The organism is Armatimonadota bacterium, assembly GCA_016125185.1.
In the GTDB taxonomy this organism is placed as follows: domain Bacteria; phylum Armatimonadota; class Fimbriimonadia; order Fimbriimonadales; family Fimbriimonadaceae; genus Fimbriimonas.
Window position 1 is genome coordinate 288,357 of record WGMG01000004.1, and the last position, 57,671, is coordinate 346,027.

48 protein-coding genes and 1 tRNA gene (1 of these 49 only partly in view) are annotated in these 57,671 nt (G+C 58.3%); 34 read left to right on the top strand and 15 right to left on the bottom strand.

The annotated features are described in order from the left end of the window. From GC165_06805 to GC165_06880, 16 genes are all read left to right on the top strand, one after another. Positions 1-872, top strand: partial view of a DUF4255 domain-containing protein gene (locus GC165_06805; GenBank protein ID MBI1332573.1) — the 3' portion only. It extends 349 nt beyond the left edge of the window; 872 of the gene's 1,221 nt are visible here — the last part of the coding sequence; the start codon falls outside the window, past its left edge; its stop codon occupies positions 870-872. Beyond that, a complete protein-coding gene (locus tag GC165_06810; protein ID MBI1332574.1) occupies positions 869-2,776 on the top strand; it encodes an AAA family ATPase in 1,908 nt (635 codons plus the stop codon). Before GC165_06805 ends, GC165_06810 begins: the two co-directional genes overlap by 4 nt. Continuing rightward, positions 2,770-3,003, top strand: coding sequence for a hypothetical protein (locus GC165_06815; protein ID MBI1332575.1), 234 nt, complete (start codon positions 2,770-2,772; stop codon positions 3,001-3,003). The genes GC165_06810 and GC165_06815 overlap by 7 nt, the downstream gene beginning before the upstream one ends. Next, a complete protein-coding gene (locus GC165_06820) occupies positions 2,993-6,523 on the top strand; it encodes a DUF4157 domain-containing protein (protein ID MBI1332576.1) in 3,531 nt (1,176 codons plus the stop codon). The genes GC165_06815 and GC165_06820 overlap by 11 nt, the downstream gene beginning before the upstream one ends. Next, complete coding sequence (locus GC165_06825) at positions 6,520-7,173, top strand: hypothetical protein (GenBank protein ID MBI1332577.1); 654 nt, start codon at positions 6,520-6,522, stop codon at positions 7,171-7,173. Before GC165_06820 ends, GC165_06825 begins: the two co-directional genes overlap by 4 nt. A gap of 32 nt (positions 7,174-7,205) precedes the next feature. Then, positions 7,206-7,499 (top strand): LysM domain-containing protein, encoded by a 294-nt coding sequence (locus GC165_06830; GenBank protein MBI1332578.1) that lies wholly within the window; start codon positions 7,206-7,208, stop codon positions 7,497-7,499. After that, on the top strand, positions 7,492-8,619 hold the full coding sequence (locus GC165_06835; protein ID MBI1332579.1) for a hypothetical protein: 1,128 nt from the start codon (positions 7,492-7,494) through the stop codon (positions 8,617-8,619). Before GC165_06830 ends, GC165_06835 begins: the two co-directional genes overlap by 8 nt. Before the next feature lie 4 nt (positions 8,620-8,623). Further along, a complete protein-coding gene (locus GC165_06840; GenBank protein ID MBI1332580.1) occupies positions 8,624-9,127 on the top strand; it encodes a baseplate assembly protein in 504 nt (167 codons plus the stop codon). Continuing rightward, a complete protein-coding gene (locus tag GC165_06845) occupies positions 9,127-9,450 on the top strand; it encodes a hypothetical protein (GenBank protein MBI1332581.1) in 324 nt (107 codons plus the stop codon). The genes GC165_06840 and GC165_06845 overlap by 1 nt, the downstream gene beginning before the upstream one ends. After that, a complete protein-coding gene (locus tag GC165_06850) occupies positions 9,447-9,812 on the top strand; it encodes a hypothetical protein (GenBank protein ID MBI1332582.1) in 366 nt (121 codons plus the stop codon). The genes GC165_06845 and GC165_06850 overlap by 4 nt, the downstream gene beginning before the upstream one ends. A gap of 2 nt (positions 9,813-9,814) precedes the next feature. Next, entirely contained in the window at positions 9,815-12,184 is a 2,370-nt protein-coding gene (locus GC165_06855; GenBank protein ID MBI1332583.1) for a putative baseplate assembly protein, read from the top strand. After that, a complete protein-coding gene (locus GC165_06860; protein MBI1332584.1) occupies positions 12,184-14,778 on the top strand; it encodes a putative baseplate assembly protein in 2,595 nt (864 codons plus the stop codon). The genes GC165_06855 and GC165_06860 overlap by 1 nt, the downstream gene beginning before the upstream one ends. Further along, positions 14,768-16,879, top strand: a complete 2,112-nt coding sequence (locus tag GC165_06865) for a hypothetical protein (protein MBI1332585.1) — start codon at positions 14,768-14,770, stop codon at positions 16,877-16,879. The genes GC165_06860 and GC165_06865 overlap by 11 nt, the downstream gene beginning before the upstream one ends. A 15-nt stretch (positions 16,880-16,894) precedes the next feature. Next, positions 16,895-20,086 carry a hypothetical protein gene (locus tag GC165_06870; protein ID MBI1332586.1) on the top strand — a complete coding sequence of 1,064 codons (3,192 nt, stop codon included), beginning with the start codon at positions 16,895-16,897 and terminating at the stop codon, positions 20,084-20,086. A 222-nt stretch (positions 20,087-20,308) separates the two neighbouring features. Further along, positions 20,309-21,295, top strand: coding sequence for a hypothetical protein (locus tag GC165_06875; protein MBI1332587.1), 987 nt, complete (start codon positions 20,309-20,311; stop codon positions 21,293-21,295). An 11-nt stretch (positions 21,296-21,306) separates the two neighbouring features. Next, the gene (locus GC165_06880) at positions 21,307-22,152 is read left to right on the top strand and encodes a hypothetical protein (GenBank protein ID MBI1332588.1); all 846 of its coding nucleotides are present in this window, start codon (positions 21,307-21,309) and stop codon (positions 22,150-22,152) included. A 96-nt stretch (positions 22,153-22,248) separates the two neighbouring features. Here GC165_06880 and GC165_06885 read toward each other — a convergent pair whose 3' ends face one another. Beyond that, entirely contained in the window at positions 22,249-22,923 is a 675-nt protein-coding gene (locus GC165_06885) for a helix-turn-helix domain-containing protein (GenBank protein MBI1332589.1), read from the bottom strand. Positions 22,924-23,000: 77 nt separating this feature from the next. Between GC165_06885 and GC165_06890 the strand changes: the two genes are divergently transcribed. Next, positions 23,001-24,386, top strand: coding sequence for a serine hydrolase (locus GC165_06890; GenBank protein MBI1332590.1), 1,386 nt, complete (start codon positions 23,001-23,003; stop codon positions 24,384-24,386). 42 nt (positions 24,387-24,428) lie between these two features. Here GC165_06890 and GC165_06895 read toward each other — a convergent pair whose 3' ends face one another. From GC165_06895 to GC165_06910, 4 genes are all read right to left on the bottom strand, one after another. Continuing rightward, positions 24,429-25,133 carry a hypothetical protein gene (locus GC165_06895; GenBank protein MBI1332591.1) on the bottom strand — a complete coding sequence of 235 codons (705 nt, stop codon included), beginning with the start codon at positions 25,131-25,133 and terminating at the stop codon, positions 24,429-24,431. Between the two features lie 389 nt (positions 25,134-25,522). Next, on the bottom strand, positions 25,523-27,481 hold the full coding sequence (locus GC165_06900; protein MBI1332592.1) for a hypothetical protein: 1,959 nt from the start codon (positions 27,479-27,481) through the stop codon (positions 25,523-25,525). Positions 27,482-27,526: 45 nt separating this feature from the next. Then, positions 27,527-28,333 carry a helix-turn-helix domain-containing protein gene (locus GC165_06905; protein MBI1332593.1) on the bottom strand — a complete coding sequence of 269 codons (807 nt, stop codon included), beginning with the start codon at positions 28,331-28,333 and terminating at the stop codon, positions 27,527-27,529. 209 nt (positions 28,334-28,542) lie between these two features. Further along, a tRNA-Gln gene (locus GC165_06910) sits at positions 28,543-28,616 on the bottom strand. 28 nt (positions 28,617-28,644) lie between these two features. Here GC165_06910 and GC165_06915 point away from each other — a divergent pair. The 3 genes from GC165_06915 to GC165_06925 are packed head-to-tail and all read left to right on the top strand — an operon-like array spanning position 28,645 to position 32,833. After that, entirely contained in the window at positions 28,645-29,184 is a 540-nt protein-coding gene (locus GC165_06915; GenBank protein ID MBI1332594.1) for an AAA family ATPase, read from the top strand. A gap of 14 nt (positions 29,185-29,198) precedes the next feature. Next, positions 29,199-31,697 carry a prolyl oligopeptidase family serine peptidase gene (locus GC165_06920; GenBank protein ID MBI1332595.1) on the top strand — a complete coding sequence of 833 codons (2,499 nt, stop codon included), beginning with the start codon at positions 29,199-29,201 and terminating at the stop codon, positions 31,695-31,697. A gap of 53 nt (positions 31,698-31,750) precedes the next feature. Further along, the gene (locus GC165_06925) at positions 31,751-32,833 is read left to right on the top strand and encodes a M24 family metallopeptidase (GenBank protein MBI1332596.1); all 1,083 of its coding nucleotides are present in this window, start codon (positions 31,751-31,753) and stop codon (positions 32,831-32,833) included. A 57-nt stretch (positions 32,834-32,890) separates the two neighbouring features. Here the strand turns inward: GC165_06925 and GC165_06930 are convergent, their stop codons facing one another. From GC165_06930 to GC165_06940, 3 genes are all read right to left on the bottom strand, one after another. Then, entirely contained in the window at positions 32,891-33,610 is a 720-nt protein-coding gene (locus GC165_06930; GenBank protein ID MBI1332597.1) for a PEP-CTERM sorting domain-containing protein, read from the bottom strand. A gap of 124 nt (positions 33,611-33,734) precedes the next feature. Next, on the bottom strand, positions 33,735-34,409 hold the full coding sequence (gene rnc / locus GC165_06935) for a ribonuclease III (protein ID MBI1332598.1): 675 nt from the start codon (positions 34,407-34,409) through the stop codon (positions 33,735-33,737). Next, positions 34,406-35,680, bottom strand: coding sequence for an aminotransferase class I/II-fold pyridoxal phosphate-dependent enzyme (locus GC165_06940; protein MBI1332599.1), 1,275 nt, complete (start codon positions 35,678-35,680; stop codon positions 34,406-34,408). The genes rnc and GC165_06940 overlap by 4 nt, the downstream gene beginning before the upstream one ends. Between GC165_06940 and GC165_06945 the strand changes: the two genes are divergently transcribed. The 3 genes from GC165_06945 to GC165_06955 are packed head-to-tail and all read left to right on the top strand — an operon-like array spanning position 35,610 to position 37,870. Further along, positions 35,610-36,602 carry an iron chelate uptake ABC transporter family permease subunit gene (locus tag GC165_06945; protein MBI1332600.1) on the top strand — a complete coding sequence of 331 codons (993 nt, stop codon included), beginning with the start codon at positions 35,610-35,612 and terminating at the stop codon, positions 36,600-36,602. The two genes, GC165_06940 and GC165_06945, sit on opposite strands and share 71 nt — an antisense overlap. 18 nt (positions 36,603-36,620) lie before the next feature. Next, on the top strand, positions 36,621-37,088 hold the full coding sequence (locus GC165_06950; GenBank protein MBI1332601.1) for a 6,7-dimethyl-8-ribityllumazine synthase: 468 nt from the start codon (positions 36,621-36,623) through the stop codon (positions 37,086-37,088). After that, on the top strand, positions 37,088-37,870 hold the full coding sequence (locus GC165_06955; protein ID MBI1332602.1) for a TSUP family transporter: 783 nt from the start codon (positions 37,088-37,090) through the stop codon (positions 37,868-37,870). The genes GC165_06950 and GC165_06955 overlap by 1 nt, the downstream gene beginning before the upstream one ends. Positions 37,871-38,084: 214 nt before the next feature. Here GC165_06955 and GC165_06960 read toward each other — a convergent pair whose 3' ends face one another. After that, the gene (locus tag GC165_06960) at positions 38,085-39,065 is read right to left on the bottom strand and encodes a quinone-dependent dihydroorotate dehydrogenase (protein MBI1332603.1); all 981 of its coding nucleotides are present in this window, start codon (positions 39,063-39,065) and stop codon (positions 38,085-38,087) included. A 103-nt stretch (positions 39,066-39,168) separates the two neighbouring features. On the opposite strand from GC165_06960, the gene GC165_06965 reads away from it, so the two are divergent. Further along, positions 39,169-41,289, top strand: a complete 2,121-nt coding sequence (locus GC165_06965; protein MBI1332604.1) for a DNA topoisomerase IV subunit B — start codon at positions 39,169-39,171, stop codon at positions 41,287-41,289. On the opposite strand, the gene GC165_06970 is transcribed toward GC165_06965, so the two are convergent. From GC165_06970 to GC165_06980, 3 genes are read right to left on the bottom strand one after another with little or no spacing between them, the layout of a single operon-like run. Beyond that, positions 41,286-42,497 (bottom strand): 4Fe-4S dicluster domain-containing protein, encoded by a 1,212-nt coding sequence (locus GC165_06970; GenBank protein ID MBI1332605.1) that lies wholly within the window; start codon positions 42,495-42,497, stop codon positions 41,286-41,288. The genes GC165_06965 and GC165_06970 overlap by 4 nt on opposite strands. Beyond that, on the bottom strand, positions 42,497-43,435 hold the full coding sequence (locus GC165_06975) for an FAD-binding protein (protein ID MBI1332606.1): 939 nt from the start codon (positions 43,433-43,435) through the stop codon (positions 42,497-42,499). The genes GC165_06970 and GC165_06975 overlap by 1 nt, the downstream gene beginning before the upstream one ends. Further along, positions 43,414-44,832 (bottom strand): FAD-binding protein, encoded by a 1,419-nt coding sequence (locus GC165_06980; GenBank protein ID MBI1332607.1) that lies wholly within the window; start codon positions 44,830-44,832, stop codon positions 43,414-43,416. The genes GC165_06975 and GC165_06980 overlap by 22 nt, the downstream gene beginning before the upstream one ends. 81 nt (positions 44,833-44,913) lie before the next feature. On the opposite strand from GC165_06980, the gene GC165_06985 reads away from it, so the two are divergent. The 8 genes from GC165_06985 (at position 44,914) to GC165_07020 (ending at position 51,582) form a co-directional block, all read left to right on the top strand. Then, the gene (locus GC165_06985; GenBank protein MBI1332608.1) at positions 44,914-45,864 is read left to right on the top strand and encodes a ring-cleaving dioxygenase; all 951 of its coding nucleotides are present in this window, start codon (positions 44,914-44,916) and stop codon (positions 45,862-45,864) included. After that, positions 45,861-46,451 (top strand): alpha/beta hydrolase, encoded by a 591-nt coding sequence (locus tag GC165_06990; GenBank protein MBI1332609.1) that lies wholly within the window; start codon positions 45,861-45,863, stop codon positions 46,449-46,451. Before GC165_06985 ends, GC165_06990 begins: the two co-directional genes overlap by 4 nt. Positions 46,452-46,589: 138 nt before the next feature. After that, on the top strand, positions 46,590-47,072 hold the full coding sequence (locus GC165_06995) for a hypothetical protein (protein MBI1332610.1): 483 nt from the start codon (positions 46,590-46,592) through the stop codon (positions 47,070-47,072). 6 nt (positions 47,073-47,078) lie between these two features. After that, a complete protein-coding gene (locus tag GC165_07000; protein MBI1332611.1) occupies positions 47,079-47,822 on the top strand; it encodes a YebC/PmpR family DNA-binding transcriptional regulator in 744 nt (247 codons plus the stop codon). Further along, positions 47,819-48,904, top strand: a complete 1,086-nt coding sequence (locus tag GC165_07005) for a rhomboid family intramembrane serine protease (GenBank protein ID MBI1332612.1) — start codon at positions 47,819-47,821, stop codon at positions 48,902-48,904. The genes GC165_07000 and GC165_07005 overlap by 4 nt, the downstream gene beginning before the upstream one ends. After that, the gene (locus GC165_07010; GenBank protein MBI1332613.1) at positions 48,892-49,545 is read left to right on the top strand and encodes a DUF374 domain-containing protein; all 654 of its coding nucleotides are present in this window, start codon (positions 48,892-48,894) and stop codon (positions 49,543-49,545) included. The genes GC165_07005 and GC165_07010 overlap by 13 nt, the downstream gene beginning before the upstream one ends. Before the next feature lie 17 nt (positions 49,546-49,562). Next, positions 49,563-50,585 (top strand): hypothetical protein, encoded by a 1,023-nt coding sequence (locus tag GC165_07015; GenBank protein MBI1332614.1) that lies wholly within the window; start codon positions 49,563-49,565, stop codon positions 50,583-50,585. Positions 50,586-50,646: 61 nt separating this feature from the next. Next, on the top strand, positions 50,647-51,582 hold the full coding sequence (locus GC165_07020) for a hypothetical protein (protein ID MBI1332615.1): 936 nt from the start codon (positions 50,647-50,649) through the stop codon (positions 51,580-51,582). Here GC165_07020 and GC165_07025 read toward each other — a convergent pair. The 3 genes from GC165_07025 to GC165_07035 form a co-directional block, all read right to left on the bottom strand. Then, on the bottom strand, positions 51,579-52,784 hold the full coding sequence (locus tag GC165_07025; protein MBI1332616.1) for a M48 family metalloprotease: 1,206 nt from the start codon (positions 52,782-52,784) through the stop codon (positions 51,579-51,581). The two genes, GC165_07020 and GC165_07025, sit on opposite strands and share 4 nt — an antisense overlap. A gap of 113 nt (positions 52,785-52,897) precedes the next feature. Beyond that, the gene (locus GC165_07030; protein ID MBI1332617.1) at positions 52,898-53,851 is read right to left on the bottom strand and encodes an alcohol dehydrogenase catalytic domain-containing protein; all 954 of its coding nucleotides are present in this window, start codon (positions 53,849-53,851) and stop codon (positions 52,898-52,900) included. After that, positions 53,848-54,915: an alcohol dehydrogenase catalytic domain-containing protein gene (locus tag GC165_07035; GenBank protein ID MBI1332618.1), complete on the bottom strand. Its 1,068-nt coding sequence runs from the start codon at positions 54,913-54,915 to the stop codon at positions 53,848-53,850. Before GC165_07035 ends, GC165_07030 begins: the two co-directional genes overlap by 4 nt. 69 nt (positions 54,916-54,984) lie before the next feature. Here GC165_07035 and GC165_07040 point away from each other — a divergent pair, with 69 nt between their 5' ends. Then, entirely contained in the window at positions 54,985-55,428 is a 444-nt protein-coding gene (locus GC165_07040; protein MBI1332619.1) for an SRPBCC family protein, read from the top strand. Positions 55,429-55,494: 66 nt separating this feature from the next. Next, positions 55,495-57,165 (top strand): diguanylate cyclase, encoded by a 1,671-nt coding sequence (locus GC165_07045; protein MBI1332620.1) that lies wholly within the window; start codon positions 55,495-55,497, stop codon positions 57,163-57,165. Positions 57,166-57,671 lie beyond the last annotated feature (506 nt).

Sequence of the window (57,671 nt, forward strand, 5' to 3'; positions counted from 1 at the left end):
AGATTGGCAAGGACACGATTCGGTCGTTGATCTCGGCGTTGCCAGGCACCCACGCGCTCAAGAAGAGCGATTTGGCCGACCAATTTGAGAACGTGAAGCTGACGCCGGCGAAAATGACGCTGGACGATCTATCCAAGATTTGGTCGGTTTTCTTCCAAAAGCCGTACGCTCTGACCAGCATTTACTACGCGTCCGTAGTGCTGTTGGAATCGGATATTTCCACCGAGGCATCGCTCCCGATTCTGAAAGTGGTGGGCGATGTGACGGTGATGTCGGACGTACGGATCGACTCGATCGACCCGCCGATGGCTTCGGTTGCCGCAGGCACCAAGATCGTGCTGACCGGCATCAACCTACTTGGCGACAACTTTGTGTACCAGGTTGGCGGGGTCGATGCAACGGTGGATTTGGCGAACTCGACTTCGAGTTCGGTAACGGTATCCCTGGGGGGCGGATTGCTGTCGGGACCGGCGACGGTCGTGGTCCAAAAGCCGAGCCCGTTTGGCGCGGGGCACGTCGGCGCGAACTCCAATGTGGCGACGGTTCAGCTTTTCCCGGCCGTCAATACCATCTCGTTCACACCCGCGGCGGGCCCAACTCCCGCCCAATTTGACGTGACGTTGACGCCGAATGTCGAATTGGCGCAGACGGCGGCGCTGGTGCTCAACCGACTGACTCCGCCCTCGGCGGGCAAGCCGTGGTCGTACCTTCTGCCTGCTACTCCACGAAGCGCGGCTACCGGTTCTTTGAACTTTGTCTCGCTTGGCGTCGAGGCGGGCGACTACCTGTACCGGGTCCGAATCGACGGCGTCGACACGCCGCTTTCGTTCAATGGAACCTCCTACGATGGGCCCAAGGTGACGGTGACATGATCTCGAGCGCACAGTGGCAACAAGCGAACCAGGAGTTCATCGAAATCGCGCTGGAGCGCGTGCGGTTCCGGCTGGCCCTGATGGCGGGCACGGACGAGAATCTGCTGGCTGAAGACATCGCGGTTTTGGATCGTCGGCTGGTTGCGGCTACCGAGCGGATGCCTGCGCCAAGCGCCTTCCATCAATTGTGCGAGTCGTTCCGCTTGACCGATTTCGAGGCGGAACTTGTGCTTCTGTGCGCAGCGATGGAGACGTTGCCCCGCTTCGGCGACCTGTGTGCCGCGTGTCAGGGCGATCCATTGCTGACGTTCCCGACGTTCGGCCTGGCGATGGCAGCGTTACCCAATCCGTCGTGGGTGGCCGTCTCCCCGGCGGGCGTACTTCGAAAGCTCCGGCTGATCGAAGTTGAGGGTGGACTCTCGTTGGTGCGGAACCGAATCCGCATCTCGGAGCGGCTCTTGCACTTCCTGCTTGGGCTGGACATTTTGGAGCCGTCGCTTCCGTTCATCACTCGATGCGAGCCGGTCGATACGCCCGCCTCGGCGATGGCTTTGCGCCTGCGCGATGTGACGATGGCATGGGTTGGGCATCGGGCGCGAACCATGCAGATCGTGGGACAAAACGCGGAGCGATGCTTCGTCGAGGCGTGCCAGTGCATCGGTCTTCAACCCTTCCGCGTGGATGCCGTGAACCTGCCCGAGCCGATCGAAGAGTTTGCCGACGTTTGGGCCCGGGAAGCATTGCTGACGACCGGCGCGCTACTGGTCACCAACCCAGAAGCGAACCTGCCCGCCGTGACCAAACTGGCGGCGCGGGCCAATTTCCCGCTTTACCTGGCTACGTCGGAGCGGGTGGACTTGCCGGACACGGTCGATACCTATCTTGATCCCGCGCCGACTGCCGAAGTGACCGACCTCTGGGCGCGGGCTCTGGGCGATAAGGCTGGACCTCTGCTGGGTGAGTTGGAAATTCTTTCCGAGACGTTCCGGCTAAACCCTGATCAGATTCAGGGCATCGCTGACTTGGCGGGTGGGGCCCCGGATGTGAAGGCCGCCCTGTGGGATGGTTGCCGAGCCGCGACACGTCGCCGGTTGGATCAGATCGCCCACCGGATTCAGTCGCAGATGCGGTGGGCGGACCTCGTGGTCGCCGACGACACGAAGGCGGTTTTGACCGATATCGCCTCCCATGTGCGCAACCGAAGTCGGGTCTATGGCGAGTGGGGATTCGGTGAGCGAAACGTGCGCGGGCTTGGCATCAGCGCGCTGTTCGCAGGTCCCAGCGGCACGGGAAAGACCCTCGCGGCAGAGGTCATCGCGGGCGAGTTGAATCTGGACCTGTACGTCATCGACCTCAGCCAGTTGGTAAGCAAGTACATCGGCGAAACCGAGAAGAATCTGCGCCGGGTGTTCCAGGCCGCCGAGGGCGCGGGAGCCGTGCTGGTGTTCGACGAAGCGGACGCGGTGTTCGGTCAGCGAAGCGAGGTGCGGGACAGCCACGACCGGTACGCCAACATGGAGGTGAGCTACCTGCTTCAACTGACGGAGTCGTACCGAGGGCTGGTCATCCTCACCACCAATATGCGCCAGTCGCTGGATCAGGCCTTCATGCGCCGCATCCGGTTTGTGGCCCATTTCGCCTTTCCCGAGTACGCCCAGCGCCGGGCGATGTGGGAGCGCGCCTTCCCGGAGCGAGTGCCGATGACCGAGCTGGACTACGACGCACTGGCCAAGCTGAACCTGACCGGTGGCAACATCCGAAGCATCGCCATCAATGCCGCTTTTCGAGCCGCAGCCGAGGGAACGCCGGTGACGATGGGGCAAATCGCCATCGCCGCACGGGCCGAATTCGCCAAGCACGACCGACCAGTGCCGGAGCACGAGCTATCGGGGGACGGATGGTAAACCTGCACATCGACCGCATCGTGGTCCACGCCGACGGCAACGTATCGCCGCTGGAGCTTCGCCGACGAGTCGAAGAGGCACTCAAGAAGGAATTGGCCACCCGAGGACTGGATGGGCAAGACCAGCCCTCGCGAGCAGAGTCCTCTCGGGTGGTTTCCGTGGACCGGCGGCTGTCCTTGGCCGACGCCATTTCGGCGGCTTGTTTGGAGGTGGTCGATGGCCGATAAAGCTCCTGCAACCGCCACGGCGACCCCCGCTGCGAGCTTGACGAAGGTGCCACGACCGATGATTCAGCGCAAGTGCGCGTGCGGAGGGACGGTTGGCCCTTCTGGGATGTGCGCCGAGTGCGAAAAGAAGCAGAAAGAAAAGGGCAAGATTCAGCGCAAAGGGGCGGGCTCAGTGGCCTCGATCCCGTCGTCGGTCGGTTCGGTTTTGGGTGGCGTTGGTCAGCCTTTGGACGCGGGCACTCGGTCGTCGATGGAGTCGCGATTTGGCACCAGCCTGGGGGCGGTCCGGGTTCATACCGACTCGCGGGCGGCGGAGTCGGCTCGCTCGTTGAACGCCCAGGCGTACACGGTCGGGAACAACATTGTTTTTGATCACGGCCAGTACAGCCCGACCAGCGCGGGCGGCTCGCGGCTGTTGGCGCACGAGCTGGCCCACACGATCCAGCAGGGCGGATTGCAGACCAAGAGCTATAGTGACCTCTCGGTTTCTCCGTCCAACTCGCCGCTAGAGATCGAGGCGGATCGCGCCGCCGAAGCGGTGACGTCGGGCTTTGCCGCACCGGCGCTCTCGAAGGTGAACACGCCGGTCGTCTCGCGGGCAACGCCCAACACGACCTCGACGACGGTGACGCCAACCCCGACTCCGCCCGCAGTGGTGCCAACCACGCCGACGCCTAGCCCCACGCCTGCCACACCGACAGCGTCCACGTCTTCAGGTCCTTGCACCCTCACCAACGTGCCCGCCGGAGCCGACTGCGCAGCCCTCGTGGCGGCGGGAGTCAAGGCGATCATCGGAAACTCGGCTGCCAATCGAATCTTCGTATTGGATGACTTCCCGCTCAATCAAAACAAGGGCGAGGTGGCGGTGAAGCTATACGAGCAGTTGGCGCAGGCGGGGCAGTTGATCGCGGTGATGAACACGTCGGGCACGGGCGGAAGCACGGCGTTGAAGCAAGGCCGCGATGACTCGGACATGCTGCGCAAGGCATGGCTCCAGAAGTATTCGTGGACGTCGGTCACTGGGCCATCCAACTGGCAGAAGCTGAGTGGCGGCCCGCTCATCTCACCGTTTAAGCCGGTGCGGTTCGACAAAGTGACGTGCCACATGGACCATATCCAGGAGCTTCAGGTGGGCGGCGCGGGTAACCCATCGAACATTCAGGTTTTAGACCCCGATCCGAACATCGAAAGCGGTCGGGACATCAACTCGTTTTTGAAGCAGAAGGCCACGGATATCGTCAGCGCGCTTGGCTCGCCGACTCCGCCGACCATCTCGCTACAGTTCAAGTCGATCCAGAAGGTTGGCGCTGCGCCGCAGCTAACCCTGTCGACTGGTCAACTAAGCTGTCTGGGGGTCGAGATGGCTCTGCTGACGGGCAAGAATCCGACCGCAGGGACGGGCACAGCCGTTACGGCCAACCGAACTCAGGTGCTGCTGTACGCAGGCGTCCAGTCGGCGTCGGCATACCTCAACAAGGGTAATCCGGTTACAGACCTTACGAACACCACAGTGCTGGAGAATCGCGGCGTGATGTTGTTGGTGCCTGGCTTCATTCTCACCAAATACACGCGGGCGGCAACGAGCTCAGGCACCGACAAGATTAACGCTGAGATCGACCCGAACAAGCTGGGTAATCGCACCAGCCAAACCCGCATCCCGGTGACGATTTCGAGTCAGACGCCTTTCCAGTTTGATTCGGTGGCCGGTTCTCCCAGTCTTGCCGCACCAGTAACCGTCAGCGGCGCGACGCCACCTGCTCCCGCTTCGGGTCCTGCTCCGGCGGCTCCGACCGGAACCGTCACTCCCGGCCAAGCCGGAGTCGAGGCGGGCAGTGCCGCCGAGACGCGCATGATCAAGGCGAAGAAGTCGCCATCCAAGGTCGCGTTCCACTACCCGTACCTCAGCGAAGGCTCACTAAACGTCACCCCCGACGAAGAGGGTGTGCTTACCGGTACCGGAACACTCAAGCCGTCGATCCCGCTGTTGAAGGGCAAGACGCTAGACCTCACGCTCGCTCCAGACAAACTCTCGGCTGTCCTTAAGAGCGGTATGGTGGGCACAAAGCTGTTCGGGATCGGCACCATCACGGACGCCAGCCTGACCGCCGACCTTTTGCCGACTCTGGGTGCGAGCGGCAACCTTTCGATCGCCTTTGGTAGCACGGCCAAACCAATCGCCACGACCAGCCTGACCCTTTCTGCTGACCCAACGAACGGCTTCATGGCGACCGGAAAGCTGATCGTCAACATCCCTCAGATCGACCAAGCCGAAGGCGACGTCACCTACAAAAATGGCGCCTGGTTTGGCCAAATCACGATCTCCACTTCGCAGATTCGCATTCCGATGGTGAAGAGCAGCACGCTGGTGGTGAGCTTCAGCGAAAAAGGCGTGCAGGTTGCGGGCGGGGTCGTGATGGACGTCAAAGGCAACCCGGTCAACCTCAACGCGAATCTGGTCAATGGAACATGGGTTTTCACCGGCGGGGCGACGCTGACTTTCAGTCCGTTGCGTCCAGTGCATTTGTCGTTCCGCTACGCCAACGAAAAGCTGACCGCCGAAGGCGACACGACGTTCGGTTTTAAGGGTCTGGAGGGCAAGGTTCACGTCAAATACGACGATGGCGTGGTCACCGGCGACGGCACGCTGAACATGAACAAGGGGCGGATGACGGGCACGATCAACGCCCACTACACCCGCAACGGCAACATCACCGCCGACGGAAAGATTTCATACAAAATCACCGATAACCTCGTCGCCAGTGTGGGCATCGAGGTGGACGAAAAGCAGAACGTTCGGCTGACCGGCGAACTGACTTTCCCGAAGCCGATCCAACTTTTCTCCCGCATCGGAAACAACATCAATCTGTTCTCGATCCGCACCGATATTCCCATCGCTGGCATCAGTGTCGGTCCGGTGTCGATCGGCTTAGTGTTCCGAATCGAAGGTGGTCTCGGGTTCGACTATGGCGTGGGACCTGGGCAGATTCGCAACCTGCATCTTTCGGCGGCGTTCAACCCGTTCGATGACGACCCCAAGTTCGACCTTAAAGGCGGGGGGCAACTGTACATTCCTGCCGGAGCAGGCGTTTCGGCGAGCATTCGCGGAGCGCTTGCGGTTTCGGCAGGCATCGCTTCGGTGAGCGGTGGTATCACAGCGACGGCTCGGGCGGGGCTCGACGCGGCGCTGACGGCGGACCTGGATATCGAGTACAAGGAGGGGCGATTTACGCTCGATAGCACCGTCGCTCTGATCGGAAAGCCGGTCCTCGACTTCGGGCTGGAAGCCAACATTGAGGCAGAGGCAGGGGCTTTGGGTGTGTCGTACAAGTACCACAAGGGTTACCAACTCGCCAGCTTCACGCTTCCTTCAGACATGGAGATGGGGGCCAAGTTCCCGATCCATTACGCATCCAACGAAGCCTTCAAGTTCCCGTCGCTAAGCGACATCCAGGTGATCAAACCCAATATCGACGTGAAAGGACTGATGAATTCGATGCTAACCAAGGTAGGTGCCCTATGAGCTTCACCAATGCGCCTTCGCTGATTCGCGGCGGGATCGTCCTCGTCGATTCGACCACCGGAAAGCAGAAGCGAGTGATCGTGCTTCAGTACAACCCCGACTCGCTGACGCGCACACTGGTGCCGCAAGGCGTCGGGGCCGACTCGGGCGACCGGCTAGAAACGCTTCGCCTGAAGGGACCGGCCATCGAAACGATCAAGCTGGAAGCCGAACTCGACGCCGCCGACTACATGGAGAAGCCAGACGATAATCCGACCAAGATAGCCAATGGCCTTGCCGGGGACCTTGCGGCCCTGGAAATGATTGTGAACCCGACCACCGCGAGCATGGCCAATACGAACTCGATGGCGTCGGCAGGCACGCTGGAGATCTTTCCCGTCGAGTCCGACCTAGCGGTATTTGTGTGGAGCAAGAATCGCGTGGTGCCGGTTCGTATCACCGAATTTGCGATTACCGAAGAGGCGTTCGACCAGAATCTGAACCCGATTCGGGCGCGAGTTTCGCTCTCGCTTCGCATCCTCACCGTTAACGACGTGCCGTACGATTCGCTCGCGGCGTCGATCTTCCGCGCCTACCACCTGAACAAGGAGCAGATGGCCGCCACCGCCTCCGGTGAGCTGTCGAAGCTCGGAATAGGGAAAATCATATGAGCCAGTCCAAGTTCGCCTCCAATAGCCGCTATCTGAACACGCCGATCCTCACGACGACGTTGCCCGATGGTCGGCAGGTGAACTACGTGGACCGACGGTTCATTTCTGGGCCCGAAAAGTTCTCGGCCATCGGCTATTACGTCGTGGAACAGGGCGACCGGCCCGATCTGCTGGCCAACGACGTGTACGGCGATCCCGAATTGTTCTGGCAACTCGCCGATGCGAACACGGTCGTATTCCCAACCGAACTGACCGAAGTTGTGGGCTCACGCGTGCGCATCACCCTGCCCGAAGGGGTCGAAACGGCGGAGGACTCGGATGCTTAAGGGGCTGAATCTGTCTCTGCTGATCGGTCCGCTGGTGCCGTTACCGGTGCCAAAGAATGTGGTGGACGCCCTTGTGAGCGCGCAGGTGACGGTGAGCGCCACCGACCGGTCGGGATTCCAGCTTCAATTCCACTTTAGCAAGAAGTCGACGATTTCGAGTGCGATGATTCCGGCGGGCTACTTCGATCCTGGCAATCGGGTTATCCTCGTGGCGACCGTCAACGGTCTACCGACGGTGCTGTCGGACGGCATCATCACCCGGCAAGACGTGGTGCCGAGCAACGTTCCGGGGGGATCGACGGTCACGGTGACCGGCGAGGACATCAGCCTGCTCATGGCTTTGGTCGATTTGACCGGCTTGCTGGACTATCCGGCGATGCCTTCTACCGCCATCGCCGCCCTGGCTCTGGCCAAGTACGCGGCCATCGGTATCATTCCCGCTATCATCCCCGACCCGTTCGTGGATATCAAGCTTCCGACGACGGGCTACATCACGCACAAGGGTACCGACTTCGACTTCATCAAGAAGCTGGCGACGGATAGCGGCTACGTGTTCTACACCGAACCTGGGCCGGTGCCGGGGACCAACATCGCCTACTGGGGGCCGGAGGTTCGATTCGGACCGATTCAGAAGGCGCTGAACATCAACATGGATGCCGAGACGAACGTCGAATCCCTCAGCTTCAACTTCGACGGCCTGCTCGGCACCAATCAGATCGCGCTGATCCAAGAGCCGCACACCGGCATTCCGATTCCGGTCCCGATTCCTAGCCTATCGATCCTCGCGCCGCCTTTGGCCGCGCGTCCGGCCACCAAGCTCAAGGTCAGCTTTGTGCGAGACGTCGCCAATTTGTCGATCCAGGGCGCGATGAAAAAAGCGCTGAAGATCGACAAGGAAAGTTCGGACGCCGTGCAAGGTTCGGGCACCTTGGACGTTTTGCGCTACGGCTCGATCCTCAAGGCGCGAAGCCTTGTCGGGGTGCGTGGAGCGGGCACGGCTTACGACGGGCTGTATTACGTCAAGAGCGTCACTCACAACTTGAAGCCTGGGGAGTTCAAACAGCAGTTCTCTCTCGTGCGAAACGGACTCATTTCCATCACCCCGGCGGTACCGGCATAGAACTATGGCAGAAACATTCTTTGGCAAATATCGAGGACTCGTTCTCAACAATATCGACCCGGAAAACCGAGGGCGAATCCAAGTGCAGGTGCCGGATGTAAAGAGCCTCCTGCCTACGACCTTCGCGGAACCGTGCTTCCCGTTTACGGGCATCCAGAGCGGCATGTTCGTAGTACCAATGATCGGCGCGAGTGTGTGGGTCGAGTTCGAGCACGGCGATCCCGACTACCCGATTTGGACCGGCGGCTGGTTCCCGACCGCCGCCGATGTGCCTGCCTTGGCGCTGACGCCGCCAGGTGTGCAGGGATTCTGCATCAATACCGTGCTCCAAAACACGCTGCTTATCAGCGACGTGCCCGGAGCGGGCGGCATCATGCTCAAAACTACGACCGGGGCCATGATCAAAATGGACGACACCGGCATCATCATTCAGAACGGCAAGGGGGCAATCATTACCATGAACGGCCCCACCGTCACGGTCAATGCGGGCGCGCTGGTGGTGACCTAATGCCGGGAGGAATCGTCACCGTCGCGTCTACGATCATGTGCCCCCACGGCGGCACTGTCACGGACATTCCGACCTCCACGCGGGTGCTGGTGGCGGGTACGCCGCCGATCCTGCTGACCGACCAAGGGTTGGTCGCCGGATGTCCATTCAACACCGGCAGTCCGTCGCCCTGCATCAAGGTTCAGTGGATGGTTGGCGCAACGCGAGTGCTGATCGAAGGGCGTCCGCCGCTGGTTCAATCGTCAACCGGGCTTTGCATCGGCCCTGCGCCGCAAGGCCCTCCGGTAATCGTAGCGGTGCAGCCGCGGGTGATCGCACAATGACTTTCGAAAACGTCGCCTATCCATTCCAGCCTGGCTCGCAGGGGCGGTCCGAAACGGCCGAATACAATGACCACGTCAGCCAGATGATCGAACAGGTTTTGTTCACCGCTCCAGGCGAGCGATTGAACCGCCCGACGTTCGGATGCGGCATTCGGCAGGCGTTATTCGGGCCACTCGGCGATGTGCAGGCGGCGGCCACCCAAATGCTTATCCAGTCGTCGCTACAGCAGTGGCTGAGTCAGCAGATCGAAGTGCGGTCGGTTGAAGTTATTGCCGAGGATTCCACGCTGACGATCTCGATTTCCTACGTCGTTCGCCGTACCGGCGAACCTGACCAACGAACCTACAAGCTGGGAGATTAGCTATGAGTACGAGCGCGGTTTATTATTGTGGGAAGGATCGGAGAAGGGAAGCCGTCCGCGCTGCCGGAACGCTCAACGGCATCGATTTTCTCGAGGTCGATGCCAACCAGACGGTGCTCACCGTCAACTGCCTTCTGCCGATCCCTGCCTCCGTCACCAGCGCCAATTTCACCATTGCCGGTGGCGAGAAGGTCAAAGGCTTCACTCTGTCTCAGGTCAGCGTGAGCGGAAACCAGATCGTCTTGGGTGTCGATCGACCGGGCGACTTCTCCATCTACACGCTTCAGCTTCGTGACGGCTTGGGCTTCCCGGCCGGGTTCGATCCTCAATTGTGCGATCTGGAATTCAGCTTTAAGGTCAACTGCGTTTCGCCTTTCGACTGCTTGACGACCACGGAGTGCTCGCACGAGAGCGAGATCGAACCGACGATCGACTACCTGGCGAAAGACTTCCAGTCGTTCCGGCGCCTGCTCATCGAGCGGCTGACCCTGCTGATGCCGGGATGGAAACAGCATAGCTTGGCCGACCAGCAGACGGTGGTGCTGGAAATGCTCGCGGTGATCGGCGACTACCTCAGCTATGCGCAGGATTCCATTGCCACTGAGGCCTACCTTGACCGCGCGCGCAAGCGAACATCGGTGAAAAAGCACGCGCGCCTGCTGGATTACTTCATGCACGAGGGGTGCAATGCCCGCACGCCGGTCTGCATCGAAGTAATGGCGGGCTCGACCGCTGACGGTCAGCCATTGCCCGCCCACACCAAGGTTCTCACTGCCGCGAACGGCGTCGGGCCGCAACTGACGGCCATCGATTATGCTGGCATCGACAATCTGGAGACGGTGGTCTTCGAGACGATGCACGAGGTCAAACTCTCGTCGGCTAAGAACAAGATTAGCTTCCACACCTGGAGCGACTTTGATTGCTGTCTGCCCGTGGGCGCGACGAGCGCGACTTTGGTGAAGAGCGCGGGTTTGACACTCAGCGCGGGTGACCTGTTGATGTTGTACGAGCAGATCAACCCGTATTCCGACGACTGGCGCGATCAGCGAAAAGACCACCGGCACTTGGTTCGACTCACCAAGGTCACCGACAGCAAGGACCTGTTCGAGAACATCGACGTGCTGGAGATCGAGTGGAGCAAGGAAGACGCGTTGCCTTTTTCGCTGTGCCTCAGCATTACGGTGGATGAGAAGGCGATCTCCGACGTGTCGGTTGCATGCGGCAATGTCGCCTTGGCCGACCACGGTAAGACCGCACTCGTTCCCGAATCGCTGATTCCCGCGACGCCGGTCGTCGGCGAGGTGTATCGCCCCACGATCCTCTCGTCGGACATCACCTTCCTGACGGCTTTTGATCCAAGCGCCGCCCTCAAGCTTTCGGCGACCTCGGCGTTGACCCAAGACTCGGCTTCGGCGTCGCCGAGCATCGCGCTGACGTCGTCGGCGGGTGTTTGGGAACCCAAGAACGACCTGATCGCTTCGGGGGCGTTCGATCGCCAGTTTGTGCTGGAGGTGGAGGACGACCGAACAGTGACATTCCGATTCGGGGACGGGGTTTTTGGCAAGGAGCCCACCAGTAGCGATACCTTCACCGCGACGTTCCGAACCGGCTCGGGCGTGGATGGCAACGTCGGCGCGGACGTGTTGTGCCGCGTGGTGTTCGACCCCCTCGGTATCGTCAAGGTTTGGAATCCGCTCCCCGGCATGGGTGGCACCGCGCCTGAGGACACCCGTGACGTTAAGCGTTTTGCGCCGGATGCCTTCAAGGTGCAGATGCGGGCAGTCACCGAAACCGACTATGCCGACATCACTTTGCGGTATCCCGGTGTGCAGGGCGCGTCGGCCGATCTGCGCTGGACCGGCAGTTGGTACACCGCGTTCATCGCGGTGGATCGGGAGGGCGGGTTGCCCGTGCGGTCCGATGCCAAGTTCCTCAAGGACCTGCTGGCGTTCTTGGACGACTACCGAATGGCGGGCGTCGATCTGGAGATTCGCGATCCGATCCGCGTCGCGCTGTGGATCGAGATGAGCGTGTGCATCAAGGACGGCTACTTCCGCACGAATGTGGACAAGAGCCTGCGCCGAGCCTTCAGCAGTCAAGTGCTCAGCGACGGAAGCTTGGGCTACTTCCACCCCGACAATTTCACCTTCGGACAGGACGTTTTCTCGGGTCCGATCATCGCCAAGGCGATGTCGGTGGACGGCGTGGACCACGTACGGCTGACCAAGCTCCAGCGGTGGGGACAGGCCCCAGCCAACGAGATCGCTCAGGGTCGGCTCTCGATCGGCAAGAGCGAGATCGCGCAGCTCACCGGCGACGTGAATTTCCCGGAGCGGGGGCGCATCGACTTTATCTATGAGGGAGGCATCTGATGATTGAGAAACCATGCGACTGTTGCGCCGACGGATCGGGTACGACCTCGACGCTCTCGAACCTGCCTGGCCTTACCCAGATCACGTACCGCATCGGCACTCACAACTCCTTCAAGACCAACATGCTGTACGACATGTCGCGCCAGAGGCCACTGGATGGGCTGACCACGCGCGACGACACGGACTTTGCCGTAGCGATGGCCGATGCGTGGGCTTCGGTGCTCGATGTGCTGACCTTTTACCAAGAGCGGTACGCCAACGAGCACTACCTGCGCACGGCCACCCAAACCCTGTCGGTGTACGAACTGGGCAAAGAGGTTGGCTACAAGCTGGCCCCCGCCACTGCGGCCAAAACCTACTTGGCGTTCACGGTAGACAACGCCAATGGTGCCCCCACCACCGTATCGGTGGACGAAGGTGTGAAGGTGCAGAGCGTGCCAGGCCAGGATGAATTGCCGCAGATCTTCGAGACGCTGGAATCCGTGGAGGCGAATGTCGCCTGGAACGAGTTTCAGGTTCAACGATACGAGGCTCAGACGACGTTTAGCGGGCAGACATCGGCATGGTTCGATGGCGACTCGGTGACGTGCAAAGTCGGTGACAATCTGCTCTTCCAGTCCGGCTCGTCCGTGCAGATCGTCCGCATCCTTTCCCTGACCATTGACAGTACGCTCCGTCAAACCCAGATCACGTGGGACCAGGGACTAAGCGTTTTCAACAGTCCGCACATCGGCGTGTTGGGCCGGGTGTGCTCGTTGTTTGGCTACAACGCGGCGGATTGGAACACGCTGGGTACGGCGCTGCAAACGACTTACCCGCATTCTGGCTGGGCCGACCAGAACATCACCACGAATGTGGTGAACCTGGATGCGCAGTACACCGACGTCCTGCCGACCGCGCGCATCGTCTTCCGCAAGAGTTCGGGCGTTGTGGTGCGCACCATCAATTCGGTAAGTGAGGTCTCGCTATCCAAGTTCCTCATCAGCGGCAAGAGCACCCAGGTGACGCTGAGTTCGTCGCTGACGGCCAGCGATGCGGTGACGCCGATGTCGGTGTCGGTGCTGGTCGAAACAGCGACGCTGACCCTGGGCAAAACCGCCATCACCACGCCCCTGACCGGCGACCTCATCGAGGTCGAAGAGGAACAAGATCGACCTGAGGTCGGACGAACGGTCGTCATTGTGGGCAAGGCTTCGCGTATCGCGCCAGTGAATGCCGTGACTGTACCGGCCACTTCGCGCACGCTGGAGACCGTCATCGCAGCGGGAAACTCGCTCCGCGTCGATACCGTCGCCGATGGCGGCGGGGGCAAGCTGGCGTTTACGGTGTTCCAGGATGACGGCACGACCCTCACCCTGCCTGCGCTTTCGACCTCGCAGTTTGCCTATCAATCGCCGCTCGACACCGACCCGACAGTGGGCGAAGCGGTGACCATCGCCGCCGATCAAACGGCAGCTTCGACCTCGCCACTTCAGTTCTCCATTGATCAAACCTTGACGACGCCCTTTGATCGGGCCAGCACCAAGGTTTACGGAAACGCGGTTCTTGCCAGCCACGGCGAATCGAAGGTCGAGACGCTCGGCAGTGGCAATGGGGCCAAGACGTTCCAGTCGTTCACCCTTCGCGGCGGACCGGTGACGTACCTAGCCGCCGCCACCGAGAGTGGGTACGAAACCACGCTGAGCGTTCGGGTGGACGGCTTGCTTTGGTCGCAGGTGGACCAGTTCACGGACGCCGAGCCGACGGACCGCGTGTACGACGCCCGGCAGGATTCCAAGCAAGCCACGACCATCGATTTTGGCGACGGAAAGCATGGCTCGCGACTCCCAACTGGCATCGAAAACGTAGTGGCGTACTACCGCCAAGGCGCGGGGGTGGCGGGCAACGTCCGGGCTGGCCAGCTTTCGCTGATGCAGACACGGCCGCTAGGCATGAAGTCGGTGGTTAACCCGCTAGCAGCCAGCGGCGGATCGGACGCTGAAGACATCGCGGATGCCCAGCAGACCATCCCGTCCACCATCTTGACCTTGGGCCGGATCGTCTCGTTGCAGGACTTCCAAGACTTTGCGTTCCGCTTCCCAAGCGTGTACAAAGCGCTCGTTCAGGACGTGTGGCTTGGGCAGATACCGACGGTTTTCTTGTCTGTATTGGGAGCCGACGGGTCGTCGGTGGACCTGGATACGCTTCGGGGCAGTATCGACTCGGTGCGCGATATCCATACGCCGCTGACGATCATGAATGGCGAAGTCTACGCCTTCCGGGTAACGCTTCAGGTTTTGGCCAAAGAGGAGTACGACCAGGATACGGTTTTCGAGGCGGTGAAGACCCAACTCACGTCCGACTTTGGGTTCGACAAGATGCAGTTTGGACTGTCGGTAAGCGCCTCCGAGATATTGAAATCCGTGCAGAGCGTGGCGGGTGTAGAAGCCGCGGTCGTGACCCAACTGGCGCGGATCAGTGACCCGACCACCACGCCCATCGACCCGTTGCCCGCCGACTTTGCCAAGGTTGATAGCGGAGTATTACGACCGGCCTCGATGCTGGTGGTGGACGAAGACCAAATTACGATCGAGGAGTTAAGCCGTGAAATATGACGCCGAATCGCTGATGCGCCTTCTGCCGGAGGTCTACTACGAACGGGACGGCGTCGACGGTCCGCTGAAGGCCCTGCTGGGAGTCCTTGCCGGACCGGCTGAGGACCTGAACCAGAACATCCAGCAACTATACGACGACCTCTTCATCGAAACGTGCGAGGAGTGGGTGGTGCCTTACATCGGCGACCTGCTCGGGGTTCGCGGCCTGCATACCGTGACGTCATCGACCAGTTCCATGCGGGCGTGGGTGGCGAACACCCTCGGCTATCGACGTCGAAAAGGGACGCTCTCGGTCCTGCGCCGCCTTTCGCGCGACGTCACCGGCTACGGTGCGGCGGCGGTCGAGATGTTCGAACAGCTCGAATGGACTCAGCACCTCGACCATATCCGCGACCAGGCGCACTGGATCGACCTGCGCGACCCTGATCCGCTGGAGTTGCTGGATACCTCGCTGGGTCGCGCCTGCCACACCGTCGAGGTCCGCAATATCGAAGTCGAGCGCGGCAAATACAACGTGCCGAACATCGCCATCGGGCTGTGGCGGCTGAACTCATACCCGCTGACCCAGGTTCGGGCGGCGAACGGTCCGAACCCGGGCGAATACTTCATGGATCCGCTTGGACGAGACATTCCGATGTTTAACTTCCCCGAGCCGGACGAATCGAACGAGGGTCCTACCACCGAGATTTCGGTGCCGACCGCGCTTCGCCGCTATCCGGTGCACACCGACATCGAAAACCTACGCGCGGCGTTGGCGGCGGGTCAGGACTACACCTCGATCTACTTCGATTCGCAACCGGTGTTCGCCGTCGGCGAATTTCAACAGCCGACTGTCACCGCCGATCGAATTCTCATCTGCAACCTGGAGACCTGGCAGAGCATCCCGGCCAGTTACGACATTGGCGTCGATCCCAAGAACGGGCGCATCAAGTACCAAATATCGACTGGCCACCCCAAGCAGATCATGGTGGATTGGAGCTACGGCTTCTCATCCGACATCGGTGGCGGGCCGTACGACCGCGGGGCTGCGGTGGCCGACATGATGCCGGACACGCCAAGTTGGTACCGGGTGGTTTCCACCGACCCGAGCCTGATCGGTCAGCAGGGGCTCAGCACCACGCTGGACCAAGCGGTCGCGGATTGGAATGCCGATACGACTAAGCGCGACGGCCTCATCGTGGTGCTGGACAGCGACACTTACACGCTCACCTCGCCGCTGGCGATCAAGGCGCACGAGGGGACCCACCTACTGATCCTGGCTGCGAAGTGGCCTGCGCCAACGGTGTTGCCCAATGGTCCGCGCGACTACGCGCTGATCTCGGCGACAGACGTCCGGCCCGCGTTGGTCGGCGATATCGAGATCACCGGCACCGCCCCTGGAACCAGTTCGGAGCCGGGTCGAATCGGCATGAGCGGATTCTTGGTCAACGGGCGGGCGACGGTCAAGGGTGGCAACCTGGGCGGCCTCGACATCGAAGACTGCACCTTTGCCGCAGGCTCGATTTCTTTGGCGATCCAATCTGGCGGGGTCAAGAATCGCAATCTAGAACTAGAGGTTCAGCGGGTGGTGAGCAAAGGCATGACAATCACGCCGACCATCGCCGCCGCGACGATTTCCGATTCGATCATCGATGGCGCATTCGCCGCTAGCGATACACCGTGTTCCTTCACCGCCTGCACCTTCATTGGCAAAACCGATGTTCGCACTCTGCAAGCCAGCGACTGTATTTTCGATGGCATGCTGACCTGCGCCCGCACCCAGGAAGGCTGTGTGCGGTACTCCTATTTCCCCAAGGGAAGCACGACCCCGCGCGCCTTCCGGTGTCAACCGGGATACGCGATCGAGACGCATCTGGATATTCCCGAAGCCGACCTCCGCGGCCGCATCGCTCCGACGTACAACTCGGCGACGCTTGGGCATCCGGCCTATCGGCAACTGTCGCTCGGCTGTGCCGACGAGATCATGAGCGGAGGCTCGAACGGGTGCGAAATGGGGGCCTTTAATCGTCAAGTCCAGCAACTCAAGCTGGCCAACCTCGACAGCGCTCTGGCGGAGTACATGCGAGTGGGCATGCACTCGGGGGTGTTCTTTGAAAACTAATCTCACTGGTGGCAAATGAAAAGCGATATTACGCGATCGACATTCGATAAGTCCAAGCGGTACTCCAGCGTGCAGGTCCAGCAGGGCCGCATTACGCTGGACGCGGACTGGAACGAGCACGAGGACATTCGGAAGTACTTCGAGAGGACGGCGATTCAGGATATCGTCGGCCTCGCCGGTACGCCGATCACACCCGCCTTGCCTAACGGCGGCTTTGTGGTCACCGTCTCGGGCAAGAAAATCAGTATCGGCCCGGGCCACTACTACGTGGACGGCATTTTGTGCGAGAACGACGCCCAGGTCCAGTTCGCCAACCAGCCGTTTCTGCCTCTTCCCGGCGATCCGACCACTGGCAAAGCGCTGGTGTATCTGGATGTCTACGAGCAGTTCATCAGCTTTTGGGACGACGCCAACCTGAGCGATGCCGCCCTCGGCGGACGCGAGACCGCTGGTCGCCAACGTATCGTCTGGCGAGCCCGAACGCTGGCCGTTTCCGACCCCAATATCACTTGCGCCGACGCCTTCAAACAGGTCGCCGACCCCTCGACCGGCAAGCTCGCCGCGATCGCCAAAGCCACCACCAACACTGCGGTCTGCGTGCCCAAAGCCGATGCCCAATATCGCCGCCCCGAGAACCAACTCTATCGCGTGGAGGTTCACGTTTCGGGAACTGCGACCACTGCCACATTCAAGTGGTCGCGCGAGAACGGCTCCGTGGTCAGCAAGGCGTCGGTCACCGCCGCTCGCACCGTCACCGTCGTGCAGGTCGGTCGCGACCAGCGGCTGAGCTTTGCCGCTGGCGACTGGATCGAGCTGATCGACCTTCCTCGCGAGACGCGAGGTGAGGCGGGCGATCTGTTCAAGATCAATCAGATTTCCGGCAATGATCTGCAACTGGACCCTGCCGGTTCGGCGATTACCGCTACCTACGATGCGGCGACCTTGAAGGCGCGACGCTGGGAATCGGCCGGCGCGCAGACCATCGCGCAGTGGAAAGGCGCGAACACGGATCAGCCCGTGCCGAGCGGTTCGCCCGGCTTCGGCACGTACGTTCAGCTTGAGGATGGAGTTTGGATTCGCATCGCCGCCGGTCAATATGCGGTTGGCGACTATTGGCTGATCCCCGCCCGCTCCATTTTGGGCGACGTTCTCTGGCCCCTCAATGGCGTCAACGACCCGACGCTGCTGCCCAAATTTGGCACAACTCACCACTACGCGCCGCTGGCGATCGTGGACATCGACGCGAACGCGGTTCTGCGCGACTGCCGCAATCCGTACGCGCCGCTGAACGCAGATATTCAGTTGTTCTACGGCGGCGGTGACGGTCAAGAGGCTCCGCCGATCAAGGGTAATGCGACCGCGCTGACCCTGCCTGAGCCGCTCACCAGCGGCGTGTCGCGCGGGAAGATTCCTATCGCCGGTGCCATGGTGAAGTACTCGGTTGTGCAGGGTTCCGGCACGCTGACCGGCACGAATCCGGCCCCTACGAATTCGAACGGTTTGGCCAGCATTCAATGGACGCTAGACCCGACGACCTACTTCCAAAAAGTGCGGGCTGTATTGTTGGATGCCGATGGAAATGAAACCCATCTGCCCATCGAGTTCACGGCCACCCTCCGCACTGCAGACGAGGTTGCCTATAACCCGCCGGACCAATGCTCGATCCTGAGCGGAGTGACGACGGTCAAGGACGCGCTCGATCGCATGTGCGATATCCACAACGACACGAGTTGCTGTGTGAGCATTGGCAAGCGTGGCGAGTTTGCCACGATGGAGGAAGCGATCAAGGCCCTGCAAGGCAAGGTCAAGACCATTTGCTTCTGCCTGGATGGTGAAACGTACAAGCTGGGCAAGGAAGTCTACGACATGATGGTCGGCAAGGCCGGGTTCGTGGCGGTCGAGATCAGTGGCATTCGTGGCTTGACGACGCTCGTGGCTGAGAAGGTCTTGGGCATCCAAAAGCTGAAATGGCTGAAGGTCAGCGACCTACGGTTCCAGATGTTGGACCTCCCAATGGGCATGGCGATTGGAAGCGTCAATCGATGCGAATTCCTATGGGTCGACTTCGATTATAGTCCCGATAAGATCACGGCCGATTCGATGGCGGTGGTGGTGCAATCTGCAGGGAGGCTGCAGTTCAGCGATTGTCTGTTCTATGGCGCTTCGAGCTTGGGAACAAATCTTGGGGGCCTGTTCACCAAGGATGTGCGAACCGCCCTTGCGGCGGGTGATGCTCCAGCTTTGCAGAAGGCGCTGAAGGCGTCGCTGACGAATAATCCGAACCCTGGAATACTGCAAACAGACGCGGGTTCTGCGCTTCAGAATCTGAGCCTAGAGGACGATAACCTTAGCAAAGCTCTGACTTTGGCGACCACGCCGAACCCCACGGCTGCTCAACTCACCGACCTCAGCAATTCGCTGATTGCACTATCCAAATCGGGCAGTCAGTTCATCAGTTCGGCGATTAGTCAAGGAACGGCACTCGATACCATCGCTGCGCTACCGGTTACTCCGCCCGCAACGACGACGACCGCACCCCCTTCTACGACCATACCGCCGGTCACGAACATCGACCTATCTCGCCTGACGACGGCCGCGAATCTCGGAGCAGCAGCGGCAGCGGCTGGGACGAACCTCACCATCGCGCCGGTGTTCGATGCCAATGCCGAAGCTGCGGCCTCCAAAGCGGCGGCGGTCGTACCCGAGCCGGCTTCGCTAGTGCTGTTGAACAACATCATCGAGGCGCACATCGACAACTGTCAATTCTTCCATCCGGTCATCCTGTACGGATCGAACCCGGCTGGCTTCCCGACGTTCGATCTCGCCGATAAGGCGCGCGACATCCAATGGCAGAACGCGGGTCGGCTTTGGTGCCGAAATAACATCTTCGCCAAGATGTCCGTCTCGGCTACGCCGGGCAATGCCAAGACGCTTGTCGATTGGATTTCGAAGGCGCCGCAGGTGTACTCGGAGATCAAGATGACCGACAACACGTTTAGCGAGCCGGCCAGTTTTGTGGTCGCCCAGCGAGTGACTCTGACCGGCAATTCATTCGTGTTTGGCCGAGTGAACCTCCCCTCGATGTGGGTTTGGGGTGCAACCGCCAGCATCTATGGCTGTCATGCCGAAATCGTATCTGCGATCCGAGTGGCGGCGGGTGTCCGAGCGGGTACGACCAACGATAATCCAAATGTGAATATCTTATAGTCGAATCTAAGACTTAATGTCTGGATATTATCGGGTTACCAATGTGAAATTGAGATTCGCATTGGCATCTCTGTCTAAAACATTTTTGTCGAACGACTAAATGTGGAAAGATAAGCGATTGACTTTTCGTGAATCGTGCAATATGATGGGGCTAATTGAACTTTAGATAGTACTTTTGCCTATCCGATAGTTTGATTATTAATGCCCAAAGGGGCTGGGGAAATGTTTCAAACACCGATTCTTGACGTTGCGGCGGGGTTGCTCTTGTTCTTCCTCGTTCTTTCGCTCGTATGTACCTCGCTGAACGAGTCCATCTCGCGCATGCTTCAGCTTCGCGAAGAGCTTTTGTGGAAAGCGCTTACTAGCCTGTTTCAGAACTCAGAAGACGAGCAGTCGGCCACACTTGCGCGCAACATCTTAGATCATAACTTAGTCGACGCTTTGTCGCCCCCAGGCAAGGACACGAGCTTCATTCCATCCGGCGTATTTTCGATTGCCGTCCTCGACCTAATTGGTCTCAATGCAGCCGATAGTCAGACCGAGATATCGGATCGGTTGGACGCCGCCAAAACGGCGAAGAGTGGCGATCTCGGCGATACGGTATTCGAAACTCTAAAGCCTCTCGCGGTCGCGGCTGGCAAAAGCCTCGATGATTTTCGACAGGGCATTGAGCGCTGGTATGGTGCGACGATGGATCGTGCGACAGCTCTCTACAAGGGGCAAATGCAGGTCGTGACGTTCTGTGTGGCCTTTGCTCTGTGCCTGATGGTCAACGCCGACACCCTGATGCTCGCCAAGGCGCTTTGGACCAACCCCCAAGTGTCGGTCAAACTCGCCGCCGAGGCTCAGACGGTGGCGAAACTTCAGCCGCCGGTTAATGTTTCTGCTTCATCGTCGGCTGCCAACCAACCGTCGTCGGAACTGGTCACGCCTTTGCCGCCTGAGCTTCAGACCGCGAAGTCGAATGTCTTTGGTCTGATCGGGTGGTCCGGTACCTTCCCGTGGCAGACCGGATACGACCATGCGAACGAGCACCGATACCCGGCGACGTGGTGGGAATTTTTTCTGAAGTTGATCGGACTACTCATGACGACCTTTGCGGCTTGTCTTGGTGCGCCGTTCTGGTTCGACGCTCTCAGCAAAGTGATCTCGCTCAAGAACGGGGGAAGTCCTCAGGCCGCTCCTGCGGCGGGCAACCAAAAGGCGTAAGGGACTGACTCATGAAGAAAAACCCAACAACCCCGAAGCCACCCACGAAAACCAAGCGCCAGCATCCGGCGGGAGCCGGATCATGGTCTAAGACGGCCATCGCAGCGAAGACGGCGGTCGTCGTCGCGACCGGCGCGGTCGTCACCGGGCTCGGTGTGGTAGCGCCCGCTAACGGTCCGACTCCCGGCAGCCTCGACACCCTCGCCAACGGGTGTTCCATGACCGGGAACGCCACCCCGAAACAGTGGGAATTCAGTGCGAACATGCTCAAGAATCGATGGGAGATGCCGAGCGCCGACGATAACTTCAATGGCGATGCGACGATCGCCGTCCTCGCGAGCGCACCCAGCGACCCCAAACCGAGCAGCCCTAACTCCGCGCCAGATTCGAAGGTCGGCAAGAACGAACAAGGCAAGGCGGTTACGATCTCGGAAGACCAGACGGCCGAAATCGACGGCTACATCGCCTACGTGAAGCCGGGCGGCGTCGAGTCGTGCAACTGCAAGTCGCAAGACCCGCAGTACATGGACACGCACATCTATGTCTCGCCGAATCTGGAGCACGCGAATCAACACGACAAGCAGTTCTGCGTCATCGTAGAGGTCACGCCGAGGGTGAGGATCGAGCAGGTTCAGAGCGGGCACGATTGGTCGACTTCGACCCTCGTCTCCACGCTCAAGCCGGGCACTCATGTCCACATCTCGGGTTACCTGTTCGACGATCAGGAGCATCGGCCGAACTCGCTGATCGACAGTCCCAACGGGTCGAATATCTGGCGGGCCAGTTGCTGGGAAATCCATCCGGTGACGGATATCCAGATCGTTGGCCCGTCCGCTTCTTCCGGTGGTTCAAAATGATCCCAATAACGACCTTGATCGTTGAGAATGGAACCTATAGCCTAAGCAAGTTGCTTCACGAAAGAATTCGCACTCGCACCGAGGTAAATCGCGAATTTATCGCTGGCGCTTCAGATAGTGCTCCGGAACCGAGCCTTCGACACGAACAGAGAGAATAGCGGGTGGTTTCCGCCCTTCTTGAACGGTGTGCTTTGGTCTAGCCGTATGGCTCTCTTCCGCCCATAGGCAAACAGCATCCCCTGTATTCAGGTACACCTCATCCTTTCCGACGCTCAAAACGACGCTTCCCCTAAGGCAATAGATCAATTCCTGGCCACGAAAGCTTCGGAGGGTACACCGTCCGAACAGCTCGACGATGGACGAGACGATGGTGCCGCCAAACAGTTCGCAGGCGAGAAAGCCGTTGAATCCAAGGCATTTTCCAGACCACCCTAGCTGAAGACGCCGAGCTTCATCGTCTAAATCCGTTGGGCTATGCAAGCTCATTAGATCGGGATCTGTTTCCCACTTTCGCTCTGCCGCGATGGAGACGGCATAAGCATCCTGCGGCCCCGGGAGATCCAGCTTCTGTCGCCCAAGCGTTGTTCCGAGTGCTCTGCAGACCTTCTCCAAGGACTCTTGCCGGACGGGAAGTCCACGCTCAAGCCGTAAATAAGTGTTCTTATCGACCTGAGCAATGTCTGCCACCTTTCGGATCGAGAGCCCTTTCCGACTTCTCAGTAATCCGATACGTAAACCTAGCGATTTCCAGTCAATTTCCGTCAAGTTCATACATTATGTCTGATGTGTATGAAGTCAAGCCGAAGCCAAGCTCAGACCCTATTTCCAACTTGTATTCTCACTAAGTGATGCCGAATCGCGCCCTCGCATGCTCTACTGTCTCCGCAATGTTTCTCCTCAGTTCTGCTGTCCAAGCCGATGCGATCGACCGGTATTTGGCCAAGGAGATGACACGGAACCACATTCCGGGACTGCAGGTCGCGGTGGTCCGGCACGGAAGAATTATAAAGCTCAAAGCCTACGGTAAAGCGAACCTGGAGTGGCAGGTTCCGATGAGGACAGATACCGAGATGCAGATCGCGTCGACGACCAAGACATTTACAGGATCTGCCCTGATGCTTCTTGTCAAGACGGGCAAGCTTTCGCTACAAGATTCGGCAAGGAAGTTCCTGCCCAGTTTGCCAAAGGACTGGGACGCAGTTAAGATCTTCCATCTTGCTGGTCACTCCTCTGGAGTCCCGGAGGCCGAGGGATTGAATACCCAGAGCACGGTCGGAGATGCAGTTGCCAAACTATCCAGGCTTCAGTTGACTCAGGTGCCTGGGGAATCCTCGGGCTACGCTTCGTCCGACTATATCCTACTTGCGGCAATCATCGAGAAGCTGTCTGGAGAGTCTTACCCCCGCTATCTGTCGCGTCATATTTTCGAACCGCTTCGAATGGAAAGCACTCGATTTGACTTTGCAACCGAACTTGGGCCCATAAGAACATCTGAATTGCTTCCCAAGCGGTCGTCGATTTACCGCTGGAACGGCACGTCGCAAACTCCGTTCTCTTTCCTCTATCCGATTCATGCTTACGCGGCGGGCGGACTGTACTCCTCGGCCTCGGACCTGGCAAAGTGGGCGATCGCTCTCGACAAAAGGAAGCTCCTAGATGGTGAAGCCCAACGGACGATGTGGAGTCAGCAGAAGCTCAACAATGGGGACGAAACATCTTGGGGGATAGGGTGGGTGGTCCGCACCTACGAAGGCCGCCGGGTCGCAGGACACAGTGGTGGGCCGGCGCTTTCAGATTTCCTGCGATTTCTCGACGACGACCTTTCGATTGTGGTTCTCCAGAACCAGCAACGGATGTATCCCTACTTGGCCCAAGGCATTGCGGACCTTATTCTGCCCCCTCGACCCAAACGCGCCGACAAGACTCTATCCGAACCCAATCCCCAAATGGGAGCGAAGTACGAAAGGTTTATTAGGGGCCTTGGAGAAGGCAAATTGGACACCGAGTTGTTCGCGGCGAACACGCAGGAGCTCGTCGACGACTCGCGAAACCTCATCATCCCATTCGCGTCCTCACAAGGAAAGATGACTGCCTTGCGATTGGTGAAGAACGAGATCGATGATGGTGGAAGAACGGCGGTTTACGAAGGGACCTACGGTCGAAAAATCATTCTGTGGTTTGTTTCCATCGACAAGCAAGGACTCATTACGAGTATAAATATGTCGACCCCATAGAGCTCGATCGCCTGGGCCCGCTTCCCTTCGGAGGTCAAAGATTTACGGCAAGTTTACGGCCTGTGCAAGTTGCTTTACGTAAGAATTTGGACTTTCTCGAAGGGTCTTCAGTGCGTTGGAAATGTCCTTATCTTTGACCAACTGAGTGTGCCTCGTTGCATCAGCCTTTGTGAGGTCTTTGAAGTCGGAGAAGCGGTCTATGAAGTCGCCGGAAAGCCAAACCAATGCTTCGAGCCGCCGTACTTCGTTATTCCCTAATAGGGCTCGAAGCATTGAGGGTTTGGTTGTGCTCTGGATTTTTGGCCCAACGACATGGTACGAATCGAAGTAATCCATTTTTCGTACCGCTCCCTTGTCATCCTCAATCCTCACGACGGCCGGACGAAGTCCATCGAAGCCAATGTAGATTTTGCGTGGACCATGACCGTTCACGCCTGCGACCATCGTTTGGATCAGCACCGGCTTCGAAATCCAATCGACTTTCGAGTAGGTGGCCCCATTGGCATACATCCGCCACCCGGTATCAAAGTCCGCACGGCGAAGGATCGTTCCGTCTCCGTCAACGATAAAGAGCCAAGCGCGCTCGGCGCTCGGGACCATGCCGTTGTGGGGATTCAAGTAGATGAGGAAGGATTTTTTGGGGGTCGTGGAAAACTTCCAGACGAAGCCGTCTTGATCATTAAAGTCCAAATCCGTGATTCCAATAAAGCCGCCTTTGTCCCTTGCTCGCAGCAAGTGACCATTCACGAACTTCTGAAATTGACTTTTCGATTGACTAGGTAGCTGGCGAAAGCTCTTGCCTGCCCAGGAATCGAGCAATTCGCCGATCTTGGGAGAGCGAACGTGGGTCGGCAAGTTTAGGGCCAATAGATAAGCAACAAGCATAACGCACCTCGTGCAGAGTGAATCCTTGATGTGAATTCTATCACCTTGAGTGAAGGCCAAGGCGATTGACCGGCTTAGCCTGATTTTCCTTCGCTGGACTGTCGCTCGGCTCAAGACTCTCTCCCAAGGCTCGAAAGGAGCTGCCAAAACAGAATTGAGGTGAGATGTGATACATGCCACCTCATTTCGGTTGGTTGCCCATCACGGATGCTTTTCAAAACGCTTTTGACCGTAGCCAGAAGGATGTACGGCTACCAAATGCTTCCCTCTCTGGGAACCGACTGTCGCCCAAACGCACTTGCAAACTCAGGCAAGTAGGTCAAAGGAGCCAAGATTCTGAACCTTGCCGGTGCATGCACATCCGTCTTAAGCCAGCTCCTCGCCGCCTCCGGTCGAGCCACCATTCGCCAGCTTTGGGCATAAGCAATGAAGAACCGTTGGTCACGCGTAAATCCATCCACCGGACCAAGATCCTTTTGGCGCGATGCGATTCGCTTCCAAGTCACATAAGCCAGCTTCAGCCCTCCAATATCCGCGATATCTTCGCTCAGCGTCAGCTTGCCGTCGACGTGAAGACCGTCGAGAATGGTGAAGGCATTGTATTGGTTCACAATAAGCGAGGCTCGTCGATCGAACTCCGCCGCGTCCTTCCCTTTCCACCAAAAAAGATGCGTGAGCTCATGCCCGATGACGGAACCGATCTGGGCAAAATTGATTTCATCCGATGCCGAAGGATCGAAGAATGGAGGCTGCAGAATTCCCGCCGAAAACACAACCTCATTCGCGTCCGGATTGCAGTACGCGTTGATGGTTTGCGGAGAATTCTCCCAATCGATGGTCGAAACCACACGGCCCACCTTCTTCAGCTCGGACCCCTCGTTGAACCGCTTGGCCGCGAGCAGATTGAGCACAAATGATGTATCCGCAAACTTCAGACCCGAGTAGTCTCTCCACTTGTCGGGATAGCCAACCTTGGCCGTGGTCGAACTGAGCTTCTTCAGGGCGTCCCGTTTTGCCGCATCGCTCAGCCAATCACTGCTCCGGATTTGCGCTTTGAGGGTCGTCATGAGCTCCTTGATCATGCCCTTCACCTTCGATCGTGACGACTCTGGAAAATGCCTGACAACGTACTCTCGACCAAGATCCTCGCCAATCTCCGAATCCGCCCACACCACCACCCTTTTCCATCGCGGCATGATTTCATGCCGCCCTAAGAGGACCGATCCGTTGAATCGAAAGTCTTCGTCGGCAAATTCTTTCGATAGGGCCGGGGCGGCCGTTCGCAAGAGTTGCCACCGAAAGTAGCTTCGCCATTTTGCCGCCGGCAGAGTCTCTATCAGGTCGAGAACAGACCTGAGATGACCCAAGTCCTCGACTTGAATCGACGTTTTTCGCGAGATGTGGAGCCTTTCGAAAAGGGCATCCCAATGCCAACCTTTCGAGAGCTTGTTTAGCCCTTCTACGCCGATCGCTTGCGTCGGCTCAGAATCGCTCTTGCCACCGGCCGATATCGCTTTTTCAATCTCGAAGACGTCGTCAGACTCGCTAGTGGCCCGACTTTCAGAGTCGCCGGCGAGCATAAATGTTCGTTTCATATGAGATCGAAACTCATCGCGAATAGATTGAGACCGGTGATCGGCGTCCGAATAATATCCTCGCTCCGGAAGGCTTTGCTGCGAAACGCTAATGGCGAGATCAAGCAGCTTCGGGTTCTTCGAATCGACGGCGGTTTCAAGTTGGATTGGCGCAAAGACGGTTGTGAGCCGGTAGATGTCAGGTAGGCCCTGCCAAATGGACCCTTTATCCAAAGCTTCATCGATGTCCCTGAGCAGAGGCTGGATAGGTGCCACGCCTTCGCGATCAATTCTGGCCTCATCCATGGCCGATCGATAGAAGGTTCCGAGTCTTCCGGTTGTCGAATTGGGAACCGCGGACCTTGCTTGAGAGGCTTCCTCCAGGATCGCTTTCAGCTTGAGTTGGTTTTGCGACTTGACCATCTGGCCCACACTCCAAGCCGCCTGGTCGGCCGGAATCTCGGTCGTATCATTCCACATTCCATTGGCAAACCTATCGAGATCCTCAAACGGGTCGGCCGTTCGATCGAGCCCCTTTAGGTCGATATCGGTCCACAGCCCGGGCGCCGGAGCCTGGGAACGGATCGGCGAAAATGGACCGGTGAGGAGCGCAAAAGCCGTACAGCAAAGAATCATGGCTCATCCATTACGCCTGGGCGTGGGCGCCGGTGTATAGATCGATCAGAACTCACTGGAACGGAACGGACTCTTTCCGCGACGAATATCGCCGGGCGTGGCCCCCGTCAATCGCTTGACAACTCTCCCAAAATGACTTTGGTCGGCAAATCCGGCGCGGATGGCGATCTCCCCCAGCGTGAGGTTCGAATGCAGGAGGTCGTGGGTGGCTCTTTCGACTCGAAGTGCTCGAACATACTCGCCAATCGACTGACGATGCTTTCTCCGGAACCACCGCGCCATCACCACCGGATGTACTCCCAGTTCAAGGGATAAATCCGCGAGGCGGGTGCCCGCTTCTAGGTTCGATTGAAGCCGATCTTCTAGTTTCTTCATCCACGCCGGATAGGCATGCTCAGGTTGATTTGCCCGCAAAACCTCGCCCGTCATTTCCAAAATCAGCCCTTCCAAGATGAGCGGAGAGGCAAAGTCCCAATTCTTCCAAGCCGAATACAGTTTTGAGCCAAGGTGCAGAAGGGGGCCGCTGTTGATGTTTTGGGGCTCCCAAAACAGATTTCTCTGCTTGCAGTCCAGGCGATCGTCGATTTGATCGATAAAACTTGGGGCCAGATCGACTCGCAAATAATGCAATCCGCAGGCGGCAATGTGAGTCCGGTGCGGTTCATCTATTGGTTGGGTCGCGATGGACTGCCTGTGATGCTCGATCGACCGATTTTTCTCAAGCTCGCGGTACATTCCGTTGAGGACGACCTTGAAATACGGCCAGGAATGAGCATGGAGTTCACCCATGACCTCCGAAGGGTAGAGGGCTTCCGTCACAACCACGCTCGGCGTCTCAAAATAGCGCTTCACCGCCGGGTTTTTCGAATTTCGCGCACAAGAAGGTTTCACGGGCCTTACCGGCTCAATTGTATCTTGCTTTCCGAGTTTCCATCTGGTTTCTGAACTTGCTCATTTCCTCCAGGGGGTGTCAATCCCCTTTAGATTCTTACTCGCGGCTCGAAAGGGGTGGTCAAAAACAGAATCGAGGCGAGATGCGATGCATCCCACCTCAATTCCATTGGCTGCCCGACTAGGATTCGAACCTAGACATACTGCACCAAAAACAGTTGTCCTGCCATTAGACGATCGGGCAATGAGTCCTTAGTATACTTCGGCTGATCATGCCGACCGAAAGAGGGCCGATCTATTTCTTGGCTGGTGCGCCCGGCGTCGGCAAGTCCACCGCCGCTCGTCTGCTGGCAGAGCGATTCGACCGTGCCGTCCTCTTCGACATCGACACCTTTCGCAAGCTGGTGGTCAAGGGCCTTTCGGAGCCGAGCGAGAACTGGAACGAGGAGACGACGCTCCAGTTCCACCTCGCCCATGCCGCCGTCGGGAAATCGGCCAAGACCTACGCCGACGCAGGGTTCGCTGTCGTCGCCGAGCAGTGTTCTTCGCTGGAAGACGTCAAAACCTTCCTCGAACACGCCGGTCCGGCGCAGGTGATCTGCCTTCGGGCCGAAATGGAAACCAACCTCACCCGTAACCGAGAGAGGCAGAACAAGAGCTTTGATCCGCTCATGATCGAACACTTTGTGCGCTCACTCGGCGACTCCATGCCCGCCCAATTTCGAGAAGCTGGATACCCGGTCATCGACACCACCAACCTCGCCCCGGAGCAAGTCGTCGCCCAGATTCTGAGCCTTCGCGAAGCGTTTTAGGCTATGCTCCAAGCGTGAAATCGTTCAGCATCCCCTGCATGTTCCTGGCGGGCTTTGCGTTCGGCCAAACGACCAACCCGCTTGAAACCGAGGCCTACCTGACGCCCCCAAAGGAGATCGCGAGCTACTTCGACCTCCCCCGCTACAAGCAGTTCACGCTCTCGAACCTCAACAGTTCGCGAACGTGGTTCGCCCGGGTGAAGTCGCGCGGTCAGGTCCTGCTGAGCGATCTCGCCAACCCGTACGAGAACATGGCGGGATGGATGATCGACTGCCACGCCAACCGCGCGCGAACGATGTCGTACCGTACCGGCGAGTCCATCGTCCTCACCAACGCCGCCACCTTCGAGGAGCGGGAGATCAAGCCTCCGACCGGAGCGTGGGTGAGCAACCCGTCTTGGTCGCCCGACGGCCGCACGCTGATGTTCCTGGTCCACACGCCGGATGCCTCGACGATCTACCTCCACGATGTGGGGCGCGACAAGACGTGGCAGTTGACGTCGCATGCGCTCCTCGCCTCCCGAGTTTCGCCCGAGTGGGTCGGAAACTCCAAGAGCATCATCGGTATCTTCGTGCCGAGCAATCGCGGGCCAGAGCCGGTCGCGGGTCCGGTGGCGGCCCAGCCAAAGGTGCAGGTGACGAACAAAGACGCCAACCGCCTGCGCACCTACCGCTCGCTGTTGCAAAACGAGCTCGACAAGAAGCGGTTGGAGTACTTCATCACCGGGCAGTTGGAAGTCGTCGACATCGCCAAGGGCGGGGAAAAGAAGATCGGCTTGCCGTCGATGGTCAGTTCGATCGACTCTGCGCCTTCTGCCGATTTCTTCCGCGTGACAACGGTCGAGAAGCCGTTCTCCTACCTCGTTCCGGCGTCCGAATTCGGGACGACCGAGGGTATCTGGGATACATCTGGCAAGGTCCTGACCGTGCTCGACACCAACAAAATGCAGGAAGGAAATCCTGCGCCTCCACCCCCCGGAACGCCGACCACCCCGAGCGAGCAAGCACCGCGTCGACAGATGATGTGGGCGCCGGACGGCAACGGACTGATCTACGTTCGCACCGCTAACGCTGGCTCGAAGACAGATGATGTCTTCGGAAGCGAAGCCTCCCAGCGCCGCCGAGGTGGCCCCGGCGCGGCCGCCCAGCAGTCGACGAAAGAAGAGTTGGTCAGCTGGTCGCCGCCGTTCCGGCCCGAAGACGTGAAGGTGCTGTACACCAGCGAAAAGGGCTTCAGTAACCTCGATTTTTCGCCCGACGGCAAGAAGATTTACTTCACCGAATCGACGAACGGGACGACGACGGAAGTCGAAGTCGGCTTGGCCGACTCGGCCAAGCGGAACCTGTGGAACTGGAAAACCGGGAACCCGATGGAACTCGCGGGCAACCCAGTTCTGACCCCTAACCAGTTCGGCGTCAGGACCCTCGATCTATCGCCCGGATTCGTCCTCCTCCAAGGTACTCATACCGGTCGAAATGCCGAAAAAGAGCCGCCACGACCCTTTCTCGACTCGTTCGATGTGGCCAGCGGCAAGGTGAACCACGTGTGGGAGTCGGCCGAAAACGCCTATGAAGCCATCGACGGGATCGTCTCGCCCGACGGCTCAAAGCTGGTGATCGACCACCAGTCGCCCACCGAAATCTCGAACAACTTCCTGTTTGAAAACGGCAAGATGGGTCAGCAGATCACCCACAATGCGGACCTCGCTCCGGACCTGACGGGGGCGAAAAAGTATCGGCTCCAGGTAACGCGCGCAGACGGAATCAAGTTCTGGGTCAATGTTTCGATGCCGGATTGGTACGTCGAAGGGCAGAAATTGCCCGCATTCTTCTGGTTCTATCCCCGCGAGTATGACGATCAGGCGGCCTACGACCGAAGCGCGGTTGTGCGCAACAAGAACCTGTTCCCGAACCTGGGAGGCAGCCCGAAGCAACTGTTGCTTCGCCGCGGATGGGCGCTGGTCGAACCGGATTGCCCCATCATCGGTCCGCGCGAACGAGTCAACGACTTCTACGTCAACGACCTGCGCAACAACCTCTCGGCGACCATCGATTTGCTGGATGCCAAGGGGCTAATCGACCGGACCAAACTGGCGATTGGCGGACACAGCTATGGCGGCTTCAGCACCGCCAACGCTTTGGTGCACACACCGTTCTTCAAGGCGGGCATCGCGGGCGCCGGGAACTATAATCGCACCCTCACGCCGCTCGCGTTCCAAAGCGAACGCCGCACGCTGTTCGAGGCTCCGAACACGTACCTAGAGATGTCCTCGCTTCTACACGCCGAGAACATGAGCGGCGCGCTCCTGATGTACTGCGGAATGGAGGATCAGAACGTGGGCACCGACCCAATCAACTCGATCCGCATGTTCAACGTGCTGGAGAGCATCGGCAAACCGGCGGCTTTGTATATGTACCCGTACGAGGACCACGGACAGATCGCCCGCGAATCGCTGATGGATCAGTGGGCGCGTTGGATTCCGTGGCTGGACAAGTACGTCTTAGGGAAATAGATAGAGGCTATGCCGATGCCGCTGGGCCAAGACTTGGGGAATACTAGACGCATATGCCCCGAGTTCAAAAGCTGGCCCAGTACCTCAACGATTCCGGTTACGACGCGTTCCTCGCCCAGACTCCGGTTTCGATGGGATACCTTTCCGGCTTCTTCGAAGATGGCCACGAGCGGTTTCTCACGTTCGCCATCCACAAATCCGGTCAGTCGCGCCTCATCTGTCCGGCGCTGAGCCAGATCCAAGCGAAACGCATCGGCATCGAAGACATCCGCGCCTGGCGCGATGGCGAGGACCCCATCGAGCATTTTCTGGACATGGCCGAGGACTGGAATCTGCGATCTGGCGTCATCGCCGTCGACGACCACATGCCAGCCAAGATGCTCATCGAGATGCAGACGGCCTTGCCCGCCGCCCTCTTCAAGCCGGGCGGACTTGTCATTGCCGAGCTGATGGCCCGCAAGGACGACGCCGAACTCGCCTTGATGAAGCGAGCCGGGCAGATCGCCGACGAAACCTACGACCTGGTGAAGGGGAAGCTCCGTGAGGGCATCACCGAGCTCGAAGTTCGCGAGATGATCGAAGCGGAGATGAAAAACTGGGGCGGCGAGCCGCAGTTCTGTAGCGTCTGTTTCGGCCCCGGGTCGGCCGAGTCGCACCACATCAACAACAAAACGCGCCTTAAGCCCGACACCATCGTGCTCATCGACTTTGGCTGCACGTACGAGCACTACTGCTGCGACATCACGCGCACTTTCGTTTTCGGTAAGGCGACCGACGAGCAGAAGAACCTTTATCGCATCGTCTATGAGGCGCATGAGGCCGCTCGCAAACTCGGCCGGGTTGGCATCAAGCCGATGGACATGGATTCCGCCGCGCGAAAAGTGATCGAGAACGCCGGGTACGGCGAGTTCTTCACCCACCGAACCGGCCACGGCATCGGGATGCAGGTCCACGAAGAGCCGAACATCAACTCGACGAACGATAAGCCGTTGGAACACGGAAACTGCTTCAGCATTGAGCCCGGGATTTACTTGGAAGGGAATTGCGGCATCCGGCTGGAGAACCTTTACTACTCAACCGACGACGGCCTGGTCTCGTTCAACCAGCCCATCAGCCCCACGCTGTTAGAGGTCTAAACGCAAAAAAGCCCCACCTTCCTTAGGGGGGCTTTTCAAAGCGATAGCTCGGTCTCTTTACTTCTTGCGTCGTCGAAGCAGGGCGAGTGCTCCGATGCCGAGCACGGCGAACGAAGCGGGCTCTGGAACCGGGGTCGTGTGGCCTCGGTTGATGAAGCTGGCCACACCGCCAAGACCGATAATCGATCCGATGCTGCTGGCGGCAAACTGCTGCGGCGCGCTGTCGGTCGGGGTCGTCTTGATGGTGATCGGCGTCGCGATTTCCGGTACTGGCGGAGTCGGCGGCGTGAACGAAGCGATCATCGGACCTTCGGAAACCGAGGTTCCCGGAGCGGCGGCGATCATCGGCGTGGACACGGAATCGGTCACCGTAGCCGAAGAAAGGGCGTACGGTCGGATCGGTCCACGGACGAACGGATTGGCGCACTTGGCGCGGAGGATCGCATTGCCATCCTCGTCAACAAAGGCAGGCGTACCCTTCTTGAAGAAGGAGACGTGAGCCTTGATGATGCCGGTGTCCGGCGCGCTGTAAATGGTGTAGTAGCCCGACTCTTTCAGAGTTCCGAGGTGCAGAGAGCCAACAAACTCGAGAACCTCGTCTTTGGTCATCGAGAAATGGCGCATGAACCGATCAGCAACCTGCTTGTCCGACTTGATCTGTGCGATCAACTCGGGAACAGAGTTCGCCGGCTTATTGATGAATGCATTCAGCTCGGGGCGCGCCATGGCAGAGCCCGCGAGTCCGGTGATGAGCGCTCCTACAAAGATTCCCTTCATTTGTAATTACCTACTTTCAAGCTATCGCTAGATACGTTTGAAGACAATGAGCCAGCAATTTCGGTGCCCCTGGGACCATTTGCCCGTAAGTATGCCCGAGAACCCGTATTATTGCTAGTGCCCGCTACATGCGAACGTTACGCCGGATGACTTCAATGGCTTCGGCGGCCGCTGCCTGCTCGGCCTCCTTTTTAGATCGACCGGTGCCCTCACCGATGACCTCTTCATCAAATAGTACTTCAACTGTGAACTTTTTATCGTGAGCGGCGCCAAATTCATTCAAAACACGGTAATTCGGCGTCTTTCTCCAAATCGCCTGGGCGATTTCCTGCAGTTTCGACTTATGATCGTCGGGGTTCACGTCTCCGCTGCTGATGCGCAGAAGGTATGGGTTCAATTGTTCAAGAATGAACCAGCGAGCTACCTCAAGACCCGATTCCAAATAGATTGCGCCGAAGATCGCTTCGACCACATCGGCGAGGATGGAAGGGCGTTGACGTCCGCCAGTGGTCTCTTCGCTCGCGCTCAACTCCAAATGGGCCTCAAGTCCCAGCTTCTTGGCGATCTCGGCCAGTGGAGCCTCTTGGACAACGCTGCTCTTGGCTTTTGACATCATGCCCTGGTCCCAATTCGGATGATGTTCGAACAGATACTGCGCGACAACCAGTCCCAGCACCGAATCCCCAAAGAACTCGAGCCGCTCGTAGCTCCGGCAGATGTCGCTCGGCGACGCCGAGCGATGCCGCATCGCCAGCCGAAACATCTCTTCGCTCTTTAGGGGGATGCTCTTAGGGATCATTGGCGATGCGAAAGCGCGTCCTTGATTCGGCGGACGCCTTCTTCGATGTTTTTGCGGCTGGTCGCGTAGCTCAGCCGGATGTGTCCGGCGCCCTCGAACACCGTACCGGGAACCACCGCGACGTGAGCCTTCTCCAACAGATACTCGGCGAGTTGGATATCGGTTTCGCCAGGAAGTAGGCAAGCCGAAATATCCGGGAATGCGTAGAATGCACCCTTCGGCGGCTGAATCTTGACTCCTGGAATCTCGGAAAGGAGCCCGACGATCAGGTTGCGGCGAATTTCGAATTCGGCTCGCATCTCTTCCACGCTCTCGGCAGGAAGATTGAACGCCACCACTGCGCCGCGCTGGGCGAACGACGTGGGGTTGCTGGTGACCTGATCTTGGAAGTTGCTCATCGCCTTCGCGACCGGGAGCGGGCTCGCGGCAAAGCCGATTCGCCAGCCCGTCATCGCGTAGCTCTTACTGCATCCGCCGACCGTGATGGTGCGGTCCTGGGTGCCGTAAGTGCCGAACGACCGGAACGTCTCGCCGTAGATCAGTCGCTCGTAAATCTCGTCGGCGATGACCCAGAAATCGTGCTTTTGGGCCAGTTCGGCGATGCCGCGAAGAATATCGTCCGAGAGGAGGCCGCCGGTCGGGTTCGACGGGCTGTTCAGCAGGATCGCCTTGGTACGATCCGAGACCGCTTCCTTGATCTGATCGATGCTCGGCACGAATCCGCTCTCCGCCGAGGTGTACACGACCTTCGGCACGCCGCCCGCCAACTGAACCTGGTCGGCGTAGGTCATCCAGTACGGCGCGATGAGAATGACTTCGTCGCCCGGATCGACCAACACCTGCATAGCGTTGTAGATGCTGTGCTTTGCGCCACAGCTCACGATGATCTGCTCCGGCGCATAGTCCAGGCCGTTCTCGCGACTCAGTTTGCCGCAGATCGCCTCGCGAAGCTCCTTGATACCCGCCGACGGCGTGTATTTCGTAAAGCCGCTATCCAGCGCTTCTTTGGCCGCGTCACAGATCGGTTTGGGCGTGTTGAAGTCGGGTTCGCCCGCGCCAAACGAGATCACATCGACGCCCTCTGCTCGCAAAGCATTCGCTTTTGCAGTGATCGCAAGGGTCGGAGACGGCTTAAGAATATTTGTTCGCTGCGAAAGAGACAAGGTTTTCAACGCACTTTGAGTATAACCTTTAGGCGAAATGCAGAAGTCCTCACGAATCCTTTTGGTGGTGGCTTTCTGCGCCCTCGTCTTCGCCTTCCTGCTCCACATCGGGCTGGGTACGAACGGATTCACGACGCCGCTCGATGTCGCTCGCGAACTCCTGCGCGGCAACCGAGGCGATACGGCGGCAAACTCCATCGTGTGGACCTTCCGCCTAACTCGGGCGACCCAGGGTGTGCTCGTAGGAGCGATTCTGGGTGTTTCTGGTGCCGCGCTCCAAACCCTTTTCCGTAACCCGATCGCTGAGCCGTACATCATCGGAGCGTCTTCCGGGGCCGCCGTGGGAGCCGCCGTCGTCAACATGCTGGGGTTCGGGTTCGCCCTCTTCGGGCTCGCGATGCCAATCGCCGGGTTCGTGACTGGCCTGGCATCGCTGATGCTGGTAACGGCCTTGGCCCGCCGCCGGGGGGTGGTCGAGACGCCAACTCTCCTTCTTGCCGGTGTGGTCGTTTCGACGATGCTGTCGTCCGTGCTGTCGTTCATCATCCTCTTCGCCGGTCGGGACCAGGGCCAAGTATTGCGCTGGCTGATGGGAGGCATTGATGGCGCCTTCTGGCCCCCAACGATCCTGATGGCCGTGGTTTTCGCCATCAGTTTTGGCATCCTGTATCGCTCCTCGGCGAGGCTCAACGCCCTATCGTTGGGCGAGGAAGCCGCGCAATCGCTTGGCGTCAACCCGCATCGAATGCGCGCCCTCGTTTTGGTTTGCGTGACCGCGATGGTATCCGCGACCGTTGGACCGGTGGGCATCATCGGCTTCGTCGGACTGGTCGCGCCGCATATGGCGCGAAAGATCGTTGGCGTCGACCTCCGCGCGTCGTTGCCTTTGTCGGGCATGATGGGCGCGTTGCTCCTGCTCTTGGCCGACACCATCGCCCAGCGCGGCAACCAAGGCTCGGGCTACCCGGTGGGCGTCATCACATCCATTTTGGGCGCGCCGGTGCTCTTGCTCCTTCTGAAGCGGCGCTGAGAAGCCATACTTACTGATATGAAAGAGATCCGCGGCAAAATGGACGCCTCCAAGCGGCAGTTCGCCGTCGTCGTCAGCCGTTGGAACGAGCTCATCACCAAGGAATTGCTGGCGGGTGCCCTTGCCGAACTGGAGAGTCACGGCGCCAAGAACGTGATCGTGGTCCATGTGCCCGGCACGTGGGAGATTCCTGCCGTCGCCAAGGGGCTTTTCGAATCGAAGAAACGGGTGGACGCCATTGTCGCCCTCGGGTGCATCATGCAGGGCCAAACTCCGCACGCCAAGCTCCTTGGCGGCGATGTAGGTGGTGCGCTGATGAGCCTGCAGACCGAATACGGTCGACCCGTCACGTGGGGCATCCTGACGCCAGATACGCAGGATCAGGCCCTGGATCGAGCTGGATTGAAGATGGGCAATAAGGGGCGCGAGGCCGCTCTTGCCGCCATCGAACTGGCCGATGTGCTCGGTCAGATAGAATCCCTTTAATGTCGCTTTCTTCCATTTCGCCGCTCGATGGTGCGATTCTGTTCGTTGCCAGCGCGGTGGCCAGTGGAATCAATAGCGTCGCGGGCGGGGGATCGCTGGTCTCCTACCCGGTCATCACCATGTTGATGGGGCCGGGTTTCGAGAAGATTGCCAACGCCACCAACTCGGTCGGGCTCTTCCCCGGATCGTTTGCGGGCGGCATCGGCTTTGGAAAGGAAAACCTCGAGAAGACCGGCGTCTACTTTCGAAAGTTGCTGATCCCGACGACGCTCGGCTCCATCGCGGGAGCCCTCCTGCTTCTGAACACGTCCAACACGGCGTTCAAGATCATCATCCCCTTCCTCATCCTCTTCGCGTCCATCCTGCTGTGGTTTCAGCCGAAGGTCAAGCAACTCCTGGCGAGCAAAGAGCACGTCACTGTGAGCCCGGCATTCGGCATGATCCTGCAATTTATTGTGTCGGTCTATGGCGGCTACTTCGGTGCGGGAATGGGCATTATGATGCTCGCCAGCTTCGCCCTCTACATGGAGGGCACCACTCACGAGCTAAACGCCGTCAAAAGCTGGCTGGGGACGATCATCAACATCACCTGCTCGATCGTTTTTGTCATCAAGCGGCTGGTGCTGTTCAACGTCGCGATCGTGCTGGTTTGCGGCAGCATAGTGGGCGGCTTTGCCGCCGCGCGTATGTCGCTGAAGGTGAACCCAGACAAGCTCCGCTTCTACATCGCGATCTACGGCTTCATCATGACCGTCTACTTCTTCAGCAAGCTCTTCTTCTAGCTGTGTCTCTGAAGCTTAGGCAGGTTCGAAGGATGGACCAACGATATCAGTGGGAGGGACGAAGATTCGGGCGCTCCCTCAGTGCCGAGGCTTGGGCCTAAATTTTGAACCTGAAAGCAGAGGTTCTGAGGGTTTTAAGAGCCGAATCGCCCAACAGCGTCCCGCTTACACAAAAGAACTGAGCCAAGATTACGAATCTGTGCACGGCCAAAACCTAGCCCAAAAGCCTCGGAACCAGACCCGGCCCGCCGTAAATCCAACCTGTGTAGATCTGCACCAACTCCGCCCCAAGCTCGCGCTTCTTCAGATAGTCCGCCCGGTCGAAGACCCCGCCGACTCCGATCAGCGTCATCTCCGGCGGCGCAAGGCGCTTCAGTAGAGCCAGCACTTCGTTCGACCGCTCGTACACCGGCCGACCCGACAGCCCGCCCGCCTGCGCGACCAATGCTGCATCCTTCGTCTGCAAGCCTTCTCGCGAGATCGTCGTGTTCGTCGCGATGATGCCCGTCAGCCGCATCTCGACCGCAACCCCCAAAATCTCCTCGATTGCGCTCTCTGCCAGGTCCGGCGCGATCTTCACAAACAGCGGTTTCTCGGCGTTCACGTCCCGTAGCGCGCCAAAAATGCGCAGAAGCGGCTCCTTGTCCTGCAAGGATCGCAGACCTGGCGTATTGGGGCTTGAGACGTTCACCACGAAGTAATCTCCATGATCTTGCAGGACCGAAAAGCTCTGGCGATAGTCCTCGTGGGCTTCCTCCAGCTGAGTGATCTTCGATTTCCCTAGGTTCACACCCACCGGAATCTTTGGGTGGCCCTTCGCCAACCGATCCGCCACCACCTGCGCGCCATCGTTGTTGAATCCCATGCGGTTGATCAGTGCCTTATCGTCCGGCAGCCGAAACATTCGCGGCCGGTCGTTGCCCGGCTGGGCGTGCCACGTCACCGTGCCGATCTCCACATATCCGAACCCGAAGCGATGCCACTGGTCCACGGCCAACGCGTTCTTGTCGAAGCCCGCCGCGAGCCCGATCCGGTTGGGAAATCGCACACCGAACAGTTCGACCGGGTCCCGTTCAAGTGGCGTGGAAGGACCAGGAATCAGCCCGGCGGCGATGAGGTGCATGACCTTTTCATGCACGTTTTCGGGGTCGATTCGAAAGGCGAGCGGACGGAAGAGCGACTCGTAGAGACCCACCCCTTCATTCTACTTGGAACGCCTCCGCCCATCCCCTGCGCCTTCCCGGCAATTTGAACCGTCTGTAGGGTAGAATCTAGGTTCAACCGCTCCCCCTTTCCCCATGTCTGACCAAGATCTTTTCAACGACGATTTGCCCGAAAATCCGGCGGGCAAAGAAGACCAAGACGCCATCATCGATGAACTCGCCGGACGTGTGGACGGCGATTACGATGCGGCCCAGATTCAAGTCCTCGAAGGACTGGAAGCGGTTCGCAAGCGTCCCGGCATGTACGTTGGTGACAACGGAAAGCGCGGTCTGCACCAACTCTTCCGCGAAGTCATCGACAACTCGGTCGATGAAGTCCTCGCGGGCCACTGCGACCACATCATCGTCACCCTGTATGAAGATGGCTCGATCAGTTGCGAAGACAACGGACGAGGAATTCCGGTCGATACCCACGCCAAGATGGGCGTTTCCGCGCTCCAGGTCGTCATGACCGTGCTCCACGCGGGTGGTAAGTTCGGCGGCGAGGGTAGCGGCTATAAGACCTCAGGCGGTCTGCACGGCGTCGGCGTTTCGTGTACCAACGCGCTGTCGATTTGGATGGAATCCACCGTCAAGCGAAATGGCAAAGTCTATCGCCAGCGCTACGAGCGAGGAATTCCGCAGGGCGAAGTAAAGGAGATCGGCGTCGTCAGCGATGACTCGACCGGTACCTCCCAGCGATGGATGCCCGATCCCGAGGTTCTCTCCGAAACCAAATACGACGCGCACATCATCAAGACGCGAATGAAGGAGCTCGCCTACCTGAACCCGAAAACCAAGTTCGAGTTCATCAGCGAGATCACACCCGAGGATGGCGAGGTCTTCTTCTTCGAGCGAGGCATCACTCAGCTCGTCCAGGACCTCAACGACAGCCATGACACCCTGCACAACGTCATCCACTTCAAACGGGTCCGCGAGTCGAGCGAGATCGAAGTGGCCATGCAGTACCACGATGGCTACAACCTCACTATTCTTGCGTTCACCAACAATATCCACAACCCAGACGGCGGTACCCACGTTTCCGGTTACTCGACGGCTCTGACGCGAACGATCAACTCCTACGCCCGAAAGATGAACTTCTTGAAGGAGAAGGACAATAACCTGCAGAACGATGACGTGACCGACGGTCTGACCGTCGTCATTTCGCTCCGAATCGGCGATCCGTCGTACAACTCGCAGGATAAGGTCAAGCTGGTGACCCCAGAAGTTCAGGGTCTTACCAACTCGCTCGTAGGCGATGGCCTAATGACGTTCTTCGAGGAGAACCCGAACATTGCCCGCAAAATCGTCGAGAAGGGCATCATTGCCCAGCGCGCCCGCGAGGCCGCGCGAAAAGCGATGGAGAGCGTTCGCCGAAGCTCGTCGATGGACACCTTTGGCCTCCCCGGTAAGCTTGCCGACTGCCAATCAAAGGATCCGACGAAGTGCGAAATCTTCCTCGTCGAGGGTGACTCGGCAGGCGGTTCGGCCAAAAGCGCACGCGACCGAACCACTCAGGCGATTCTGCCCCTCCGTGGAAAGATTCTCAACGTCGAACGTGCCCGTATCGACAAGGCGCTCGACAACGAAGAAGTTAAATCGCTGATCGCCGCACTTGGCGTCGGCGTCGACCTTACCCTCGGCCGCAAGCAAGTCGAAGACGAGGACGATCAGGGCGAACTGGAGTTCAACGGAAACGGGAACGGTAAGAAGAAGAAGGACCCCAAGGAAAAAGAAGTCGAATTCGACATCAGCAAGCTCCGCTACCACAAGGTCGTCATCATGACCGATGCCGACGTGGATGGCGAGCACATCCGCACGCTCCTGCTGACGTTCTTCTACCGCTACATGAAGCCGCTGGTGACGGGTGGATACATCTACCTCGCCCAGCCGCCGCTCTTCGTTGTGAAGGTCGGTGCCAACGAGCGGCACTACGCGATGTCCGAAGAAGAGCGCGATGAGATCATCCGCGGCCTTAAGAAGAAGAATTTCTCGGTCACCCGCTTTAAGGGTCTGGGCGAAATGAACGCCGACGACCTGGAAGAGACCACGATGGCTCCCGATAAGCGCCGCCTGGTGCGCGTGAACTACGACATGGAATTCGATACCGAAATCGAGCACATGTTCTCACGGCTGATGGGCGACAAGGTCGAACCGCGACGTGAATTCATCGAGAAGCACGCCCGCGAAGCCGGCAACCTCGACTGGCACTACTAAACAAAATGCTCAAGGCCGATGAACGCGGCTTCGAGTAACTCTGCCGTGTGCAGAACCATTGCTGATTTCTGTTCGCGGCATCCTTGGGCGATCCACGCATGGCATCCCGGATTTCCGGTGGCCACGATGTCGGCTTCCGTTTCCTGAATATGGTCCACCTTGCGGTCGAGCAACTGTCGCGCCATTTTCGGCTGGAGGATGTTGTAGATTCCCGCGCTTCCGCAACACATCATCGACTCGGGTAGCTCGACAAACTCCATGTTGGGAATGGCGGAAATGAGTTGCCGCGGCGGAGCCGTGATCTTCTGTCCGTGCGACAGGTGACAGGCGTCGTGGTACGTGACACGCTTTCCATCGAGCCCGGGGGCATCTTTCAGAAGGTCGGCCAAGCCGCTCGTGAGCAGGAATTCGGAAATGTCGAATGTCCGCCTGGCGAAGCCCGCGCCCGCTTCGCCGATGAGGCTCCCATACTCCTTCATCGTGCTTCCGCATCCAGCCGAATCCACGATAACGGGCAAGTCACCGTCGAGCGATTCGACCAGCGCGCCCGCCATCTTGGCTGCACCCTCCAGATCGCCGTTATGGGCGTGCAAAGCGCCGCAGCATCCTTGCTCCACCTCGCGCACGGTGTACCCAACCCGGCGCAGAAGTCGTTTCGTACATTCGTGAACGCGGGGGTACAGGACCCGCATCGCGCATCCGGTCAGCATGTAGACTTCGCCTATGACCGGCGTGTCGACTTCCAGAGCAGGAAACTTCGGAGTCGCTTGTGCTGTCGGCATTTCGGCTTCCGGCTCCTGCTTGGAGAGCAACCGCGAGACGAATCCCGGCACCTTGCCGCCGCAGATCACCTTGCTCATCGCTAACTGAGCCTTGAGGATCCTTGGGTTCGTAGTGCTCGCTAATAACGCTTCTTTCGCTAGCGAGACCGCGGTTTGGTCGACCTTATCGCGGGCGATTTCCAGGATCGCTCCGTACTGAACTGCGCTGGGGCACGCCGTTTCGCATGCCCGGCACCCGAGGCATAGGTCGAGGTGCGGCTTCACATCCTCCTTCCAAGCGAGCTTGCCTTCGATCGCGCTCCGCACGAGGTAGATTCGCCCGCGCGGCGACTCCAATTCGTTACCGGTCTCTACAAACGTCGGGCAGTCTTCCAGGCAGAATCCGCACCTAATGCAGTGGGTGGTCAGTTCTTCGAGGTCGTGCATCAGATGAATCCAAACTCCCCTGGATTGAGCTTATTCGTGGGGTCAAAAATCTCTTTCGCGCGCTTCATGAGCTTTTGCTCGGTTTCGCTGAACTCGGCCAGCGCATATTCGCCAACATGGGATCGCCAGACAAAGCCGTGCTTTGCGACGTCGAAATACTCTTTGTCCTTATTGTGAAGCGACTCGGCCAGCAAGAGACAACCAGCTTCATCTACATAGTGCTCCATTTGGTATTCGCCTTCGGCTGGCTCAAGTTGATCTTTTAGGTGCGCTCGAACAAGTCGCAGTCCTTCTGGAGTTGTTTGAAATAACTCGCCGTGATTTAGCTGGATTGGTGGCCACTCTCGCGGTAGGGTTTTGGGGCGAATTCGTAGCGTCACCTCGGCAATAACTCCAAGTGTATGGCGTGCACCAATCACCAGTTTATGAACGTCGAACCCAGTCACATTCTTCACAACATCGGCCCCCGACACAACAACCTCTCCAGACGCCAGGACAATCTTCATTTTGACGATCCAGTCTCGCCAGGAGCCTGCCGCTCCCATGTTCCAGTGAGGCAGATTCATGGCGATAAGATCGCCAATGCACTCTGCCTGGTTCTCTTCACGCAAGCCGACTGGAATTTCAAATCCTGAATCGTGCAGAAGCTTGTTGAGGTCCGACAAATACATGCCCGATTGAACCGAAACAAGTTGATTTTCAGCACTCAGCCAAAGAAGTTGCTTTAAGTTGTCGAGAAGCAGAAGGGAATCAGACGGTTGGTCTTTTGGGGGGCGCATCCGGTATTCGTCATGCCCGCCGACCCGAAGGACCCCACTTTTGCCGACAAGGCTTGCTAGTTCTTCAACCGAAGATGGCATTTGCCATTTGCTCGTGTCGAGGTCCGGGAATCGTTCCTTCATTTCCAGTTCTAGACTCACGACGCCACACCTCGCCATCGCATCCGATGTTCTGCACACCCTCGCTGATTCGGCAACACCTTGCACGGGTTGCACAGCGTTCCGTCATTGAAAATCCGCTTCGCCATCGCCTGTGCCTCCAGGTCCGCCGGAGAGAACATCAGCGGCATCAAATCCATCTTCTCCACCCCGATTCCATGCTCGCCACTCACCGACCCACCCAGTTCGATGCACTTCTTAATAATGATCTCTCCCGCCTCAATCACCTTTTCGACTTGCACCGCGTCGCGGTCATCGAAATAGAAGCAGGGATGTAAGTTTCCGTCGCCGGCATGAAAGATGTTCGCGACGCCAATATTCTTAGCTTTCGCTACTTCGTAAACAAAGTCAAGCATCTCCGGCAATTTCGACCGCGGAATCACGCCATCATGGGTCACAATGGTCGGAGCCAAGCGTCCCATTGCCCCAACGCCTTTCTTGCGCGCCGTCCACAGCTTTGCCCGTTCTTTCTCGTCTTGAGCAAGGCTGATGGTCAAACTGCCATTCGCCTCACAAACGCTCTTTACTGAATTCATTTCGGCAGAAACACCTGCCTCATCATCCCCGTCGCACTCAATCAAGAGCAAGGCTTGCGCATCGTCGGGAAACGAGAGCCCAAATGCCAGCGAAACCGCGTTCATGATCCCTCGATCCATCATTTCCAGCGCGGCCGGAATCGTGCCTGTCGCGATAATTCCTGCCACTGTCTCGGTCGCGCTTCGAATAGTAGGGAAGGCTACTAATGCGGTCTGAACGACGGTTGGTAATGGCGTTAGCTTCACCCACGCTTCCGTCACAATGCCCAGTGTCCCTTCCGATCCGCAAATCAGTCCCAAAAAGTCGAAGCCTGGTCCACAACCCAGCTTCCCGCCGATCTCCAGTACTCCGCCGGTCGGATCGACCATCGTCACGCCAAGTATGTGCTGAACCGTCACGCCGTACTTCAGCGTGTGCGGCCCTCCGGCGTTCTCGCCAATATTCCCACCGAGCGTCGAAACCGACTGGGACGAGGGGTCGGGTGCAAAGTGTAGACCGTCAGCTCGAACCGCGTCGGTAATCCGCCGGTTAGCGATCCCGGTTTCGGCTCGCAGGCATCGATTCTCAACGTCCACCTCCAAAATCCGGTTCATTCGCTTCGTCGAGATCACGACCCCGCCCAGAGCGGGCATCGCCCCTCCGGAAAGTCCCGTTCCAGCGCCCCGGCAGGTGAAGGGAATGTTGGTTTCCACGCACATCCGAACCACCGCGGCGACCTCCGCCGTTGACTCGGGCAGAACGATCACGTGCGGCTTGCTCTTGTCGACCGTGTAGGCGTCGCAGTCGTAGCCGCGCACAGCCGCCGCGCCGGTCAAGATTTGGTCGCCTCGAAGGATGGTTCGTAGTCCGGAATCAGACATTCCTAATCAGTAGTTTGCCATTCTCGCCGCGTTGTATGCTTCCATACAGCAGGGGCAATCCGGGAAATCGTACAAAGAACCATGATATTAGGAATCCACCACGTGACGGCCATCGCCAGTCATCCTCAGCCAAACGTCGACTTTTACGTCGGCGTTCTGGGCTTGCGGCTGGTGAAGCAGACCGTCAATTTCGACGATCCCGGCGTGTACCACCTGTACTATGGCGACGGCGTCGGATCGCCCGGTACGTTGCTCACCTTCTTCCCGTACGGTGACATTCTGCCCGGAAAGCGTGGGCGCGGCGAAACCATCAGCATGATGTTCGAAGTGCCGCCGGGCTCGCTGGATTGGTGGTGCACGCACCTGTCGGTCCAGAACATCCCGAATGGAATCGAGACGATTTTTGGTCGCCAGGTTGTATGGGCGCTGGATCACGATGGCATGCGCGTCGAACTGGAAGAAGCCGACGGCCCGACTGAGGTCGTTGAATGGAAGGGTTCAATCGTGCCGACGGATAAGGCGATTCGCCGAATCAAGCGGCTCACGCTAGCGCCAAACGATTTCGCTGGCATTGGCGATTTTCGCACGACCGAAGACGCTCTCACTGGCATGTTCGAAGCCGAAAAGATTGGGCGAGAAGGCACCAGGACTCGTTATCGCCTCGGAGACTCGGAGGTCGATGTCTACCGCGAAGAAGGGATGCCTCGCGCGCAGAATTCGGCGGGAACGGTTCACCATGTCGCCTTCCGAAACGCCTCGCCGGAGATTCAGGAGCAGTGGCTGATGAAGCTGATGAAGGCTGGTTTCCACACCAGTCCGGTCACCGAGCGCGACTACTTCAAGTCGATTTACTTCCGCGAGCCGGGCGGCGTACTCTTCGAGTTCGCCACCGACGGACCGGGCTTCCAGATCGATGAAGACGAACCGACCCTGGGCACGCACCTGAAGTTACCGAGCCGCTACGAGCCGTTGCGCCCGCAGTTGCAGGTCGTCTTACCCAAGCTGAACCTTGAGTTCGGGCAGGTGGTATGAGCTTCCAGGTCTACCGCGAGCCCGCCACCGACCCGGCCGTTCCGTTCGCCCTCCTGCTCCTCCACGGAACGGGAGGGACCGAGCGTGATCTAGTAGAAATCGGCAAGGCGCTGGTCCCGGGGGCGGCGATCGTGAGTCCACGCGGCAAGGTCCAAGAGTCGATCTACACCCGCTGGTTTCGTCGATTCGAAGAAGGTGTCTTCGACGAGGACGACATCCGTCGGCAAGCCGATGACCTCGCCGAATTCGTGAAAGGAGAGAATCAGCGGTTTGTGGGCATCGGCTACAGCAATGGGGCGAATATGGGGTCCGCTCTGATGACTCTTTACCCCGAAGTCCTCGACGGCCTCGTGATGTGGCGGGGAATGCAACTGTTTCGTGAGCCCGTCCAAAGTGATCTAAGCGGAAAGAAAATCCTGATGACCAACGGAACCGTTGATCCGATGGGACCGCTGGAATCGGCCCGAAGGCAAGCTGAATTCTTTCGCTCGGGTGGTGCGGATGTGACCCTGCGCGAACTTGGAACCGGTCATGGGTTGACGCAATCGGACTTCGAAATCACGCGTGAGTGGCTGAGTAAGTTCTAACGAAGATATATCCAGCAATGGCCCTGGTAAAGACGTCTGCAAGGCTTAAGGCACAACGGGGTGGATTGTTTCCGAATTGCATCAGGGGTCATTCCTTACTTCACGCCGACTGGACGAACCGCTTATAATGAACCCACCATGCGACGAAGCATGCTCATCGTCGGAGCCGCGTTGCTCGCGTCCTGTCATTCGGGCGGAGGTGCTCCGACGACCGACCAAAAGCTTGTCGAAGGCGATTGGGTTCTGGTCTCCTTCAAGGGTGACCCCAATGCGTTCGGCAGTCTTCACCTCAAGCCAGACGGCACATTCGAAGGCGAAATGGGCGACAAGACGCCAAAAGAGAACAAGTCGAGCAAGATCGCCGGAACATACATTTTGGATCGTCAATTCGTCTCTGACCAGTCCGTTCTCTTTGTCGAATTTACGGTCGCCACTATGGACGACAAGAACGCGCCGGCGGAAACAGTATTCCGGTTGGGTTTTGCACCCAAGTCCGAAACGCTCAGCGATCTTTTGAGCCAGATTTACACTCGACCGGGCAACGAAGGCAAGGTTCGGCAGATGCTTGAACGTCAGCGCGCCGTCCGGCGTGATTCGAAGCTGTCGCCTGTGCCAAAATGAATCCATATGGCAGGTCATAGTAAATGGAAAAACATCCGAATCCGAAAAGGGAAGCAAGATGCGATTCGCGGCAACCTCTTTACCAAGCTTAGTCGCGAGTTAACCGTCGCGGCGAAGAGCGGCGGCGGGGACCCAACTATGAACCCCCGTCTGCGCGTGGCAGTGGACAAGGCCAAAGAAGCCTCGATGCCCAAGGATAATATCGACCGGGCCATCAAAAAGGGTACCGGCGAAATCGAGGGTGTCAACTACGAAGAGATCGTCTACGAAGGCACCGGCCCCGGCGGCATCGGCATCATTCTCCAGTGCTACTCCGAAAACCGAAACCGAACCGTCGGCGAAGTTCGAAACGCCTTCAACAAGAATGGCGGATCGATGGCCGACAACGGCGCGGTGAGCTGGCAGTTCAAGTACGTTGGCCAGATTCAATTTCCCAAGGACGGCACCGACGAGGACGAACTAACCCTCGCCGCCCTCGAAGCAGGCGCCGAGGATGTGCAAAGCGAGGAGGATGTCATCACGATCGTAACGGCCATGAGCGACCTGCACAAGGTTAACGAGGCTCTGCGCGCGGGAGGTTATGATTCCAACGAAGTCGGCCTGACGTATATGGCAACGAACAAGGCCGAGCCGAGCATGGACGACCTGCGAAAGCTGATCAAACTGCTGGACGCCCTTGAAGAGCTCGACGACGTGCAAGAGACCTTTGTCAACGTGGATATCCCCGAGGAGTTGTTTGAGGAGGCTTGAGCTTACGCCAACGCGCTCCGATAGTTACGCTTCTTCTGATCGCCGCGAACATCGTTGCGGCGTTCTTCTTTTTGGTTCGTCCCGACCTCGTCGACACGTACGGATTTAAGGCGAGCGACCCGTCGTTCGTCACCATCTTCACGTCGATGTTCGTTCACGCGAACGCCATTCACCTACTAGGAAACATGGTGTTTCTGGCCGCGGTGGGGGCGGCGGTGGAGATCGCCACCGGCTCGCTTCGCTTTCTGGTCGTGTATCTAGTGTCGGGTCTTTTTGGCGTGACGCTGTTCTGGCTTTCGGTTCGCCACAATGTCGATGTTCCCCCTCTGGTGGGCGCGAGCGGCTGTATCTCCGGCTGTGCCGTCTACTACAGTCTTCGCTACACCAAGCTTCGGGTTCCGCTCGCGCCAAAGGCATCGGCGACGGTCGCCATCGTGACGCTGGTTTGGCTGGCGCTGCAGGTGGTCGGTGCGCTGGTTCGGGTGGGTGACACGCTTCCCGCCACCGGTTTCTTTGCTCACCTTGGTGGAGCCGTCGGCGGCACCATCCTCGGATTCGTGTTTCGAGCTCCCGATCTTGGTTCCAGGAGGTTAGGACATCAAGTGTACGAGGCGCTTAACGACCAGGGTCCAGCGGCGCAAATAGCCCACTTGCAGGAGCACCTAAAGTCCCATCCGGGCGACTTGGAGATGCATTTGAAGCTCGCCGAGGAGTATCAAGCTTTGGGGGACAAGAAGGAAGAGGCGGAGACGCTCAATGGCGTACTCTTCCAACTAAGCGGCGAACAGGTGGAAAAGGCGACCCTGCGACTACTAGAAATGCGAAAGCTGGGCGAGATCCCGCCCGTGCGACGACGCCAGCTTGCCGATAGGGTGAGCGAATCGACGGCGGCGAAGGTTCTGTGGACGATCGTTGAGATGCCCAAGAGTGAGGCTCAGAGGCCAGAGGCCCTGCTCGATCTGATCGGTCGGCTCCGAGAAGGCGAGCCCAAAGAGGCGTCGTTGGCGACCGATCTGCTTCTCGCCGACTACCCAACTCACAGCGTCGTCGAAATCGCCAAACAGCGAGGCTGGCTCGCGTGAGCGATACGCTCAAGGTTCGGATTCGCAAACGGGTCGCAATCTTTCTCGGCTATACCGCCGTTCGGTTCATCGGCAAGTCGCTGCGACTGCAGGTCGATGGGTGGGAGAAGTTCGAAGGGAACGACCAAAAAGCCATCTTTTGTGGCTGGCATGGCAAGTCGCTGATCTTTGCCAACTACTTTCGAAAGCGCGGTTACTGGGTGATCATCAGCACCAGCAACGACGGTGACATCCAAAACGAAATCTTCCTCAAACTGGGTTACCAAACCATTCGCGGATCGACAGCTCGTGAGGGCGTCCGCGCCGCCCTGCAAGGGGTCAAGAAGATCAAGGAAGGTGGCACGATGGCGATCACACCCGACGGTCCGCGTGGGCCAAGCGGCGTGGTGCAAGGTGGGGTCATGCTGATGGCGCACAAAGCAGGAGCCCGGTTGGTTCCGGTGGGAATTTCCGCCAAATCGGCGTTTTACGCCAACAGTTGGGACCGTTATATGCTCCCCAAGCCCTTCTCGAAGGCACGCATGATCTTCGGCGATCCGCTTACGGTTCCCGAGAACGCGAGCGAGGAACAGGTCGAGGAAGTCCGCCTCCAGCTTGAAAATGAGATCAAGCGGCTCGAGGCGTTGGCGAGCGACTGGTAACGGACCTATAATGGGGCATGGAGCCCCGGACTTTTAGCTACCGAAAGTCGGCAATCTTCATCCTTCCCATCTTTCTTTTCATTTGGGGTTCAGGTTTCGGCATCATTCCGTGGTTTACAAGCCAATCGAATATGACCGTCAATAACGCGCCCGCCACCGCCGGTCAAGCCGAGATGATGAAATGGGTCTTTTCGCTGCTCGGCTTTACCGCGATCCTAGGGGGCATCTATGCGCTAATGAAAGGTCTCAACGAAAAGTTTGAGGTTACAGTCAATTCCTTGCGCTGGTATGACTGGCGAGGCCGATTGATCGCCAATATTACGCCATCGCAGATTCTAGGCGTCGAGAGCCGACCAAGATCATCCAAGTTTGTGATCCAGACCGAGAATCGGAAGATTTCTATATACAAGAACATGCAGAATTTCGGAATCCTACGCCTAATGGTCGAAGGGGCCAAGGCGGGAAGTTTTGATGTTTGGCGAACTCAGTTGATGCAAAGGCATCCCCCAACCTACACTCCCGAAAGCCGTGTCTTTACCTATCGGCTCTCGTACATGGCGTTTTTCGCGGTGTTATGGAACGGCTTCATCCTTGCGGCCTCCTGTTTTGTTCTGTCGTCGTCTATTTCGTCTGGTCAGTATGGCGGTATCTTAATGGTTCTTGCCATTCTCACCACCTTCGGGACGCCTGGCGTTTGGATGGCGATGACGGTCGTCAACGAGCGAGTCGAATTGACGGGTACTGAGATTATTTGGACCAACTGGCTTAAAACGAAGCTAGCAGTGCCCTATGGCGAAATTCTGGATACGGATGTCGAACTCGTGTCTGGCGATGGGAGCTCGGCCGAATACTTCCGAATTATTACTGTCCGAGGAATGATCACCGTGGCCCAATACCTTGGCGGCTACAAGACACTCAAAGAAGAAATTCAGCGAGTCATGGACTCACGAGATCCCGCAACGGACGGAAGCTCGTCGGAAAGTGTGGTCTCACCGTTCACCATGCCCGACATCAAACCTGGCTTCTTGTCGCCAGACTAATTAGCAGTACTTTTTTCTCGATACTTGCCATTTCTGCTAAGAAGTTGTACGGTAAAGGTGGGTGCAAAGAAGGGTATTCGACTATCGATCCGGCGGAAAATTTGTGGTGGCCGCATTCATTCTGATGTGGGCCATTGGCTTTGGCTACGGTGCCGTCGTCACCCCGTTGACGTCGTACACGATCAATAACCAACCGGCCACGATCGATCAAGCACGCACTTTGCAGGTCATCACCCTCGGAATCGCGATTACGGTTGGGGCTCTGGTTCTCTGGACGGTTTTGTGGGTTCTCAACACGAAGATCGTCATCGATGGCGAGGACATTCGCTACTACAACTGGCTGGGAAGAGTGACTCTGCATTCAACCTCGAATCGCATCATGCTGATTCCCGACGATAGCCGTCCGAGTGGGACCAAGTATATGACCGAGGCGGGCGAGATCAAGATTCGAACCCAAATCAATAATTACGGTGCGCTCCTGTCGATTCTTAACAACGCCCGCTACGGCTTCCAGCATTGGGATCAGCGGCAACGTAAGCATGCAACCTACCATCCGTCGCCGATGACGTTCACGTACCGGTGGACCTTCATGCACTTTTTTTCGTTCCTTTGGCTGGGCGTCTTGTTGTTCTTCGCCTCGTTGGAGGCTGGGGTTTGGGGACCGAGGCCTGGGGGAATGTCGCCAGCGGCGCTATATACCGTCCTGCTCGTCTTCTCGATTCCCGGAATTTGGTTGCAGATGACCGGCTGGGTGGAGCGGATTGTGATTGGGCCGGACGGCATCAAGTGGATCGACTGGACAGGTAAGACGAGGATGAGCTCGCCCTTCGACGACATTGAAGGGTCGGATACGTCATCAACGTACTCTGGAAATGGAGTGCGATCAGAGTCGCTTCAGGTGTATACCGACCATGGAACGATCCAGGCAAGCAGTTACCTGCAAAGCTATTCTCTGCTGAAGCACGAGATCGACCGAGTGGTGCAGTCGAGGGCTTAGTTGCGGCCTTCCCAGATGTGATACGCAAGGGTGAATATCGACGACCGAATGCCCTTGGCTACCGAGTTTTGAAGGTCGTCAACCGTCATATTGTTGGCTTTCGCATCGGCATCGGATACGACCAAGAGCTCGCGGTTTTTGGCGTAGATGACGCCGTCGTCGCCGGTGGTGACGTCCACCATGTCGGGAACGGTGTCGAAGAAGGCGTTCAGCTTCTTGGAAATCGCGGCAGCGCGATCGGCCCCGCCGTCGCCCAAGGTGTACAGCTTTCGCTTGCCGAAGAAAAGAGTGACCTGGCCATTGTCGCCAGTTTTGCTATTGACGCTGAAGTCGTAGGCGACGTGGCTTCGTCGGATCGGGAGGAGGTTCTTCTTCATGAACTCCTCGATCTTCTCGGCACGGACCTTGGAGGGCGGGTGGGTGCGGAAGATACCTAGGTCGACGGCTCCTTCAAACGCGCCTTCTCTGGCCTGGAGGCGTTCCATGAACGTCAGCATTCCGGTTGCGTCGTAACCGGCGGCAACCATCAACTGGGCACCGCCGTAGTCGGCCGAAGTTTCCGCCTTGACACTCCATCCATTAGTGACGGCTTGCATACCGACTTGAGCCAGGACTCCTGGCGCTACATCCTTGGTGAAGATGGTAGCCAAGATGAGCGGAATCTGGATGGGGGCGAGCTTTTCCTGCTCTTTGCGCATCCAAGCAACATGGCGCTGGTCGGCGTGGCTGATTTCGTGGGCGAGGACGCCCGCGAGTTCATCGTCGCTTTGGACGAAATCCACCAAGCCCTGATAGACATAGATGTATCCGCCGGGAAGCGAAAAGGCGTTGATATCCTTGCTTTCAACGACCTTGAATTTGTACTCAAACTCGGGGTGGCGTCGGTCGCCCCAGGTGAGATCGAAAGCATTCGCGTTGGCGATCAGGGCCAATTTAGCCCCGATCTCTTCGACTCGCTTCTGGGCTTCGATGTCCTTGGTCGGCTTTAGCTCGCGATCATAGTAGTCAGCTGCTTCTTTGCCGATCTTCTTGTCGTCGTCGACCTCTTTCTGAAATTCGATCTCGGCCTTGGTCTTGGGTGGGGAAGTGTCCTGCTGCTTCGTCTGTTGGGTGCTTTGGCCCTGACCTTGGCCTTGGTCAGGCGCAATCGGCCCGGAACTGAGCAGAGTGAGGTGGGCCAGCGCGATCAGGGACGAAAACATATCAGCACTTTTATTGACGTTCGGGGGTTGGTATTGTTTTGCCAACGCCTGGGCCGTGCCCGACTATACTCGCAAATTCATTCGATTTTCATCGAACGAGGTATCGAATAGTCTTAGAAAACGACCATAGGCTTTAAGATTTCGCCGCTCTTCATCAGGCGGTACATCGCCGGAAGCTCGTCGAGTTTGATGAAGTGAGATACGACTTGTTCGGCCTTGAGAATTCCCTTTCCGATGAGTTCCCATGCAGCCTTTGTGTCTTCGGGGCCGCAGGAATATGAGTTCAAAACCGCGATGTCGCGGAAGTAGAGCTCTTGCGGCATGGCCAGCGGCTTATCTGGCGCAAGGGGTGCGAACATGCAGATTCGACCGCCCGGTTGGACCATCTTGACAGCAGCATCGAAGGCCTCTTGGGTTCCGGGGCAGACGAAAACGACGTCGTGGGAACATTCTTCGCTTTCATCGTTGGCGCGGGCATCGAGGCCGGTCCTTTTGGCCCAGGCGACGCGGAGGGGATTGATGTCGTACCCAACGGCTTTTTCCCCAAGGGCGATCATGTGCATCAGGCCCATGACGCCAAGACCAATGACAGCTGGCTTTTCCGCGTGCCCCGCGGTTCGCAGGGACTTCATGACGCAGGCCATCGGCTCGATGAGAGCGGCGTCGATGGCGCGAAGCGGATTGACGAGAATCGTGTCGGTGAGGTTGCCGAGGGGAACGGCGAAGCGTTCGGCCATGCCGCCAGGGAGGAGTTTGGTTTCCTTCCACTGCTTGCAGTGTACACTTCGGCCGGTGGTGCAGTACTCGCACTTGCCGCAGGGCGCGTGGTGGTGGGGGAAGATGCGGCTTCCGACCGGGAATCTGGAATCTTTGGACTCGACGACCACGCCGGTCACTTCGTGACCGATGACATGGGGGACTTTGCGATCCATGTACCAGGACATGAGTTCGCCGGAGCAGAGGCCGCAAGCTTCGGTCTGAACCAGGAGGCCGCCCTCAGGGCATGTCGGTTCGGATTCCTCGACGATCTTTACTTCGCCGTCGCCAACGTAACGTGCAATCTTCATGGGTGAAACACATATTTGATGCCTTTCCCGGCATCCAGATCTTCGAAAACGGTTGCTCCTTCCTCTAGTCTACGCTCGCCCGAGATCAATAAGCTCAGATCGCTTTGCGAACTTAATATCCATTCTCGGGCTTGGCGGACTGCGCCTGTACCGAAGTGGAAGGGACTAAGGATAGAAATTTGGTCGTAATGGACTCGGCGGGTGTCGAACGAGACACGAGTGCCGGAGGCGCATCCGCCGAATAGCATGAGGGTTCCGCCGCGGCGAACGAAGTCGATGCTTCGCTCCCAGACTTCGACTTGGCCGGTGCATTCGATGACGATATCGAAGCCGATTCCGGTTGGTTGGAACTCGCGGATGTCGACGGTTTTGGCTCCGAACTCCGCGCCGACTTTGAGGCGGTCTTGGTTTCGGCCGCCGAGCGTGATGTTGGCGACGCCAGACTCCTTGAGGGCGGCGACGAAAAGGAGGCCGATCGCGCCGGGGCCGATGACGAGGACGGAGGCGTCGGGTCGCAGAACGTAGCGGAGTTCGTGGATGCCTTGGGCGACGCTAGCGTACGGTTCGAGAAGGCTGGCGACATCGAAAGAGATGTTTTCGGGCTTCTCGTACACGTTTTTCAAAACGATACGTTTTGGCACGACGAGGTACTCGGCGAAGCTTCCTAGAACTTTGGACGCCATGATGGATTCGCACAGGTTCTCTTTATCGAGCTTACACCAATCACACTCACCACAAGGGGCGGAGTGGACGCCCATGATGGCTTGTCCAGGCGAAAAATTGGCACGGGGACCAGCGTCGGCGACGATGCCGGAGTACTCGTGACCGAAGCCGCCCGGCATGGGAATTTGAGGATGTCCGCGCTTGTAGGCCTTCAGGTCGGTGCCGCAGGTGGTGGCGGAAATCACACGGACCAGCAGATCCCCTTCGCCCAGGGCAGGAATCGGGACTTCTTCGAAAGTCACGCGTCCGGGCTCTTGGAGGATGAGGGATTTCATGCGGGTTGGAACGTCCGATACCGAGCCGGGTGAGGCTTGCGAGCCGTCCAGAATGCTTGTGGTCACGGTAACGTCCTTCGGCGGCTACCAAAGGTAGACTGCCAATTCTAACATCTATAGTTTGACTCAAAAGCCATGCCCACCGTCGAAGTAACCACTTGGATCAACGCTCCGGTCGCGAAAGTCTATGCGATTGCGAAGGAATGTGAGCGATATCCCGAATATATGAAGGCTGTCGACAGCCTCACCATTTTGGAGCGAACGGACAACCGCGTCGTGGCCGACTGGGTCGGTTTGGTGACGCAGTTCAACCTCAAAGTTCGATGGACGCAAGAGGACACGTGGGACGACGAGAACACTCGCTCCCGGTTCCGCCAAGTGAAGGGCGACTACGACAAGATGGAAGGGACTTGGACCTTCAGCGAGGAGAACGGCGGCACGCGATTCGACCAATTTTTGGACTACGAATATAACATTCCGACGCTTGGCCCGCTCGTCAAAAAGTTGGTGCTCCATCTGTTTAAGACCCAGTTGGAAGCGGCAGGCGAAGCGATCAAAAAACGCGCAGAAGGCTCTTAAGCTGGAAAACCTGGTAATTCTCGCAACCTCGCAATTCCCCGGATATGGCACATCCTCGGTGGGAAGATGGAGGTTCAATTGCGCCAGCTCGATCAAGCGACAATCGAAGAAATCGACGCCTTGAATAATCAGGCGTACCTGGCCCGTGCTTCCGATCCCACCTTTGCTCGCGAACTCACCAATAAGGTTTTGCTGCGAGCCCGCAAGATTTCGTACCAGAAAGGCATCGGCCAAGCGATTCGCACGCTGGCGGCCATCGAAGCGAAGATCAACCCCGTTGAGGCCTATATGCTGGCCAACCGCGCCATCGCGATCCTGGAGCAGGAAGCCGATGAGAGTGGGATCGCCAGCGCTTTGATGACGGTGTTTTGCTACTACCACCATATTGGGTGGTACGAGGAGAGCCTGAAGGTCCTGAAGGACGCGTATGAGAAAGCGACGCGCTCCGGCAACCGCTATGTCGCGGTGATCGCCCTCTACAACATGGGCGTGAACTCCGAGGAGCGGGGCGACATCGACGCGGCCATCCATTACTACGAGATGGCGATCGAAGAGTCGAAAGACGGCATCAACGACAGTATCCACTGGATGTCGCGAACGGCTTATGCCAAGCTGAACTCGTTCCGCGACGCCGACCCGAAATGGGTAGCGGCCCTGCGAGAGTCGCAGGAAGCCCTCATGAAGCTGGAGAATATCTCGGCGGCGTGCGACAGCCATTGCAGTTTGGCTCTGTTGTTCTCTGAGCGAGGTCTGTATCCGGAAGCGATCGTGGAAATGCGCCGAGGGCGTGTTTTGGCGGCGAAGCATTCGCAGTCGCCGACGATCTCTTCGATGCTGTTGGACTTGGGTGAAATCTATCTTAAGTACGGCCGGTATCAGTCGGCCCTGCGAACGTTCCGCCGAAGCTATCACTTCGCCCAGACGACGGGTTATGCGATGTCTGAGTGCCGCTCGCTGGAGCGAATGGCGCTGGTGGAGCAGGAATTGGGTCTGTACAAAAAGGCCCTGACGCACCTGTATCAGCACATCAAGCTCAAGGAAAAGCTGATCAGCGAGCAGTCCGAAAATCGACTTAAAGACCTGCAAACTTTCCACAAATTGGAAATGGTGCAGGCGGAAGCCAGTCTTGCCCGACAGAAAAACGACGAACTGGCCAATATCAATAATGAGCTCCAAATCGCCTTGGAACAGCAGTCCCGACTTCAGAAAGAATTGATGCGCATGGCATCCACCGACGACCTTACGGGAGCGGTGAACCGACGACAACTCGTCAACGACGGCACCTTGGAGATGGAGCGATATCGACACGTCGGCGCCCCGTTCGTGGTGACCATCCTCGACGTCGACCACTTTAAGCGCATCAACGACTCGTTTGGCCATGCGGCGGGCGACGAGGTTTTACGACGCCTGACCAAGTGCTGCAAGGAGCATCTACGCCGATTCGACGTGTTTGGACGGCTGGGCGGCGAAGAGTTCTGCATCATCCATCACGACACCGATGTGAAGGGTGCGACAGCGGCGGTGAAGCGATTGATGGAGTCGATTTCGAGCATCGATACGGCGGATATCATCGGCGATACGCATCTGACCGTCAGCATGGGGCTGAGTGAAGTTCGAAGGGGCAACGACTCATTTTACGATGTGTTGCACGATGCGGATATGGCGTTGTACGAAGCGAAGAACGCGGGTCGGGCGACGTATCGAATTTGCAAGAGCCGACATTTGGAAGCGGCTTAGGGCTCTCCTTTTGGGGATTGCTTGGGTATGCCATGATGTTTTGTGGTGGAAACAATCCCTACCTCACCTGTTGCCAGGCTCCGTTGTCGCGGCAACGTCCTCTCCTGAGAGGAGAGGAAATGGGTCGCTTCGCTCCTCGGACTCTTGTTGTTTAGGCAGGTCTCCAGGGGTCTGCGCTGACGCTCCGACACCCTGGCTACCTGATGCGATCCTTCGGATCGTTCAACATCAGACTTCGGTGAGCGGTCCCGATTCGTTTCGCTTTCCGATTCGGCTAAGCCTCTCGGAATCTTCGACATTTCCCTCGCCATGCTCGGCGGGAACTACATGACGCTCACCGCTCCCAAAAGGTGGAAACACGCTAACTCCCAGCCCGCGCAGTCGTCGTTAAGCGTGCCACGAATAGATGTGAATGAGCTCTCATCCGTAGCCAGACAGCTCGGTCCTTTCACTAAGTGGGGAGTTTGATGGTCAGGTGGCGTGGTGGCAAACCTAGTAAGGCTGTC

Bases quoted from the DNA above. Each gene is read 5' to 3' on its own strand.
- GC165_06860 (MBI1332584.1), top strand. From the start codon at position 12,184: ATGATTGAGAAACCATGCGACTGTTGCGCCGACGGATCGGGTACGACC.
- GC165_07015 (MBI1332614.1), top strand. From the start codon at position 49,563: ATGGAGCCCCGGACTTTTAGCTACCGAAAGTCGGCAATCTTCATCCTT.
- GC165_06950 (MBI1332601.1), top strand. From the start codon at position 36,621: ATGAAAGAGATCCGCGGCAAAATGGACGCCTCCAAGCGGCAGTTCGCC.
- GC165_06885 (MBI1332589.1), bottom strand. From the start codon at position 22,923: ATGAACTTGACGGAAATTGACTGGAAATCGCTAGGTTTACGTATCGGA.
- GC165_06970 (MBI1332605.1), bottom strand. From the start codon at position 42,497: ATGCACGACCTCGAAGAACTGACCACCCACTGCATTAGGTGCGGATTC.
- GC165_06925 (MBI1332596.1), top strand. From the start codon at position 31,751: ATGCCCCGAGTTCAAAAGCTGGCCCAGTACCTCAACGATTCCGGTTAC.
- GC165_06990 (MBI1332609.1), top strand. From the start codon at position 45,861: ATGAGCTTCCAGGTCTACCGCGAGCCCGCCACCGACCCGGCCGTTCCG.
- GC165_06875 (MBI1332587.1), top strand. From the start codon at position 20,309: ATGTTTCAAACACCGATTCTTGACGTTGCGGCGGGGTTGCTCTTGTTC.
- GC165_07025 (MBI1332616.1), bottom strand. From the start codon at position 52,784: ATGTTTTCGTCCCTGATCGCGCTGGCCCACCTCACTCTGCTCAGTTCC.
- GC165_06955 (MBI1332602.1), top strand. From the start codon at position 37,088: ATGTCGCTTTCTTCCATTTCGCCGCTCGATGGTGCGATTCTGTTCGTT.
- rnc (MBI1332598.1), bottom strand. From the start codon at position 34,409: ATGATCCCTAAGAGCATCCCCCTAAAGAGCGAAGAGATGTTTCGGCTG.
- GC165_06870 (MBI1332586.1), top strand. From the start codon at position 16,895: ATGAAAAGCGATATTACGCGATCGACATTCGATAAGTCCAAGCGGTAC.
- GC165_06845 (MBI1332581.1), top strand. From the start codon at position 9,127: ATGCCGGGAGGAATCGTCACCGTCGCGTCTACGATCATGTGCCCCCAC.
- GC165_06855 (MBI1332583.1), top strand. From the start codon at position 9,815: ATGAGTACGAGCGCGGTTTATTATTGTGGGAAGGATCGGAGAAGGGAA.
- GC165_06820 (MBI1332576.1), top strand. From the start codon at position 2,993: ATGGCCGATAAAGCTCCTGCAACCGCCACGGCGACCCCCGCTGCGAGC.
- GC165_06890 (MBI1332590.1), top strand. From the start codon at position 23,001: ATGCCGAATCGCGCCCTCGCATGCTCTACTGTCTCCGCAATGTTTCTC.
- GC165_06900 (MBI1332592.1), bottom strand. From the start codon at position 27,481: ATGATTCTTTGCTGTACGGCTTTTGCGCTCCTCACCGGTCCATTTTCG.
- GC165_07045 (MBI1332620.1), top strand. From the start codon at position 55,495: ATGGAGGTTCAATTGCGCCAGCTCGATCAAGCGACAATCGAAGAAATC.
- GC165_06850 (MBI1332582.1), top strand. From the start codon at position 9,447: ATGACTTTCGAAAACGTCGCCTATCCATTCCAGCCTGGCTCGCAGGGG.
- GC165_06965 (MBI1332604.1), top strand. From the start codon at position 39,169: ATGTCTGACCAAGATCTTTTCAACGACGATTTGCCCGAAAATCCGGCG.
- GC165_07040 (MBI1332619.1), top strand. From the start codon at position 54,985: ATGCCCACCGTCGAAGTAACCACTTGGATCAACGCTCCGGTCGCGAAA.
- GC165_06815 (MBI1332575.1), top strand. From the start codon at position 2,770: ATGGTAAACCTGCACATCGACCGCATCGTGGTCCACGCCGACGGCAAC.
- GC165_06940 (MBI1332599.1), bottom strand. From the start codon at position 35,680: ATGTGGAGCAGGAAGGCGAAGACGAGGGCGCAGAAAGCCACCACCAAA.
- GC165_06835 (MBI1332579.1), top strand. From the start codon at position 7,492: ATGCTTAAGGGGCTGAATCTGTCTCTGCTGATCGGTCCGCTGGTGCCG.
- GC165_06930 (MBI1332597.1), bottom strand. From the start codon at position 33,610: ATGAAGGGAATCTTTGTAGGAGCGCTCATCACCGGACTCGCGGGCTCT.
- GC165_07000 (MBI1332611.1), top strand. From the start codon at position 47,079: ATGGCAGGTCATAGTAAATGGAAAAACATCCGAATCCGAAAAGGGAAG.
- GC165_06825 (MBI1332577.1), top strand. From the start codon at position 6,520: ATGAGCTTCACCAATGCGCCTTCGCTGATTCGCGGCGGGATCGTCCTC.
- GC165_06995 (MBI1332610.1), top strand. From the start codon at position 46,590: ATGCGACGAAGCATGCTCATCGTCGGAGCCGCGTTGCTCGCGTCCTGT.
- GC165_06840 (MBI1332580.1), top strand. From the start codon at position 8,624: ATGGCAGAAACATTCTTTGGCAAATATCGAGGACTCGTTCTCAACAAT.
- GC165_06810 (MBI1332574.1), top strand. From the start codon at position 869: ATGATCTCGAGCGCACAGTGGCAACAAGCGAACCAGGAGTTCATCGAA.
- GC165_06945 (MBI1332600.1), top strand. From the start codon at position 35,610: ATGCAGAAGTCCTCACGAATCCTTTTGGTGGTGGCTTTCTGCGCCCTC.
- GC165_06985 (MBI1332608.1), top strand. From the start codon at position 44,914: ATGATATTAGGAATCCACCACGTGACGGCCATCGCCAGTCATCCTCAG.
- GC165_06975 (MBI1332606.1), bottom strand. From the start codon at position 43,435: ATGGCGAGGTGTGGCGTCGTGAGTCTAGAACTGGAAATGAAGGAACGA.
- GC165_07030 (MBI1332617.1), bottom strand. From the start codon at position 53,851: ATGAAGATTGCACGTTACGTTGGCGACGGCGAAGTAAAGATCGTCGAG.
- GC165_06915 (MBI1332594.1), top strand. From the start codon at position 28,645: ATGCCGACCGAAAGAGGGCCGATCTATTTCTTGGCTGGTGCGCCCGGC.
- GC165_06980 (MBI1332607.1), bottom strand. From the start codon at position 44,832: ATGTCTGATTCCGGACTACGAACCATCCTTCGAGGCGACCAAATCTTG.
- GC165_06880 (MBI1332588.1), top strand. From the start codon at position 21,307: ATGAAGAAAAACCCAACAACCCCGAAGCCACCCACGAAAACCAAGCGC.